This window comes from Stenotrophomonas sp. YJH_SMC_37 (genome assembly GCF_059370035.1).
In genome coordinates, this window is record NZ_JCAFTG010000005.1 from 171,017 (window position 1) to 228,409 (window position 57,393).

General features: G+C 66.9%; 48 protein-coding genes and 1 riboswitch (2 of these 49 only partly in view). Of the genes, 22 read left to right on the forward strand and 26 right to left on the reverse strand.

The genetic code is table 11. From position 1 onward, the window contains the following. On the forward strand, positions 1-197 hold the 3' end of the coding sequence (locus AC5P8J_RS09630) for a hypothetical protein (protein ID WP_021203626.1). The gene continues 598 nt to the left of window position 1, outside the view; 197 of the gene's 795 nt are visible here — the last part of the coding sequence; the start codon falls outside the window, past its left edge; its stop codon occupies positions 195-197. Between the two features lie 86 nt (positions 198-283). Then, complete coding sequence (locus AC5P8J_RS09635; protein WP_111098769.1) at positions 284-676, forward strand: DUF488 domain-containing protein; 393 nt, start codon at positions 284-286, stop codon at positions 674-676. 74 nt (positions 677-750) lie between these two features. Here AC5P8J_RS09635 and AC5P8J_RS09640 read toward each other — a convergent pair whose 3' ends face one another. Then, positions 751-1,254 carry a hypothetical protein gene (locus tag AC5P8J_RS09640; RefSeq protein ID WP_021203625.1) on the reverse strand — a complete coding sequence of 168 codons (504 nt, stop codon included), beginning with the start codon at positions 1,252-1,254 and terminating at the stop codon, positions 751-753. 360 nt (positions 1,255-1,614) lie between these two features. On the opposite strand from AC5P8J_RS09640, the gene AC5P8J_RS09645 reads away from it, so the two are divergent. Then, positions 1,615-3,642: a sodium-translocating pyrophosphatase gene (locus tag AC5P8J_RS09645; RefSeq protein WP_019662021.1), complete on the forward strand. Its 2,028-nt coding sequence runs from the start codon at positions 1,615-1,617 to the stop codon at positions 3,640-3,642. A 43-nt stretch (positions 3,643-3,685) separates the two neighbouring features. Here the strand turns inward: AC5P8J_RS09645 and AC5P8J_RS09650 are convergent, their stop codons facing one another. The 6 genes from AC5P8J_RS09650 to AC5P8J_RS09675 all read right to left on the reverse strand — a co-directional run bounded on the left by AC5P8J_RS09650 (position 3,686) and on the right by AC5P8J_RS09675 (position 7,061). After that, positions 3,686-3,991 carry a hypothetical protein gene (locus AC5P8J_RS09650; protein ID WP_031270312.1) on the reverse strand — a complete coding sequence of 102 codons (306 nt, stop codon included), beginning with the start codon at positions 3,989-3,991 and terminating at the stop codon, positions 3,686-3,688. 117 nt (positions 3,992-4,108) lie between these two features. Next, on the reverse strand, positions 4,109-4,828 hold the full coding sequence (locus tag AC5P8J_RS09655) for an energy transducer TonB (RefSeq protein ID WP_227854042.1): 720 nt from the start codon (positions 4,826-4,828) through the stop codon (positions 4,109-4,111). Continuing rightward, positions 4,825-5,250 carry a TonB system transport protein ExbD gene (exbD, locus tag AC5P8J_RS09660; protein ID WP_021203622.1) on the reverse strand — a complete coding sequence of 142 codons (426 nt, stop codon included), beginning with the start codon at positions 5,248-5,250 and terminating at the stop codon, positions 4,825-4,827. Before exbD ends, AC5P8J_RS09655 begins: the two co-directional genes overlap by 4 nt. A gap of 9 nt (positions 5,251-5,259) precedes the next feature. Next, a complete protein-coding gene (exbB, locus tag AC5P8J_RS09665; RefSeq protein WP_111098782.1) occupies positions 5,260-5,988 on the reverse strand; it encodes a tonB-system energizer ExbB in 729 nt (242 codons plus the stop codon). Continuing rightward, positions 5,975-6,442: a YbaN family protein gene (locus AC5P8J_RS09670; protein WP_021203620.1), complete on the reverse strand. Its 468-nt coding sequence runs from the start codon at positions 6,440-6,442 to the stop codon at positions 5,975-5,977. The genes exbB and AC5P8J_RS09670 overlap by 14 nt, the downstream gene beginning before the upstream one ends. 31 nt (positions 6,443-6,473) lie before the next feature. Continuing rightward, a complete protein-coding gene (locus AC5P8J_RS09675) occupies positions 6,474-7,061 on the reverse strand; it encodes a biliverdin-producing heme oxygenase (RefSeq protein ID WP_019662027.1) in 588 nt (195 codons plus the stop codon). 106 nt (positions 7,062-7,167) lie between these two features. Between AC5P8J_RS09675 and AC5P8J_RS09680 the strand changes: the two genes are divergently transcribed. Further along, on the forward strand, positions 7,168-7,425 hold the full coding sequence (locus tag AC5P8J_RS09680) for a DUF2789 domain-containing protein (RefSeq protein ID WP_006390068.1): 258 nt from the start codon (positions 7,168-7,170) through the stop codon (positions 7,423-7,425). Between the two features lie 108 nt (positions 7,426-7,533). Here AC5P8J_RS09680 and AC5P8J_RS09685 read toward each other — a convergent pair whose 3' ends face one another. The 4 genes from AC5P8J_RS09685 to AC5P8J_RS09700 form a co-directional block, all read right to left on the reverse strand. Then, positions 7,534-10,452, reverse strand: a complete 2,919-nt coding sequence (locus AC5P8J_RS09685; protein ID WP_494540075.1) for a TonB-dependent receptor — start codon at positions 10,450-10,452, stop codon at positions 7,534-7,536. A 290-nt stretch (positions 10,453-10,742) separates the two neighbouring features. Next, positions 10,743-11,678, reverse strand: a complete 936-nt coding sequence (locus AC5P8J_RS09690; RefSeq protein WP_227854044.1) for a FecR family protein — start codon at positions 11,676-11,678, stop codon at positions 10,743-10,745. A 104-nt stretch (positions 11,679-11,782) separates the two neighbouring features. Further along, positions 11,783-12,283: an RNA polymerase sigma factor gene (locus AC5P8J_RS09695; protein WP_019662030.1), complete on the reverse strand. Its 501-nt coding sequence runs from the start codon at positions 12,281-12,283 to the stop codon at positions 11,783-11,785. Between the two features lie 72 nt (positions 12,284-12,355). Next, a complete protein-coding gene (locus AC5P8J_RS09700; protein WP_031270307.1) occupies positions 12,356-12,829 on the reverse strand; it encodes a hypothetical protein in 474 nt (157 codons plus the stop codon). Positions 12,830-13,015: 186 nt separating this feature from the next. On the opposite strand from AC5P8J_RS09700, the gene ppa reads away from it, so the two are divergent. Both ppa and AC5P8J_RS09710 read left to right on the forward strand, forming a co-directional pair. Beyond that, positions 13,016-13,552, forward strand: coding sequence for an inorganic diphosphatase (gene ppa / locus AC5P8J_RS09705; protein ID WP_005410935.1), 537 nt, complete (start codon positions 13,016-13,018; stop codon positions 13,550-13,552). 151 nt (positions 13,553-13,703) lie between these two features. Then, positions 13,704-14,825 (forward strand): HDOD domain-containing protein, encoded by a 1,122-nt coding sequence (locus AC5P8J_RS09710; protein ID WP_111098777.1) that lies wholly within the window; start codon positions 13,704-13,706, stop codon positions 14,823-14,825. Positions 14,826-15,003: 178 nt separating this feature from the next. On the opposite strand, the gene AC5P8J_RS09715 is transcribed toward AC5P8J_RS09710, so the two are convergent. The 5 genes from AC5P8J_RS09715 to thiC all read right to left on the reverse strand — a co-directional run bounded on the left by AC5P8J_RS09715 (position 15,004) and on the right by thiC (position 24,126). Next, positions 15,004-17,868 carry a TonB-dependent receptor domain-containing protein gene (locus AC5P8J_RS09715; protein WP_171952672.1) on the reverse strand — a complete coding sequence of 955 codons (2,865 nt, stop codon included), beginning with the start codon at positions 17,866-17,868 and terminating at the stop codon, positions 15,004-15,006. Positions 17,869-17,917: 49 nt separating this feature from the next. Beyond that, on the reverse strand, positions 17,918-18,817 hold the full coding sequence (locus tag AC5P8J_RS09720; protein ID WP_019662034.1) for a helix-turn-helix transcriptional regulator: 900 nt from the start codon (positions 18,815-18,817) through the stop codon (positions 17,918-17,920). A 115-nt stretch (positions 18,818-18,932) separates the two neighbouring features. Beyond that, positions 18,933-21,257, reverse strand: a complete 2,325-nt coding sequence (locus AC5P8J_RS09725; RefSeq protein WP_227854045.1) for a winged helix-turn-helix domain-containing protein — start codon at positions 21,255-21,257, stop codon at positions 18,933-18,935. A gap of 259 nt (positions 21,258-21,516) precedes the next feature. Beyond that, complete coding sequence (locus AC5P8J_RS09730) at positions 21,517-22,188, reverse strand: ion channel (RefSeq protein WP_019662036.1); 672 nt, start codon at positions 22,186-22,188, stop codon at positions 21,517-21,519. A 93-nt stretch (positions 22,189-22,281) separates the two neighbouring features. Beyond that, positions 22,282-24,126 (reverse strand): phosphomethylpyrimidine synthase ThiC, encoded by a 1,845-nt coding sequence (gene thiC / locus AC5P8J_RS09735; protein ID WP_227854046.1) that lies wholly within the window; start codon positions 24,124-24,126, stop codon positions 22,282-22,284. An 82-nt stretch (positions 24,127-24,208) separates the two neighbouring features. Then, a riboswitch (TPP riboswitch) is annotated at positions 24,209-24,309 on the reverse strand. Between the two features lie 245 nt (positions 24,310-24,554). Here thiC and AC5P8J_RS09740 point away from each other — a divergent pair. Next, entirely contained in the window at positions 24,555-26,132 is a 1,578-nt protein-coding gene (locus AC5P8J_RS09740) for a BCCT family transporter (protein ID WP_021203612.1), read from the forward strand. A gap of 640 nt (positions 26,133-26,772) precedes the next feature. Here AC5P8J_RS09740 and ggt read toward each other — a convergent pair. Beyond that, the gene (ggt, locus tag AC5P8J_RS09745; RefSeq protein ID WP_227854047.1) at positions 26,773-28,488 is read right to left on the reverse strand and encodes a gamma-glutamyltransferase; all 1,716 of its coding nucleotides are present in this window, start codon (positions 28,486-28,488) and stop codon (positions 26,773-26,775) included. A 659-nt stretch (positions 28,489-29,147) separates the two neighbouring features. On the opposite strand from ggt, the gene ilvC reads away from it, so the two are divergent. The 9 genes from ilvC (at position 29,148) to leuB (ending at position 38,802) form a co-directional block, all read left to right on the forward strand. After that, positions 29,148-30,122 carry a ketol-acid reductoisomerase gene (gene ilvC / locus AC5P8J_RS09750; protein WP_134731353.1) on the forward strand — a complete coding sequence of 325 codons (975 nt, stop codon included), beginning with the start codon at positions 29,148-29,150 and terminating at the stop codon, positions 30,120-30,122. 39 nt (positions 30,123-30,161) lie between these two features. Then, complete coding sequence (ilvG, locus tag AC5P8J_RS09755) at positions 30,162-31,898, forward strand: acetolactate synthase 2 catalytic subunit (RefSeq protein WP_021202139.1); 1,737 nt, start codon at positions 30,162-30,164, stop codon at positions 31,896-31,898. Then, positions 31,882-32,133 (forward strand): ACT domain-containing protein, encoded by a 252-nt coding sequence (locus AC5P8J_RS09760; RefSeq protein WP_005410947.1) that lies wholly within the window; start codon positions 31,882-31,884, stop codon positions 32,131-32,133. The genes ilvG and AC5P8J_RS09760 overlap by 17 nt, the downstream gene beginning before the upstream one ends. 96 nt (positions 32,134-32,229) lie before the next feature. Then, positions 32,230-33,321, forward strand: a complete 1,092-nt coding sequence (locus AC5P8J_RS09765; protein ID WP_188250320.1) for a threonine dehydratase — start codon at positions 32,230-32,232, stop codon at positions 33,319-33,321. Then, positions 33,318-34,904 (forward strand): 2-isopropylmalate synthase, encoded by a 1,587-nt coding sequence (locus tag AC5P8J_RS09770; protein ID WP_021202141.1) that lies wholly within the window; start codon positions 33,318-33,320, stop codon positions 34,902-34,904. Before AC5P8J_RS09765 ends, AC5P8J_RS09770 begins: the two co-directional genes overlap by 4 nt. 10 nt (positions 34,905-34,914) lie before the next feature. Then, entirely contained in the window at positions 34,915-35,694 is a 780-nt protein-coding gene (locus tag AC5P8J_RS09775; protein ID WP_019662044.1) for a class I SAM-dependent methyltransferase, read from the forward strand. A 60-nt stretch (positions 35,695-35,754) separates the two neighbouring features. Next, the gene (leuC, locus tag AC5P8J_RS09780) at positions 35,755-37,173 is read left to right on the forward strand and encodes a 3-isopropylmalate dehydratase large subunit (protein ID WP_021202143.1); all 1,419 of its coding nucleotides are present in this window, start codon (positions 35,755-35,757) and stop codon (positions 37,171-37,173) included. After that, complete coding sequence (gene leuD / locus AC5P8J_RS09785) at positions 37,173-37,751, forward strand: 3-isopropylmalate dehydratase small subunit (RefSeq protein WP_021202144.1); 579 nt, start codon at positions 37,173-37,175, stop codon at positions 37,749-37,751. The genes leuC and leuD overlap by 1 nt, the downstream gene beginning before the upstream one ends. Continuing rightward, positions 37,741-38,802 (forward strand): 3-isopropylmalate dehydrogenase, encoded by a 1,062-nt coding sequence (leuB, locus tag AC5P8J_RS09790; RefSeq protein WP_021202145.1) that lies wholly within the window; start codon positions 37,741-37,743, stop codon positions 38,800-38,802. Before leuD ends, leuB begins: the two co-directional genes overlap by 11 nt. A 107-nt stretch (positions 38,803-38,909) precedes the next feature. Here the strand turns inward: leuB and AC5P8J_RS09795 are convergent, their stop codons facing one another. Further along, positions 38,910-39,683: an SDR family oxidoreductase gene (locus AC5P8J_RS09795; protein WP_019662047.1), complete on the reverse strand. Its 774-nt coding sequence runs from the start codon at positions 39,681-39,683 to the stop codon at positions 38,910-38,912. A 117-nt stretch (positions 39,684-39,800) separates the two neighbouring features. Here AC5P8J_RS09795 and AC5P8J_RS09800 point away from each other — a divergent pair, with 117 nt between their 5' ends. Next, positions 39,801-40,706, forward strand: coding sequence for a LysR family transcriptional regulator (locus tag AC5P8J_RS09800; RefSeq protein ID WP_021202147.1), 906 nt, complete (start codon positions 39,801-39,803; stop codon positions 40,704-40,706). A 278-nt stretch (positions 40,707-40,984) separates the two neighbouring features. On the opposite strand, the gene AC5P8J_RS09805 is transcribed toward AC5P8J_RS09800, so the two are convergent. Both AC5P8J_RS09805 and AC5P8J_RS09810 read right to left on the reverse strand, forming a co-directional pair. Continuing rightward, positions 40,985-44,146, reverse strand: coding sequence for an efflux RND transporter permease subunit (locus AC5P8J_RS09805; protein ID WP_111104247.1), 3,162 nt, complete (start codon positions 44,144-44,146; stop codon positions 40,985-40,987). 4 nt (positions 44,147-44,150) lie between these two features. Further along, positions 44,151-45,281, reverse strand: a complete 1,131-nt coding sequence (locus tag AC5P8J_RS09810; protein WP_021204344.1) for an efflux RND transporter periplasmic adaptor subunit — start codon at positions 45,279-45,281, stop codon at positions 44,151-44,153. Between the two features lie 117 nt (positions 45,282-45,398). Here AC5P8J_RS09810 and AC5P8J_RS09815 point away from each other — a divergent pair, with 117 nt between their 5' ends. From AC5P8J_RS09815 to AC5P8J_RS09825, 3 genes are all read left to right on the forward strand, one after another. Further along, complete coding sequence (locus AC5P8J_RS09815) at positions 45,399-46,097, forward strand: TetR/AcrR family transcriptional regulator (protein ID WP_478436033.1); 699 nt, start codon at positions 45,399-45,401, stop codon at positions 46,095-46,097. A 125-nt stretch (positions 46,098-46,222) separates the two neighbouring features. Then, positions 46,223-46,870, forward strand: a complete 648-nt coding sequence (locus AC5P8J_RS09820; RefSeq protein WP_019662052.1) for a protein-L-isoaspartate O-methyltransferase family protein — start codon at positions 46,223-46,225, stop codon at positions 46,868-46,870. Between the two features lie 16 nt (positions 46,871-46,886). After that, on the forward strand, positions 46,887-48,245 hold the full coding sequence (locus AC5P8J_RS09825; protein ID WP_005419128.1) for a TolC family outer membrane protein: 1,359 nt from the start codon (positions 46,887-46,889) through the stop codon (positions 48,243-48,245). Between the two features lie 66 nt (positions 48,246-48,311). On the opposite strand, the gene AC5P8J_RS09830 is transcribed toward AC5P8J_RS09825, so the two are convergent. Together AC5P8J_RS09830 and waaA are read right to left on the reverse strand one after the other, a co-directional pair. Next, complete coding sequence (locus AC5P8J_RS09830) at positions 48,312-49,538, reverse strand: APC family permease (RefSeq protein ID WP_021204345.1); 1,227 nt, start codon at positions 49,536-49,538, stop codon at positions 48,312-48,314. 225 nt (positions 49,539-49,763) lie between these two features. Further along, positions 49,764-51,062: a lipid IV(A) 3-deoxy-D-manno-octulosonic acid transferase gene (gene waaA / locus AC5P8J_RS09835; protein ID WP_058983546.1), complete on the reverse strand. Its 1,299-nt coding sequence runs from the start codon at positions 51,060-51,062 to the stop codon at positions 49,764-49,766. A 60-nt stretch (positions 51,063-51,122) separates the two neighbouring features. Between waaA and AC5P8J_RS09840 the strand changes: the two genes are divergently transcribed. Further along, complete coding sequence (locus tag AC5P8J_RS09840) at positions 51,123-52,040, forward strand: LpxL/LpxP family Kdo(2)-lipid IV(A) lauroyl/palmitoleoyl acyltransferase (protein ID WP_058983548.1); 918 nt, start codon at positions 51,123-51,125, stop codon at positions 52,038-52,040. A gap of 107 nt (positions 52,041-52,147) precedes the next feature. Here AC5P8J_RS09840 and AC5P8J_RS09845 read toward each other — a convergent pair whose 3' ends face one another. The 4 genes from AC5P8J_RS09845 to AC5P8J_RS09860 form a co-directional block, all read right to left on the reverse strand. Further along, positions 52,148-52,597: an REP-associated tyrosine transposase gene (locus AC5P8J_RS09845; protein WP_021204348.1), complete on the reverse strand. Its 450-nt coding sequence runs from the start codon at positions 52,595-52,597 to the stop codon at positions 52,148-52,150. A 137-nt stretch (positions 52,598-52,734) separates the two neighbouring features. After that, on the reverse strand, positions 52,735-54,066 hold the full coding sequence (locus AC5P8J_RS09850) for an O-antigen ligase family protein (RefSeq protein ID WP_021204349.1): 1,332 nt from the start codon (positions 54,064-54,066) through the stop codon (positions 52,735-52,737). Next, positions 54,047-55,162, reverse strand: a complete 1,116-nt coding sequence (locus tag AC5P8J_RS09855) for a glycosyltransferase (RefSeq protein WP_019662058.1) — start codon at positions 55,160-55,162, stop codon at positions 54,047-54,049. The genes AC5P8J_RS09850 and AC5P8J_RS09855 overlap by 20 nt, the downstream gene beginning before the upstream one ends. A gap of 15 nt (positions 55,163-55,177) precedes the next feature. Next, positions 55,178-55,375, reverse strand: a complete 198-nt coding sequence (locus AC5P8J_RS09860) for a zinc-finger domain-containing protein (protein WP_005410967.1) — start codon at positions 55,373-55,375, stop codon at positions 55,178-55,180. Between the two features lie 422 nt (positions 55,376-55,797). Here AC5P8J_RS09860 and AC5P8J_RS09865 point away from each other — a divergent pair, with 422 nt between their 5' ends. Next, positions 55,798-57,393, forward strand: partial view of a GH92 family glycosyl hydrolase gene (locus AC5P8J_RS09865; RefSeq protein ID WP_206621381.1) — the 5' end (the start) only. Its footprint extends 1,749 nt past the window's final position; only the first 1,596 of its 3,345 coding nucleotides appear in the window; it begins with the start codon at positions 55,798-55,800; the stop codon falls past the right edge of the window.

The window sequence follows — 57,393 nt, forward strand, 5'->3', positions numbered from 1 at the left end:
ACAACACCAGCTTCGACCTGCCCAGCGATGGCAGCATCGACTTTGAGCGCGTGGCCATTTCCTGCTCGTTCGCAGCCAACCAGGCCGCGTATGCGCTGGCCCTGCGCCCGCGCGAGAAAGTGACGCTGACCGGCGTGGTCGACAGCTATGACCAGGTGGGACGTGTGTTGTGGCTGAAGGACTGCCGCGGCAACTGATTGCTGCAGGCATTTTCCTTTCCACAGCGGTTCACGCCTGGCGCACGAGCATCGCAGGATGATGGACGCCCCGCCTGGAGATCATCATGGCCTTGCGTGTTGTTCGACTGGGAACGCCACGCCAACCCGGCGAGGGGCTGCGTATCGGTACCGTGCGGCGCCCGCCACGCGGCGTGCCGCGCAGCGAGTTCGCCCGGCAGGACTGGTACGACGTCTGGTTCCCGACCCTGTCACCCAGCGCGGCACTGGTGAAGCAGGCGCACGAGGCGAAAACGGCCGCCGACTGGAACGCGTTCTTCCGCCACTACAAGGCTGAGATGAAGTCCCCGGATGCGGCCCACGCGCTGGACCTGCTGGCTGCGATGTCGCAGCACAGCGACCTCAGCGTGGGGTGCTACTGCGAGGATGAGGCGCACTGCCACCGCAAGGCGCTTCGCGAGCTGCTGGTGGCGCGCGGGGCGACGCTGGCCGGAGAATGATGGCGCGCCGCAGTGGATCCACGCCATGCGTGGATGCGGCATCGGTGCCGACCAACGGTCGGCACCCACCTGTATCAGTTACAGGCCTTGCCTTCCATCTGCAGCTGCGCGGCAAACATCGTCACCTGCGGAATCTGGCCGGCAGCCGCCTGCTTCTTCGCCTCTTCCAGATAGATGCGCGACTGGCCCTGGCCGTCCAGCTCGACCTTGTTGCTCGACGGCAGGCGCCACACCCGCACCACTGCCTGTTGGGCCGGGCACGCCGCGCTCGGCACGCGGATCACATCGTTGAGTTTCCAGCCCTTGTCCGCACTTGGCTGCGCCTTGGTGTAATCGACGAAGCGCGCGCGTGGCTGGCACTGTTCGCTGGTACGCACGGCGGAGAAGCGGTAGGGCGCGGCGGCGTCGCCGGTGAACACACCTTCCAGCCGCGCGCAGGCCTCGGGGATCTGGCGCAATGTATGCACCGCACCCACCGCCTGGGGCACGCCCACGGCACGCTGCAGTTCCGGGGTTTCCGCGGCGAATGCCGGCACGGCAGGGACCAGGGCGGCAAGCATCAACAGGGACAGGCGCATGTGGGATCTCCTACGGGACTGTGCGCAGGCTTGCAGAGACTGGCTTAACGGGGCGCAAAGGCCTGATGGCTCTCGAATCGTGCCCATGGCCCGGCGGCAGGGCCCGCGCGCATGGCGATGCGTTCCGTCTTGAGGGCGCCCACAGGATCACGAGGTGCGGCTCGTAGAGGCCAGTCGAGCATGGCTCGACTCTACAAGTGGCGGCACGCATACTGCGGGCACCAGGGAATGCTGAACACCGCCATACGTCGGACGACCGCCAAGGTCGGTACGGGTTGGTTCCAGGCTGCAGCCCGTCGTCCCCCTCGTGGTGCCGTTCATCGCCACTGGATGCCTACATCCATTCTGCGGAGGGGTCTAATGCTGGAACGTCACGGGCTTTCATTGGCGCTGGGCTGCGCCATTCTCGCGATCCTGTTCGGAATCGTCTCGGCGCGCTGGATCCTGCGCCAACCCACCGGCAATGAGCGCATGGTCGCGATCGCCACCGCGATCCAGGAAGGTGCGCGTGCCTACCTCAACCGCCAGTACCTGACCATCGGCATCGCCGGCGTGGTGCTGTTCGTGCTGGTCGGGGTGTTCCTCAGCTGGTATACCGCGATTGGATTCGCGGTCGGCGCGGTGCTGTCCGGCGCCGCCGGCTACATCGGCATGAACGTGTCGGTGCGCGCCAACGTGCGCACCGCGGAGGCGGCGCGCCATGGCATCAGTGCGGCGATGGACGTCGCCTTCCGCGGCGGTGCGATCACCGGCATGCTGGTGGTCGGCCTGGGCCTGCTGGGTGTGGCCGGCTATTACGCACTGCTGCTGCGGATGGGCCTGCCGATGGAACAGGCGCTGCACGCGCTGGTCGGTCTGGCGTTCGGTTCGTCGCTGATCTCGATCTTCGCGCGTCTGGGCGGCGGCATCTTCACCAAGGGCGCCGACGTCGGCGCCGATCTGGTCGGCAAGGTGGAAGCCGGCATTCCCGAGGATGACCCGCGCAACCCGGCGGTGATCGCCGACAACGTCGGTGACAACGTCGGCGACTGCGCCGGCATGGCCGCCGACCTGTTCGAGACCTATGCGGTCACCGTCATCGCAACGATGCTGCTGGGCAGCCTGATGCTGGCCGAGGCGGGCGCCAATGCCGTGCTGTATCCGCTGGTGCTGGGCGGTGTGTCGATCATCGCCTCGATCATCGGTGCGCTGTTCGTCAAGGTGAAGCCTGGCGGCTCGATCATGGGCGCGCTGTACAAGGGCGTGATCGTCTCCGGCGTGCTGGCCGCGATCGCGTTCTACCCGATCACCACCGGGCTGATGAGTGACAACGTACATGGACCGATGCCACTGTACGGCTGCGCGTTGATCGGCCTGGTCCTGACCGGGCTGATCGTGTGGATCACCGAGTACTACACCGGCACCCAGTACAAGCCGGTGCAACACGTGGCGCAGGCCTCGACCACCGGGCACGGCACCAACATCATCGCCGGCCTCGGCATCTCGATGAAGTCCACTGCACTGCCGGTGGTGGCGGTGTGTGCTGCGATCTGGGGTGCGTTCGCGCTGGGTGGCCTGTATGGCATCGCCATCGCCGCCACCGCGATGCTGTCGATGGCTGGCATGATCGTCGCGCTCGATGCCTACGGACCGATCACCGACAACGCCGGCGGCATCGCCGAAATGGCCGAGCTGCCCTCGGAGATCCGCGACATCACCGATCCACTGGATGCGGTGGGCAATACCACCAAGGCAGTGACCAAGGGCTATGCGATCGGCTCGGCTGCACTGGCCGCACTGGTGCTGTTCGCCGACTACACCCACAACCTGCAGGCCGCCAACCCCGGCCAGGAATTCCGCTTCGACCTCAGCGACCACACGGTGATCATCGGCCTGCTGATCGGGGGCCTGATTCCCTACCTGTTCGGTGCGATGGCGATGGAAGCGGTCGGCCGCGCGGCGGGGGCAGTGGTGGAAGAGGTGCGGCGCCAGTTCCGCGAGATCCCCGGCATCATGCAGGGCACCGGCAAGCCGCAGTACGACAAGGCGGTGGACATGCTGACCCGCTCGGCGATCCGCGAAATGATCGTGCCCTCGCTGCTGCCGGTGGTGGTGCCGGTGGTGGTCGGCCTGCTGCTGGGGCCGCGCGCACTCGGCGGTCTACTCATCGGCACGATCGTAACCGGCCTGTTCGTGGCCATTTCAATGACCACCGGCGGCGGCGCCTGGGACAACGCCAAGAAGTACATCGAGGATGGCCACTTCGGCGGCAAGGGCAGCGAAGCGCACAAGGCTGCGGTGACCGGCGATACCGTCGGTGACCCGTACAAGGACACCGCTGGCCCGGCGATCAATCCGCTGATCAAGATCATCAACATCGTGGCGCTGCTGCTGGTGCCTCTGTTGTAGATCCACGCCATGCATGAACCCGTAGCGTCGAGCAGGCTCGACGCTACGGCCGCGACCGCCTCATCCATCGGATGACAAGCAGCACCACGACGATCATCCAGCAGGCATAGATCGGCCGGTCCCAGCCATCGAAGAGGCTGAGCGGGCTGCCGATGAAAGCGAGCGAAGCCAGCCACGCACACAGTGCGCCGGGCAGCCACGCGCCACGCCAGATGCAGAAGGCGGCGAACACCAGCAAGGGCCAGGCGAAGATGATCGCCGGCGTGAACGGTGCCAGCGAAAGCACGGCCACGCATGCAGCCAGCAACACGCTGCACCAGGCCAGCACCCGTAACGTCCGTGTCGTCATGCCAACCTCCGCGCGTCCATTGACGGTCGTGCGCGAGCATAACGCCTGCGCGCTGCCTTGAATTCCGGCTCGGGTCAGAGCCCTGTCCTGCGGAAAGGGATCCGACCCCGATGGCGGTCAGCGCCCGCGCAGGAAGAATGACACCGGCACCATCACCTGCACCGGGCCGCCAGGCACCTCGGCCGGCGGCGCGGGGACCGGGCTGGCCCGCTGCACGGTGTCCAGCGTCTCCTGGTCGAGCAACGCGAAGCCGCTGCTGCGGCCCAGCACCACCGCCGAAACCACACCGTCGCGGGCCACGGCAAAGCGCACGTAGACCACGCCCTGCTGGCGCAGCCGCTCGGCCTGGCGTGGATAGCGCCGGTGCTTCTGCAGGTGCGCGAGCAGGCGTCCTTCCCAGGTCGCCTCGGCGCGACTGCGCTCGCCGGCGGTGGTCTGCGGTGCGGTGTAGCGTGCGGCCACATCGGCTGCCACCTGCGGCGGTGCGCTGGTCTGCGCGACATTGGTCTCGGCGGTTTCCGGCGCGGGCGTCGGCTCCGGCGTACGCAGCGGTGGCAAATCACCCTGCGGCTGCATCGGCGCCTTCGGTTGCTCACGCAGCACCGGCTTCGGCGCCTGCCGCTGCTGTTGCTGCTGCAGGGGGCCCGTCGCCACTTCACGCGGGGGCACGGATGGCGCCCGCGCCATCGGCGCCAGCTCCAGCATCAACGCCGCGGGCGACGCTACCGCAGCCACCACCGGTGAACGCATCGCCCGCCAGCAGGCCACGCCGATCAGCAGCGCGTGCACCAGCAGCACGATTGCCAGGCTGGTCGCCCAGCGCCGCAGTCCACTCATCGCGCACCCTGCTCAACACCGACCAGCGCCACCTTCAGGTAGCCGGCCGCACGCAGCGCATCCAGCGTGGCCATGAGTTCGCCGTAGGGCACGCGGGTATCGGCACGCAGGAAGATGCGCTGCGCGGTGTCGCCGTGGGTGGCCGCCTGCAATGCAGCGGCCAGCCCGTCACGCGCCACCGCCTGCTCGCCCACGCGCAGCGACAGATCGGCCTGCACGGTCACATACACCGGCGCCTGTTCGGGCGGCGTGGCACTGGCGCTGCTGGCCGGCAGCTGCACTGGCACTGATACGGTGGCCAGCGGTGCGGCTACCATGAAGATGATCAGCAGCACCAGCATTACGTCGATGAAGGGCGTGACGTTGATCTCGTGTGCTTCTTCCGGTGCGTCGTCGCGGTCGGACCCGGTCCTGATCGCCATCGTCGCGCCTCAGTGCACCGCGCGCAGCGGTGCCGCTGCGGCACGCGGCACGGCACGATCAAGATCGCGCGAAACCAGCTGCTGCACGGCCGCCGACAGATCGCCGAGCAGGCCCCGCAGGCCGGCCAACACGCGGCTGAAATGGTTGTAGACCAGTACCGCGGGAATCGCCGCGACCAGGCCGAGTGCGGTCGCCAGCAAGGCCTCGGCGATGCCGGGCGCAACCACCGCCAGGTGGGTGGTGTTGCTGTGTGCGATGCCGATGAAACTGTTCATGATGCCCCACACCGTGCCGAACAGGCCGACGAAGGGCGCCACCGCGCCGATGCTGGCGAGCACACCGATGCCGCGCCGCTGCACGCGCGCGGTCTCCAGTTCGATGCGGTCCAGGCGCGAGGCGATGCGTTCCTTGATGCCGTCGCGACTATCCAGATCCTGCGACAGGCGCAGTTCGGTGCGGGCGGCGTCCAGCATGGCGAGTGCGGTGCCCTGCTGCAGACTTGCCTCTCCGCTCTGCGGCGGCAGCTGTGCGGACTGCAGCAACAGCGCGCGCGCCGCGCGCAGCTGCCGGGCCTGGCGGGTCAGCTCCCAGCCCTTGGCCAACAGCACGGTCCAGGTGGACAGCGACGCCAGTGCCAGCGCGATCATCACGGCCTTCACCACCACGTCGGCGGCCAGGTACATGCCCCACGGGGTCAATGCGGGGGCGGCCACGGGGGCCAGGTCAGCAGGCAGCATCATCTCGGCTTCCATCAGCATCAGGGGTCGCTGCGCGACTACGGGCCGCGCGCGGATCATTGGCGTCGTCCACTTCCACGACCGGATGGGGCTCCAGCCGGGGGGCCGGTCGGCTCAGCACGTAGCCGGCGCTGACCGCGAAGAACAGGCCCACGCCCAACAGCAGGCGCCAGGACGGATGCGCGCCCCAGCAGAACAGGGCAAAGCCCAGCGCCATGCCGGCACTGGCAAACGCCTTGCCCTTGCGCGATACCGCGCCCTGCTCGCGCCACAACCGCAGCGACGGGCCGTAGCGCGGATGCGCCAACAGGCGCTGCTCGAACTTCGGCGAGCTGCGCGCGAAGCAGCCCACGGCCAGGATCAGGAAGATGGTGGTCGGCATCACCGGCAGCAACGCGCCGATCACCCCGAGCCCGACCATCAGCCAGCCCAGCGCGAACCAGAGCCAGCGCATCAGCGCTGCACCTGTGGGCGCGCGCCGCGCATCAGGCGAATTCCACTTCGACGTGGCCGTGCACGCTGCGGAACGCGGCGTCGGCGGCATCGATCACCTGCTGCTCCTGCTCGACACTCAGCGGTACCGCGTCCAGCGCAGCGGTGAACTCACGCCAGTGGCGCGCCGCGCCATCCGGATGCGCGGCCAGGTGGCGGGCGCCAAAATCACGGTCCAGGCCGAGCCTGGCGGCCATCTTGTACAGAATGGTGCCGCCCAGGTTGGAGCCTTCAGCCACGTACAGCCACCCCAACGCGGCGGGCAGTTCCAGATCGGACGGCAACGCCGCGATATCAGCCCCCGGCAGGGTCTGCTCCAGGTCCTGCAGGTCGCGCGCGACCTGGGTCAGGCGGCGGCGCTCGCCCAGGTCCGGCAGCAGTGCGTCCAGCGCAGGGTTGGCATACAGCGCATCGATGCTGCGGTGGAAGCGATACTGCACGCGCAGGAAACGGGCGAAATTGCTGCGGTCGGCGAAGATGTCGCCGGCCATGATGCGCTTGTCCAGGGCACCGTGGCTGTCGCGGGTGGCGGCCTTGAGCCGCAGGCTGCGGCTTTCTTCAGGGGCGATGTGTGCGTTCATGGGGGATGCCAAGGGGGTCGTCCTGCTGTAGACGTTTGCCACGGGGCTTTCCCCAAGGCTATGTGCGCCGATAATGGCGCATCCCTTCTTACCGCAGGAACCGACGATGATCACCACCGAACCGCGCATGACCAACCTGTTCCTGCAGCTGGGCCTGGACGCCAGCGCCGAGGGCATCGCCCGCTTCATCCGCGAGCACCAGCTGGCCACCGATGTGGAAGTGGTCGAGGCGCCGTACTGGAACGATGCGCAGCGCCAGTTCCTGTCCGAGTCGCTGCAGGCCGATGCGGCATGGACCACCGTGGTGGACGAGCTGAACGAGTCGCTGCACGAAGATGCGGTGAAGGCCGCGACCGGGCTGTAAGTAGACGCCGGGCGCGGCGGGGCGCTGGCGATTGCACGGCGGAAGCGGTGCGGACCAAGGTCCGCACCCACCGAGGGCGGTCCGACCCCACCGCTCATACGCTGGCGATCAGTACTTCCAGGTCAGCGCCAGCCGCGCAGTGCGGCCCGGGGCCGGCATCACGCCCAACGCCAGCGGATCCAGGTAGTAGCGGTCGGTCAGGTTGTCCACGCCGGCGTCGACCGACAGCTGGTCGTTGAAGCTCCAGCTGGCGAACAGGTCCACCAGCGTGGTTGGCCGGTACAGCTGCTGGATCGCCGACAGCCCTACGTTCCAGTCCTTGTCCAGCTTGCTGATCGGGCCGGCGTTGTGGACCACGCGGGTGCCGAAGGTCAGGCGCTCCTCGAACAGGCGCGAGCCCAGGGTCAGGTTGACCATGTAGCGCGGCGGGTTCTGGGTATTGGTGTACGAGCCCTCGAAGCCGCCGTCCACGCAGTCGGGCGTGTTGGCCAGCTCGCCGTTCCTGCGTTGCGCCCCGTAGGCACGGCGCTCGGCGGCGATGTCCGGCGCGCAGGTCTTGGCCTTGAAGTAGTAGTGCGCGGACAGATCGGCAAATACCTTGCCGCTGTCATAGCTGGACTGGAACTCCATGCCCGAGACCTTGAACTGGTCGACGTTTCGGATCAGGCCCGCCGACAGCGTGCGGTAGTCACGGGTGATCAGGTCGTCGATGCGGGTATCGAAGTACGCCAGCTTCAGCGCCAGGCGGTCGCCGGCGGCGAACAGGTCGTAGCGGAGGGTGCTGGCGCCGATTTCCCAGCTGCGCGCGCGCTCCGGCTTCAACTCGCCCACTGGCTTGGCGGCGGTGAACAGGCCCAGCGTGGTCTCGAACAGGCTCGGCAGCTTGGTGCCCTCGGCGTACTTCACGTAGACCAGGGTGTCTTCGCTGAAGCGGTAGGCCACGCTGGCAGTCGGCGAGAACGCGGTGTCGCGACGGCGGATCGGCTGCGACCACGTCCAGCTGACCGGCACTTCCAGGTCCTGCGGCTTGCCGGCGTCGTAGAAGTTCCAGCCACCGATGTCGCCCACCGTGCCCTTCTTGTACGGTGAGGCCAGCAGCGATTCCTGGGTGAAGTTGCCGTTGGCGTCCGGGTACCAGTTCAGCAGCGCGATGCGCTTGGCCCGCCACGACGGCAGCGCCGGGTTGCCATTGAGCAGTTCGGTGTAGCGGTACTGGCCCTGCACCTCATAGGCGTCGGGCGTGGCCAGGCGGTTGCGGTCATGCACATCCACCCGGTTCCAGCGTCCGCCGGCCAGCAGTTCCCAATGCTCATCGGGCTGCCACTTCAGCGAGGCCACGGCACTGTATTCCTTGCGCTCGGCGTTGCGCAGGAAGCGGTTGTTGACCAGGTCATCGTGCATGACCGGGCCCGAGCTGCCCGGTGCGATGTCTTCGTCACTGTAGGACAGGCCGTAGTCGAGGGTGAACGCACCGGCGCGGGTATCGAACATCGAGGTGTTGCTGGCATCCAGTCCGAAGCGCTTCTGCCGCAGCGGATTGCGGTAGGCATCCTTGTAGCCGGGGTCGCCGCTGAAGCTGGGCGCGTCGTACCACTCGGTGCGGCGATCGAAGTACCAGGGGGTGATGCCGGTCAGGCTGTTGTACATCACGCTGTCGGTATCGGTGTATGTGGCGTTGACACGCAGGTCGACCAGATCGCTGTCCGGATTGAAGCGGTAGCGCAGGGTGTAGCTGTCCATGTCGACATGGCCCGGGTCCCACTGCGGAATGCGATCGCGGTCGACGCGGATGATCTGCGACGCCATGATCTCGCCGGCGGTGCCTTCGTAGCGGCGGTAGCCCGCTTCCAGCGTCTGCGCATCGTCGATGCGCCAGGTGCCCTTGAGCAGCGCCGACTTCGAGCGCGCCGAGGTATTGAAGACCTCGGTACGCGGCGGGTTCAGCGGCGCCAGCGTGCGCCGGGTCTGCGGGAAGTCGTCGTAACCGTGCTTGCCGGAGAAATAGTTGCCGTTGTCGCGGTAAGCATGGGCGGCGACCAGATCGAAGCGGTCCCAGTGACCGGCTGCGGCCACGTTGAAGAACTGGCTGCCGGTGGCGCTGCGGTCGGAACGCGGCGCGGCACTGTAGGACGGCAGGTCGTTGGCGCTGGCGTTGGCCAGGCCGCCACGCACGCGTACGCCGAAGTCGCGCCCCTCGCGCAGCACGTCATCGATCTTCAGCGTCTCCATCTCGACCACGCCGCCGATGCCACCGGAGGCGTTGGCCTGCAGGCTCGGGCCCTTGGTGATGGTCAGGCTGGAAATCAGGTCCGGGTCGAGATAGGTGCGCTGTGACTGGCCGGCATAGCCACGGTAGGTGTCCATGCTGGACTGGCCTCCGTCGATGATCACCGGCACGCGGCCCTGGCCCTGGATACCACGGATGTTGACGTCGAACCCATTGCCCACGCGCGGGTCACCGGCGGTGACACCGGCCACGCCCTTGACGATGTCGCCGTTGGAAGTGCCGCGGAAACGTTCCAGCTGCGTGCGGCTGAGCGTGGTGGTGGAGCCCACACTGCGATAGCTGTCGAGCAGGCGCGCCTCGTCGCTGGTCGCGCCACTGTCGACGCGGTCGCCGGCCACGCTGAGCGTGTCGGTGACGATCACACCGCTGTCGGCCTGCACCGGCGTCGCCGCTTCCAGAGTGACTGCATCTGCGCTGACGCGGCGCACCGCCAGGCCACTGCCCTGCAACAGCTGCTGCAGCGCCTCGTTGGCCGGCAGGCTGCCATTGACCGCACGCGAGGTTACGCCCTGGGCCAGGGTGGCCGGATACACGACCTGCACGCCGGACTGGCGCATATAGCTGCGCAGCGCTTCATCCAGCGGCTGCGCTGGAATGTCGAAGCGCTGCACGGCAGCGTGGTTGCCGGTGGCGCCCTGTGCCAGCACGGACGGTGCGGCGCTGGCCAGGCCGGCGGCCAGCAGGGCGATGCACAGGCGGGACGGGCGCATCGCGCGGCCCGGGCGGTGGGAGTCGAACATGGGGGAACCTGTCAGGTAATCGGTGCCGCAGGCGCGGCGTCATCCGCAACACAGGCGGACACGGCGACGTACGTGGCGGCGGCGGGTACGTTCGCGGAGTAAGACGGATGAAAGCGTGGCAACCCCAAGGGGATTTGCAGTCGAAGCAGGTGCCGACGGTTGCGCGGCAGGTTGCAGTGGTGGGTGCCGACGGTTGCGCGGCAGGTTGCAGTGGTGGGTGCCGACGGTTGCGTGGCTGGTTGTAGTGGTGGGTGCCGACCGTTGGTCGGCACCGGGGCAATGGCGTGGATCTACCGATGGACGATGGCGACGCCGAGCGGCAGCCGGGTCACCTGCAATCCAGCCGTCGCGGCCAGCGCATCCAGCGCCTGTTCCGGGCGGTCGATGCGCAACGCCGCGCTTACCGCCGGCAGCTGCGATAGATCGCCGCGCACGAAGGTCGGGCCGGCGCGATAACGCCCCACCCATTGCACGGCGTCGGCGACGCTGGCCTGCTCCAGCAGCAGCTCGCCCTGCCGCCACGCGCCGACGCTGTCGGCAGCCACATCCCGCAGGCGCGTCACGCCGCTGTGCTCGCCATAGACCGCACGCTGGCCCATCTGCAGATAAGTCCAGCCACCGTCGGCCGGGCTGGCCACGCGCACCCTGCCCTGCCCGACCTGGGTTTCAACCTGGTCATCGCCGCGCGCGACGGTGAACGCGGTCGAGATGTCCTCGATCACGCCGTTGCCCGCACGCACGCTGAAACGTCGCTGCGCATCCGGGCTGACCTCGAACCAGGCACGCCCACGCAGCAGCTCGATCTCGCGTGCATGTGCGTTGAAGCGCACGGCAATCGCACTGTCCGCATCCAGCACTGCGCGGCTGCCATCGGGCAATTGCACGTTCTGCACGACATGCGTGCTGCGATGGTCGGCCTGCAGCCGCAACCAGGCCTCCGGCCATGCCACCAGCATCGCCAGCGCGGCTGCAGCGGCCATTGCCCAGCGCATTCGATGCGGCCGCGGGCGTTCGGCGGGCCGGACCTGCGGGCGTGGCCCGACACTGCGCCACAGCGCGCGCTCGTGTTCGAAGGCGCGTCGGTGCCCCGGTTGTGCCAGCCAGCGCTCGAACTCGTGCATGCGCCCTTCGCCGATGTCACCCGAGGCCAGCCACGCGATCCAGCCCCGGGCCTGTTCGGCCAGGGCATCGTCATTGGCGGCGGGCAGCGTGTTCGGCGGGCTCATCGGCTGGCGGACAGGCGCATTCAAGCGCAGGCGGAGGAACTAGACCGCATCCACGGTCCAGTGATCAAGACGTTCCAGCGAGGGCCAGCCCCAAGCCGGGGCGATCATCGGCCGCTGCGTGCCCACGCCAGCCGCTGCAGGGCGGTGCGCACATGGTTCTCGACGGTCGTCACCGACACCCCGAGACGGCGGGCGATCCCGGCCTGGGTCAGGCCCTGCAGGCGGTTGAGCCGGAAGATGGTGCGGGTCGGCTCCGGCAGGTGCCCCGCCGCATCGAGCACCCGCTGCAGCTCGTCCTGTGCCATGGCCTGTTCCTCGGTCGAGATGACCTCGTCCGGCCCCCACAGGTAGTGGTCGGCCAGCAGGCGGTTGCGCCGGGTCGATTCGCGGCCGTGGTCGGTGGCCAGGTTGGCGGCCAGCCGGTACAGATAGGCCCGCGGGTTGTCGATGGCCTGGCTGTCGTCGACCCCACGGGCCTTGAACCACACCGCCTGGATCACATCCTCGGCGCCATTGTCGCCGCCAAGGATGCGCTGCACCCGACGCAGCAGTGCCGGCCGCTCACGGATCAGCAGTTCGGTAAGGGAGGCGGCATTGGAGGACATGCGCGGAACCGGGACGACAGACGGAAGGCGCCGCGCATGCTACTCCGTTAATGAGAATCAGTCACGTTCGCATCAGTGGATGCAGCCGGTCAGCCCGTCATAGACGCTCTCCGACGTGCCGGGCAACGGATCATGCAGCGGATTACGGGCCGCCAGCGCCGCATGGAAGTCCTCAACCGGGGTGCCAGGCACCAGCGGCAGCCGGCATAGCCAGGTCGGTTGCCGGGCCACGATCGCACCGTCGTTCCGCGACACGGCCAGGTCACTGGCGGCAAATGCCCACAGGCACTCATGCACCGTGCCGCGCACCGCGTCCACCGAACAGCGCAGGCGCAGCGCCCGGATGTCGCTGTACTCACCCTCGCAGAAGGTGTCGCCGCAGATCGCGTCGAACCCGTGCTGCAGACGCCCTTCCAGGGCAAAGAAGCGGTCCCAGTCGGCTTCCTGGTGCGGGTAGTCGATCAGGTCCACGTAGGGAAAAGCGTGGGCGGCGGGCGCGATCAGCAGCGCGCAGAACAGGCCGAGTGACAAGGCGGATGGTTTCATGCGGGAACTCCTCGGGTAGGTACATCCAGCCTGCGCGCCCACGCCACCCGGACCCATCGGTCAACCCCGGCCCGCCGGGTCGGCGCCTTCCTCGCCCTGCCGTCAGCCCCCCTCCCCCTGCACAGCGCCCGGCAAAGGCATAAAATGGGGGGCTATCCGTCTATATCCCCCACCTGGAGCACGACCATGGGTCTGGAACTCGTCTCGCCCGGCAAGAACCCGCCGGAAGAAATCAACGTCATCATCGAGATCCCGAAGGACTCGGAGCCGGTGAAGTACGAAGTGGACAAGGAAACCGGCGCGATCTTCGTCGACCGCATCCTGTCCACCCCGATGCGCTACCCCTGCAACTACGGCTACGTGCCGAGCACCCTGTGCGGCGACGGCGATCCGGCCGACGTGCTGGTGGTGCTGCCGCTGCCGCTGGTGCCGGGTTCGGTCGTGCGCTGCCGTCCGGTTGGCGTGCTGAAGATGAGCGATGAGGCGGGCAGCGACGAGAAGATCCTGGCCGTGCCGGTGTCGAAGATCTTCAGTGGCTACGCCCACGTGGAAGACATCGCCCAGGTGTCCAGCCACTGGCTGGAGCGCATCGGCCACTTCTTCGAGCACTACAAGGACCTGGAGAAGGGCAAGTGGGTCAAGCTGGACGGTTGGGGCGGCGCCGCTGAGGCCAAGCAGATCCTGATCGAGGCGCACCAGCGCCATCTGGACAGCAAGGCCTGAGCCTGAACCGGATCGCTCCGGCATGCCCTGCCGGAGCGATGCGGGTCACGTTTCATGACGACGGCACATCACTCTTGCCGCCGTATTAGGTAAATTGCGTCACTTCACACGTCGTCGACATCCATCGTCGAGACAGCCAGGGGAATGTGTCGTGCGTATTCTGCTTGTTGGGGATGCAGCCAGCCTGCCGGCCGAGCTGACCGAATTCATTGCCGATCTTGGGGAAGACTGGCAGCCGCTGACCGCCACCGATGGCCAGTCCGCAATGACCGCGGTGGCCACGCAGGGCGTGGATGCAGTGATCGTCTGCCCGCAGCTGCCGGATCTCAATGCCACCACGCTGCTGGGCCAGATCCGGACCTTGCGCCCGGAAACCATCCGCATTGCGCTGGTGGACGCCCAGCACGGCAACCGGCCGCCGCCGGCACGCCTGATCGGCGTGGCCCACCGCTTCCTGCCGTTGCCGCTGGCACCGGAAGTGTTGCTGGAAGCGCTGACCAGCCTGGAAGAGCTGCGTGAAGTGCTGGACAGCCCGCGCCTGCGCGACGCCATCGGCCGTATCGAGAAGCTGCCCTCGCCGCCGCACCTGTACCTGAGCCTGACCCAGGCACTGGAACATGACGACGACGCCGACAGCGCCGACGTCGCCAAGCTGGTGGCCGCTGATCCGGCAATCGCGGCCAAGGTGCTGCAGCTGTCGAACTCGGCGTTCTTCAGCCAGGGCCGCACCATCGCCGACCTGCGCACCGCCGTGACCCGCCTCGGCCTGTCGACGCTTCGCGATCTGGTACTGGCCAGCGAGGTGTTCTCGGCACCGACACTGTCCACGGCCGAGCGCAATTCACTGCAGCAGCGCGCCCTGCTTGCCTCGCGCCTGGCCGCACGCCTGCTGCCCGAATCCAGTGCCGAGCTGGGCGCAACCGCGGCACTGCTGGCCGACATCGGCCTGCTGCTGCCCGGCGTGCGCAACGAGCGCAGCGAACCATCGCTGACCGGTGACACCCGCCCGGGCCACGCCGAAGCCGGTGCCTATCTGCTCGGCCTGTGGGGCCTGCCGATGCCGATCATCGAAGCGGTCGCGTTCCATCTGCAGCCGCAGCGTGCCAATACACGCAGCTTCTGGGTGACCGGCGCAGTGCACGTGGCACTGGCACTGGTCAATGGTGATCCGGTGGACGAGGACTACCTGCAGCGCGCAGGTGTTCTCAACAGGCTGCCGCAGTGGCGGGAGCATGCCAACAGCCTGATGGGACTGGTACCCAGCGAGGCTTGAGGCACCGCCCAGGGCGAGTTCGCAGGGAATGAAAGGCAGGCCGGGTGGCCTGCCTTTTCCGTTGTGCCTGAAGAACCATCCACGCATGGCGTGGATCTCCTCAGTCGGTGCAGCGCACAAACAAGAAGGGCGGACCTTGCGGCCCGCCCTCCTCTTTCTGCTGTGACGCTTCGATGGATCAGAAGCGCTGGGTGTACTTCATGTAGTAGAAACGACCGATGTCGAAGCCACCGTAGTACGAGAAGCTCGAGTTCGGCTGGCTGTACATGACCGGGCCCTCGTGGTTGAACACGTTGTTGGCACCTGCCGAGATGGTGGCGTTCCAGGGAGTGTTGTAACGCACCTGCAGGTCGTGGAAGGTGTTCGAACCGGTGTTGCGGACCGGAATGGCCAGGGTGTAGGCCGAGGAGAAGTCCGGGTTGTTACACTCGGCGCCACCGGTGCGGTCGTAGGAACACTCTTCCTTCAGCCCTGAGTAGTAGCGCATGCCCCAGTTGACACCGAAGTTGCCCAGGCTCCAATCGATGTTCAGGTTCGAACGCACGCGGAAGTTGCCACCCCAGTCGCCAGTGCCCCAGCCGGTGTGCTGCTCGACGGCAGTCTGCTCTTCGTTGTCGCGCTTGTACTCCAAGTAATCGACGTAGGTGGTCTTCCAGTCGATGATGATGTTGCCGAAGGAGAACTCCGGCAGGCGGTACTTGATGCCCAGATCGTAACCAGCGGTTTCCTGGTAACCACCGTTGATCAGCGTGCGGGTGACGTCGGTCACCTGGGAGCCATTCTCCGGATCGCGGGTGACACGATCACACGCGTTGGCGTTGCCCAGAATGTAGCACTGGTTGAGGATCGAGGTAACCGACTCGGCCGCGATCACGTTGTCGATGCGGATCTTCCACCAGTCCAGGCTGATGTCCAGGCCCTGTACGAAGTTCGGGCTGTACACCAGGCCGACGGTCCAGGTCTTGGAGGTTTCCGGCAGCAGTTCGGCATTGGAGCCGGACAGGTAGGCGTAGTTGGACTGAGACCCCGGGCCAGTGGCATCGATACCGCCGGATGCTTCCTGGCGGAAGTTGGCCGGGACGGCACCGGCGCAGCGCGCGGCAACCTGCGGGTTACGTACCGCGGCACCGAACAGGGTGTCGCATGGATCGGTGTATTTGTCGAAGGTCTGCGAGGTGCCGCCGTACAGGTCAGCCACCGTCGGCGCACGGAAGCCCGTGGCGTAGGTACCGCGCACCAGCAGGTCATCGATCGGCTTCCACTTCAGGCCGAACTTGCTGTTGAAGGTGTTGCCGAAGGTGTTGTAATCCGAATAACGGCCGGCCATGTCGACCGACAGTTCCTTGGCGAACGGCAGGTCGGCCAGGATCGGCACGTTCAGCTCGAGGAAGAACTCGTTGAGCTTGTAGCCACCGGCGGTGGACGCACCGGCCAGGTCGGTGCTCAGGCCCGACTGCAGCAGCGCATCCGGGTTGTATTCGGCCTGCTCTTCGCGGTGCTCGTAGCCTGCTGCAAACGACAGGTCACCGGCCGGCAGGGTGAACAGCGCGCCGGACAGGTTGGCGCTGTAGACCTTGGAGGTGGTCAGCGACGTGTCGTGAGTCGGCAGGAAGAGATACTTCTGCAGATCCGGGTTGGACAGCGAACCAGCGCCGTCGATGCCATAACCAAGCAGCGGGTTCCACGGGGTGCAACCGGCGATGACCGCACCCGGGGCACCACAGTAAGCAACGCCGTTCTCGACGAACGACGGGCCGACGGCATTCTTCACGTTCGGGATGAACAGGTTGCCGGTGCCGGTCTTGGTGCCCTTGTTACGGTTGTAGACGTAACCGACATCCCAGTCGAAGTACTTATCGCCGAACTCGAACGAGCCTTCCAGGCCGGCCGAGAAGCGGAAGGTATTCAGCTCGGACTTGGTCTGGCGCGGCATTTCCCAGGTGCGACGCATGAAGTCGACATCCTGGTCCAGCGGGTTGAACGCACTGTCCTTGGACAGCTTGGTGCCATACGCGCTGGAGCGGTACGGGTAACCGGCGATCTGCTGCAGCGCCTCGCGTTCTGTATACAGAACGTTGGCGGTACCGCGGATGTTGTCGGTGAAATCGTACTGGCCGTTGGCGAACACAGAGCGACGCTTGATCCCGGTCGACAGATACATCTGCTGCGTCGGGTTGGACAGGTCGGCGTTGGTCAGCTCATGGTAGTTGGCAAAATCGGTCGGATCGGCGCCAGGGTTCACGACGTAGTTCTTGCCGCCGTTGACCAGTACGCCCTTCTCGGTGATCGCCGACCAGCCGTTGGCGTCATCTTCGGTCGGGAACGGATGACGTGGGCCGTTGGCATAGGCGCTGAAGCGGCGGTCCTTGGCCAGCACCGGCTTCTCGTCGCTGTACTCGGCACCCAAAGTCAACGAGCCACGGTCGTTGGTCATGCCGTAGACGAAGTTGTAGGTTTCCTTGTCACCGTCGCCCTGGCCGTACTGGCCGCGGTAGACGCTGGCTTCCAGGCCATCGAAGTTCTTGCGGGTGATGATGTTGACCACGCCGGCAATGGCATCGGAGCCGTAGATGGCCGATGCGCCGTCGGTCAGCACTTCCACGCGCTCGACGATCGAGGTCGGGATCGAGGCCAGATCGGTGTAACCGCCGGAGCTGACGCCCATGCGCTTGCCGTCCAGCAGTACCAGGGTGCGCTGCGGGCCGAGGTTGCGCAGGTCAACGTACTGGCCGCCGACTTCTTCGCCCGAGCTCAGGGCATCGGCGCGGCTGATCGCCGGCGAGCCGGTTGCCGACAGGTTCTGCACGATGTCGGCAACGCTGGTGAAGCCCTGCTTTTCAATGTCGGCGCGCTGCAGCGCGATGACCGGCTGCGCGGTTTCCATGCTCGCCTGGCGGATGCGCGAACCGGTGACCGAAATGCGGTCCAGGTCGGTCGTGCCGCCGGCAGCTGCGTCCTGCGCCGAAGCGAAAGACGGTGCCAAGGCAAGCGCAATGCCGGCCGGCAACAAGCCGAGCCGCACTGCAGGAATACGAACGTTCATCAATCTCTCCAAGGTACGTGTTAGTAGCGTGTTAAAACGCCCCAGCACGTTACGATTGCGTTGCGACGCTGCATTTGCGCGACCCAACCGGAGAGTTTGCAGAATGTGGCGGCAGCAGCCCGCCGTTCTCACGGAAGCGCGAAGCCGACTGCCCGTAACGGGCGCGGAAGGCCCTGGCGAAGCTGCAGCAGTTGTCGAAACCGCTGGCGGCAGCAACTTCGCCCACCATCATGTCGGTATCGCGCAACAGATCGGCCGCCCGTTCCAGGCGCAACCGTGCCGAAAGCGACTGCGGACTTTCCTCGTAGAGGCTCTGGAAGGTCTTGGAGAGATACCAGCTGGAGAAGTTGGTCAGTTCAGCCAGTTCACCGATGCGCACCACGCGGTGGCTGTTGCCTTCCAGGTACAGGCGGGCGCGCTGCATGCGGCCAAACACCTGGCGCTTGCGGCTGCGCGAGCGACCCGGGCAACGCTGCACGTTGTCGGCCAGCCCGCGCTGCAGGCCCGCCAGATGCAGCAGCAGCGGGCGCAATGCCTCCGCCGGCTGGCCACTGGCCAGCGCGTCGCGCCACAGGCGCAGCGCAACACGTGCATCGCCGCGGTTCATGCGACCACGCCCGGCATACAGGCCACAGTCGGCCATCTCGGCCAGCACGCGCAGCGCTTCGACGGTAAGGTTCAGGCCCAGGCACAAACCGTTGCGACCGGCCTGCACCAGCGGCCGCGATTCCTTCTCGAAGGCGATCCACTCGCCCTGGCGCAAACGGAAGCGTCCTTCCTTGGCTTCCACCCAGGAACTGCCGCGCACCTGCATCCACACAGTGAAGCTGCTGCCTGCGGTCTGCAGACTGCCCAGCCGGGCAACGCCCAGGCAGGTCGGCGCGACGTCGTCCAGGGCCTTGTCGAGGGAGATGGTTTGGCCGCGATCGGCCAGCGAGAGTTGACGCATGGGGGCACCACGGATTTGCCTAGTACAGGCCTCCGTTTTGCCCAATCTGGTGGGACCTCGTCAGGAAAGACTGCCGAGATCGCCACGAATTCGTGGCGAGAACCACACGAAAAAATTACGAAGAGAAATTCTTCTTCAAAATCAACATTCTGGAGAAGGCAGGGAACAGCGCCGGGGCTTGCTCGGGCAGCCGCATGATGCCGATGTCAGCGCCGTCACTGACCGCCAGCGCCACGTAGAGATCGCGCCCGTTGGCGCTGGCACTGAGTCCATTGCCCGCGCTGAGCCGCTGCGGATCAAGGCAGCGTTCCGGCACTTCGGTACCGGCCTGGATCAGGACCAGGGTCGTGCCGCACTGCGTGGACGTGCCGAGGTAACCGATGCCACCGTTCCCCACGACGGTCCAGGTGCGATAGCGCCACCGACTCGGCAGGTCTTCAGTGATCTGCTGCACACTGGCCGGTGACAGTGCCGGATCGACCGACCACAGCCCACCAGCGGCGAGGCGCGTGAACAGCACCCGTCCGCTGGCGCGATCAAAACGTGCCTGCGACACCCCATCAATGCTGGCCAGCCGGCGCCAGGGGTGAGAGCTGCGGTCGAACAGGCTCAAGCGCGTGCGCTGGTCGGCATCCCGCTCCACCACCAGCAGCTGGTCATCGCCGGCCCCGTAAAGCGCCTGCAGCGGTTGTTCGGCCGGCACCGGCAGTGGCTGCAGCCGCTCATCACGCGGCGAGATTTCGTAGACCACGGTACGTCCATGGTCATCGCGGCCAACCACCAGCAGGTGCCGGCTGTCGGCGGCCCAGTCCGGTGCCTGCCGGGCCTCCGGCCGCAGGCCTTCGATCAGCCGCAGCGAGTCCGGCCGCTGCATGTCAGCCCACCACAAGGCGAAACTGCCGGAGCGATCGGAGGTGAAGGCCAGCTGGCGGCCATCGGGCGCGGCCATCGGCTGACCATCACGGCCACTGGACGCGAACAGTCGTTCCGCACGTCCTCCCTCGATCGGAACCTTGAACACGCCGAACTGCGCCCGCCGGTGGACAAACGCCAGCACGTTGCCATGCCGGGATACCGCAGGCCACTGCGCATCATCCAGGCCAGCGTCGCGCAGCGTGCGGCGCTCGACGTCGAGGTAGTACAGGCGAACTTCACTGTCCACGCGACGGCCGAACACGATGGTGCGCCCATCCCCCAGCCAGGCCCAGCCTCGCTGCTCGGCCGCTTCATTGGTCAGCTGCTCGGGGGTACCGCCGCCGGCGGGCATCCGCCACAGATCACCCATCTGCGGATTGCGCACGAACACCAGCCACTTACCGTCTGGCGAGTAGCGCGGCGCATAGTCGAAATCATCGGCATCGACGCGGTAATCCAGCTCACGCCATTGGCCACTGGCCAGATCCAGCACGCGGATGCCGCGATGCGCATAGCGTCCGACCATGCTGCCAAACACCAGCCCCCGGCCATCCGGGGTCCAGTCAAAACTGAGCAGCTCGGTGCCGTCGCAGCGGGTTGCCTGGCGCACGGCACCACCTGTGGCACTGGCGATCAGCACCTGGCAGCCGCCTCCGGCGCTGAATCGTGCAAACGCGATCTCGCGCCCATCCGGCGACCAGCTCGGGAAACGGTCGTTGGCACCGGCCGGAGGCGTCAGCAACTGGCGCGCGGGCGCATTGCCCGAGGTCTGCACCTTGATCGCACCGCCGTCCCCCCCGTCGTCGTTGGCCCCTTCGTAGGCCACCTGGGAACCGTCGGGCGAAAGTGTTGGATACGTCTCAAAACCACTGGTCGCGGTGATCAGCCGGTAAGGCCGCTGCGGGCTGCCGATCACGCGAACGCCGTTCTCCACGGCCGCATCAACCGGTGAACTGGCTTCCGGCGGCTGCCGCAACAGCAGCATCGTCAGCACGATCACCGTGCCAAGCATCAATATGCCGATTGCCAACAGTACCTGGCGCCGGACCCGTCGCCACGCCCGGCGAAGCCCCGGCACCGGCACCGTACCGACCGCGGCCCTGCCACCGGCGTCCGCGGGCGGCAACGGAAGATCGGCCAGCTCGCCGCTGTCCACGGCAGCCTCAGGCGCCTCCAGCACCTGCACCGGCACCAGCAGCCGATAACCGCTCTTGGCGATGGTCTCGATATAGGTCTGGCCGTTGTCGTCGTCGTTGGCGAATGCCTTGCGCAGCTGCGTGACGGCCTGGGTCAGCACGTCATTGGTGGGCAGCGTGTCGGGCCACACTTCGGCAAACAGCTCCTCGCGGGTGACCACGCGGCCGGGCTGCCGCAGCAGAACGCGCAGCACACCCAGCGCTTTCGGCGTCAGCCGGCGCGGACGACGCGCACCTTCAACTTCGACCTCTCGCGAGGACAAAGTGACGACGCATTCGCCAACCTGGATACGGTCAGCCTCGGGCGGCTGGATTTCGCTGCTGTTCATTTTCCGGGATACAGTAGGGACGGGCCTGGGCAGGTTTCACCAGCAATACCGCCCCCAACCGGGGACAACAAAAAGCCAGATTCCGCACACAGCATCGGCGCATACCGCAAAAACAATGAAGCGGGCGAATACTAGCCTATGCGGGTTACCTCGCCTATCGCGTGGTCGACATCCAGGCTCTCTCTCGCCGACGCATTCACATAATTTGCTGCACCATTCGCGCCCTGCGGGGCGCGAAATTTTTATCTGGCGTTCATTTTCACACGCGCCGCAGCATGGTCAATCCGACCAGTCGCGAAACCACCAAAGCCACGTACATCACGCCTGAAAACTGCTCCAGCATGACCAGGGCACGCGCCTGCGGATGCAGGGGTACTACGTCGCTCAAGCCAACACCCGAGAGCAAACTGAAGCTCAGATAAAGCAGTTCCATCCAGGTGCGCTGTGCACCGCCGCCGGAGCCCTGGAAACTGCCCGGATACCATTGTTGGCACACGGCAAAAGCAAATGCGAAGGCCCAGGCCAGCAGCGTGAATGTGGCGCCTGCGGCGAACAGTTCATCGCGGGTGACTTTATGGTCCTGGAGCATGTAGGCAATGAGCGCACCGGCCGTATAGAAGTACAGCAGGCTCTCCAGCAGTTGCGCGGTGGTCAGCAGCGCAGTGCGGTCCAGCAGTGCACCGGCCAGCGAGAACACCACCGAGGGAATGGCCAGCAGCAGTGCCAGCCAGGTGCCCAGCGGGCTGCGTTGCACCACCCACAATGCCAGGCCCAGCACCGCCATGCCGAACATGCCCAGCGCCGCGCGGCCCGCAGCGGTGTCATCCAGCGCGGGGTACAGCAGCACCGCGATCAGCTGGGCGCCCAACAGCCAGGCCGAAGGATGACGGCGGGCAATGGCCAGCCAACGGGTGGTGATGGCAACAGGCATGGCGTCCTTTCCCCAGGAAGATGGGCGGAGGATAGCCAGGAGCGGCGTGATGAGCGGTAGTGCCGGCCGCTGGCCGGCACCCCCGCTTCCGCATCACCCCTGGCGGTAGACCTCGGCACCGGCCGCGCGGAACTCCGCCGACTTCTCCTTCATGCCGGCTTCGGCGTAGTCACGCACATCCTGGGTGATCTTCATCGAACAGAAGTGCGGGCCGCACATCGAGCAGAAGTGGGCCAGCTTGTGCGCATCCTTCGGCAGCGTCTCGTCATGGAACTCCTTGGCCTTCTCCGGATCCAGGCCGAGGTGGAACTGGTCTTCCCAGCGGAACTCGAAACGCGCCTTGCTCAGCGCGTTGTCGCGCACCTGCGCGCCCGGATGCCCCTTGGCCAGGTCGGCTGCGTGCGCGGCAATGCGATAGGCCATGATGCCGTCGCGCACATCCTGGCGGTTGGGCAGGCCAAGGTGCTCCTTCGGCGTCACGTAGCAGAGCATCGCCGTGCCGAACCAGCCGATCATCGCCGCACCGATCGCGCTGGTGATGTGGTCGTAGCCCGGCGCGATGTCGGTGGTCAGCGGGCCCAGCGTATAGAACGGCGCCTCGCCGCACTCGCGCAGCTGCTTGTCCATGTTCTCCTTGATCAGCTGCATCGGCACATGGCCGGGGCCTTCGATCATGGTCTGCACATCATGCTTCCAGGCGATCTTCGTCAGCTCACCCAGCGTTTCCAGCTCACCGAACTGCGCGGCGTCGTTGGCATCGGCGATGCAGCCCGGGCGCAGGCCGTCACCCAGCGAGAAGGTCACGTCATAGGCCTTCATGATCTCGCAGATGTCTTCGAAATGCGTGTAGAGGAAATTCTCCTTGTGGTGCGCCAGGCACCACTTGGCCATGATCGAGCCACCACGGCTGACAATGCCGGTCACGCGCTTGGCGGTGAGTGGCACGTAGCGCAGCAGCACGCCAGCGTGGATGGTGAAGTAGTCCACGCCCTGCTCGGCCTGCTCGATCAGCGTGTCGCGGAAGATCTCCCAGGTAAGCGCCTCGGCACGGCCGTCAACCTTCTCCAGCGCCTGGTAGATCGGCACGGTACCGATCGCCACCGGCGAATTGCGGATGATCCACTCGCGGGTTTCGTGGATGTGCTTGCCGGTGGACAGGTCCATCACCGTGTCACCGCCCCAGCGGATCGCCCACACCAGCTTTTCCACTTCCTCGGCAATGCCGGAGGACACGGCACTGTTGCCGATGTTGGCGTTGATCTTGGTCAGGAAGTTGCGGCCGATGATCATCGGCTCGCTTTCCGGATGGTTGATGTTGTTGGGCAGCACCGCGCGGCCGCGTGCGATCTCGTCGCGCACGAATTCGGGTGTGATCACCTTCTGGATTGAAGCACCGAACGACTCGCCCGGGTGCTGCTGCAGCAGGCCGGCATCGCGGATCGCTTCCAGCCGCTGGTTCTCGCGGATGGCGACGAATTCCATTTCCGGCGTGATGATGCCGCGGCGCGCGTAGTGCATCTGGGTGACATTCGCGCCTGCACGTGCACGGCGCGGCAGGCTGCGCGCAGGGAAACGCACGGCGTCGAGTTTCGGATCAAGCTCGCGGTCGCGGCCGAACGACGAACTCAGGCCGTCGAGCTGTTCGGTATCGCCGCGCTCCTCCACCCAGCTGCGGCGCAGTTCCGGCAAACCGGCCGACAGATCGATGCGCACCTCCGGATCGGTGTACGGACCGGACGTGTCGTAGACCGTGACCGGCGCATTCTCTTCGCCGCCGAACAGGGTCGGCGTGCGGGTCAGCGCGATCTCGCGCATCGGCACCAGCAGATCCGGGCGCGAGCCGGCCACGTGTATCTTGCGCGATCCGGGAATGGGCCGGGTCACGGATTCGGAGAGTTGCTGGGCCTGTTGCTGCAGGGCGGAGAGCTGTGCGTTCATCGGGCATCGTCCAGGAAGGTCAGGGACGAAGCGGCGGCGCACTGCGACCCCGCGCGGACGGTCCTTGGGCGGAGTCCGGGCACGGCTGCATTGCAAAGCTTCCCTACGCCGGTATGAGCCGGATCAGGTTCCAAGGGACTGTCTCAACCGTGGCCACATGGCCCGGTACCCCCGCTTCTTGGTGTGCATTAGAGCATAGAACGTGCTGCGGCCCATGGCTGTTCCATCCACGCACGGCGTGGATCCGCTGTTTCTGTATTAACAGAACCGTGACATCGCATTCAGTAACGTGCACGCGCATCCTGCCGCTGCGGCCGGTGTTTCCTCGCCGCCTTCGCGGCCCCTGCCCGGTCTGTGCTGCATGTCGCCGGCCCCTCGCAGCAAGCTCTGCTCGCTCCCCTCAATCCCTTGATCGGAGAAGCCCCTTCATGGTGTTTCGCGTTTCCATTGCACTGGTTCTGCTGCTGGTGCTGCTCGCCGGTGTTGCACCCGGTCCCTTCAATACCGTGGTGCAGAGCATCCTCGGCGAACTCATCCGCGGCATCGGCTGGCTCTACCTGCTGGTCGTGTTCCTGGCCCTGGTATTCCTGATGTACCTGGCCTTCGGCCGCTTCGGCAACCTGCGCATCGGCGGAGAGGACGCCGAACCGGAGTTCTCGCGGGCCAGCTGGATGTCGATGCTGTTCGCTGCCGGCATGGGCATCGGCCTGGTGTTCTGGGGCGCCGCCGAGCCCATTTCGCATTTCAGCAAACCACCGGAAGGGCTTGCTCCGCAGAGCCTGGATGCGGCACGCGCCTCGATGCGCTATGCATTCTTCCACTGGGGCCTGCACCCGTGGGCCATCTACGCGCTGATCGGGCTGGCAATGGCCTGGTTCCAGTTCAACCGCAACGGCCGTGGCCTGGTCAGCGACATGCTGCAGCCGATCATCGGCCGCCACCATCGCGGCTGGATCGGTCGGGTGGTCAACATCGCTGCAGTGGTCGCCACCGCGATCGGTGTCGCGACGACGCTGGGCTTCGGCACCATCCAGATCGCCGCCGGCATCGAGCGCGTGTTCGGCGTGCAGGCTACCGTCCCAGTGCAGATGACCATCATTGCCGTCGCCTTCGTGCTGTATATGGCGTCCACCGCCAGTGGCGTGGAGCGGGGTGTGAAGTGGCTGTCCAATTTCAACCTGGCGTTGGCTGCCCTGCTGGCAGCCATCCTGCTGGTGCTGGGGCCGACCGGCTTCATCTTCGATACGTTCACCACCACGCTGGGCTCCTACCTCAACCAGCTGGTGACGATGAGCCTGCGCATGTCACCGTTCTCCGGCAGCACCTGGGTGGCGGACTGGACAATCTTCTACTGGGCCTGGTGGATCTCGTGGGCACCGTTCGTGGGCTCGTTCATCGCACGCATCTCGCGCGGCCGCAGCGTGCGCGAATTCGTGATCGGTGTAGTGCTCGCGCCGACGCTGCTGGGCTTCTTCTGGTTCGCGGTGTTCGGCGGCACCGCGCTGTGGGCGCAGATCTTCGGCCATGCCGACCTGGTGCAGGCGCTGGGCAATGGCTACGAGACGGTGCTGTTCACGCTGTTCGACAGCATGCCGCTGCCGCTGCTGCTGTCGTGCATCGCACTGGTACTGCTGATGATCTTCTTTGTAACCTCGGCCGACTCGGCGGTACTGGTTCTGGCCAGCATGTCCACTGACGAAGCAGGCGATCCTCCGTTGAAGCGCAAGCTGGCCTGGGGCATCGCCGTGGCGTTGATCGCAGCGGCGTTGCTGCTGGCCGGTGGCCTGGATGCACTGCAGGGCATGATCACGATTGCGGCGTTGCCATTCGCGCTGCTGATGGTGCTGGTGATGGTGTCGCTGTACCGCGTGCTCGACCAGGAGTACACGCGTGAGCGGCGGCAGGCGCAGCGCCAGCGGCACATGATCGATGCGTGGATCGCACGCGAGATGGCGGCGCAGGAGGAAACCCAGGCGGAGGCAGCGCGCGCGCACGATCAGGATTGAGGGGGTTTTGCAGCCTGCGGCTGCACCGCTTTTTTCAAGCAACGGCAACAACAACTTCAAAAGCGGCTCTGGATTTCTGCTGGTTTGGCGGGGAGGGGGCCGATGGCGAGACACGCCGCAAGTACGTCCCTGTAGGCTCGGCCACGGCATCCATGCCGTGGACGGTCCCGCCATCGGCCCCCTCCCCGCCTCCGGCAATTTCCCGGTGACGGCAGTAGATCCACGCCATGCGTGGATCAGGTGTATCGGAAAACAAGAAGGGGTCGGATCCGTTTTCCTTCGGAAAACGGGTCCGACCCCAACCCACAGCGCGCGGCTGTTGCTGTTGCTGTTGCCTTTGCTCTTGATCTTCTTCTTTCTCTTCCTGCGGTGGCGGCCGCAGGAAACTGTCCGTGGCCGGGCGGGTGGGTTGGCTGGGGGCGTGAGCCGCATGGGCCCGAGGCATGCCTCGGGCGGGTTGGGCCGGATGCCCAACCCCGGTCTTGCCGTGTGCGCAGGACAGTGCACACGAGCAAGCGGCGACCGAGCTTACATGGACGTACTTGCAGCGGCCCCCAGACAATCCACCCGCCCGGCCAAACCAAGCATCACTGAAACCCTCACCACCGCAGAGGGGGCTCAGCCCGGTGGCCGGAAAACCTCAATACCCCGCCGCCTGCCCATCCTTGCGGCTCTCCGAAGCACCGTAGTAAACCCCGGTCTCGGGATCACGCATGATCGCTTGGTACCCGCCATACGGGCCATCGGCGAACACGATGCGATGCCCCTTGCGCATCAGCGCGCGCACCGTCTCGTACGGGAAGCCGGTTTCCAGATTCACTTCACCACCGTCGGTCATCGCCGTGGCCTGACCCGTCGGTTCAGTCGAGCCTTCGTGCTGGATGCGCGGCGCATCACCGGCTTCCTGCAGGTTCATGCCGAAGTCCACCAGGTTCATCACGATCTGCGCGTGGCCCTGCGGCTGCATCGCGCCGCCCATCACGCCGAAGCTGGCATACGGCTTGCCGCCCTTGGTGATGAACGCCGGAATGATGGTCTGGAAGGGGCGCTTGCCCGGCGCGTAGCCGTTGGGATGGTTCTCCTGCAGCACGAACATCTCGCCACGATCCTGCAGGATGAAGCCCAGCCCCGGCGGCGCCATGCCGCTGCCCATGCCGCGGTAGTTGGACTGGATCAGCGAGACCATCATGCCGTCGGCGTCGGCCACGGTCATGTAGATCGTGTCGCCCTCCTCCAGCTGCTTCGGCGTGCCCGGCTGCACTTCCTTCAACGCCTTGTCCATCGAGATCAGCGCGCGGCGCTGCGCGGCGTACTCCTTGGAGATCAGCTTCTGCACCGGCGCCGGCTGGAATGCCATGTCGGCGTAGAAGCGTGCACGGTCGGCGAAGGCCAGCTTCTTCGCTTCGACGAACAGGTGCACGTGCTCGGGTGAGCCGAACGGGATCTTCGAGAAATCGTAGCCTTCCAGCACGTTGAGGATCTGAAGCGCGGCAATGCCCTGGCTGTTGGGTGGCAGCTCCCAGACGTCGTAGCCACGGTAGTTGCTGCTGACCGGCTCGACCCATTCACCGTGGTGCTCGGCCATGTCCTGATAGCTCAGGTAGCCACCGTTGGCCTTGAAATAGTCGCCGATGGTGCGGGCGATGTCACCCTTGTAGAAGGCGTCGCGTCCGCCATCGGCGATCTTCTGCAGCGTGCTGGCCAGATTCGGGTTCTTCCACATCTCGCCCTTGCGCGGGGCGTGGCCGTTGATCGTGAACTGCTCCTTGAAGCCCGGGTACTGCGACAGCTTGGGTACCGAGCGGTCCCAGTAGTAGGCGATCACTTCGGCCACCGGGTGGCCCTCGCGGGCGTAGCGGATGGCCGGCGCCAGGTTGTCGGCCATTGGCTTGCGGCCGAAGCGTTCGTGCAGCGCGAACCAACCATCGACCGCGCCGGGCACCGACACCGGCAGCGGGCCGGTGGCCGGAATGTCCTTCAGGCCACGGCGCTGGAACTCGGCCAGGGTGAGCGATTTCGGCGAGCGCCCCGAGCCGTTGTAGCCATAGAGCTTCTGCGTCTTCGGGTCCCAGACGATGGCGAACAGGTCGCCGCCGATGCCGTTGCCGGTGGGCTCCATCAGGCCCAGCGCTGCGTTGGCCGCGATGGCGGCATCCACCGCCGAGCCACCGCCCTTCATCACGTCCAGCGCGATCTGGGTGGCCAGCGGCTGCGAGGTGGCGGCCATCGCATGGGGGGCGATCACCTCCGAACGGGAGGCGAAGGTGTGGCCGGTAATGCGGTCGGCGGCAAAGGACAGCGCGGGCACGGCAGCCAGCACGGCGGCGAGCAGGGAACGGGCAAGGCGTCGGGACACGGTCGAGTTCCGATGGACGGGTGGTTCCCCGATCTTCGCCGCTGCGGCCTTCACGCGGTATCGGACAGACGTCATGGACGTTGATCCTGGGGTGGAAGAATTCAACGGATTCCGCGCAAAAACCACCCAGAAAGGAGTGAATTCGGGTTCACCGAAACACTTTCAGCAGCAACCATCCTTGTGCCGCAAGCGATTGCGCTGGATTCACTGGAAACCGATAAAAAAACCGTCGCGAGGGTTGACACCGCCAAAACGGCTGTGTTTCTCTCGATCACATGTTGCATCACAACACGCCCCTGCGAACCCACATTGAAGCCGCCGACACCGGCGCCGCCTCGCTGCGTTCGATTCTTGTGCTCGTACTTATTACCCAGCCACCAGGTGCGGGACGAGCCAGCGTGTAAGCAACAAACACACCGGAACTCATCAAAACCCGCACCCGCCCCGGTGCGGGTTTTTTCATTTCAGGACCTGGTTTCAGACGCAACCACCATGACCAACGCTCAGTGCAAAGCCCGGCCCCAGACCACCACCACGCCTCGTGGTGGCTGTGCCTGTGCGATGCGCAGCGCCTCCTCCATCGCTTTTCCCTGACCGGCCGGTACGTCACCTCGACGACCGGCCGTTCTTTTTTCTTCCCACCGCAAGGAACCTCCCCCATGAGCACCAACGACCTGCCCCAGACCAAGATCGCCGTCATCGGCTACGGCAGCCAGGGCCGCGCCCACGCACTGAACCTGCGCGAATCCGGCTTCGACGTGGTGGTAGGCCTGCGTCCGGGCGGCCCGACCGAGGTGAAGGCGCAGGCCGATGGCTTCGCCGTCAAGGCGCCTGCCGATGCAGTGAAGGACGCCGACCTGGTCGCCGTGCTGACCCCGGACATGGTGCAGAAGAAGCTGTACGACGACGTGCTGGCACCGAACATGAAGCAGGGTGCGGTGCTGTTGTTCGCGCACGGCCTGAACGTTCATTTCGACATGATCAAGCCGCGCGAGGACCTGGACGTGGTGCTGGTCGCGCCCAAGGGCCCTGGTGCGCTGGTCCGCCGCGAGTATGAAATCGGCCGCGGCGTGCCGTGCATCTGGGCGGTTTACCAGGACAAGAGCGGCAAGGCGGCTGAGTACGCCCTGGCCTATGCAGCCGGCCTCGGCGGCGCCCGCGCCAACCTGATCCAGACCACCTTCAAGGAAGAGACCGAAACTGATCTGTTCGGCGAGCAGGCGGTGCTGTGCGGTGGCGCTTCGGCGCTGGTGCAGGCGGGCTTCGAGACCCTGGTGGAAGCGGGTTACCAGCCGGAAATCGCCTATTACGAAGTGCTGCACGAACTGAAGCTGATCGTGGACCTGTTCTACGAAGGTGGCATCTCGCGCATGCTGGAGTTCATCTCCGAGACCGCGCAGTACGGCGACTACGTCAGCGGCCCGCGTGTGATCGATGCCGGCACCAAGGAACGCATGAAGGAAGTACTGAAGGACATCCAGGACGGCACCTTCACCAAGAACTGGGTGGCCGAGTACGAAGCGGGCCTGCCGAACTACAACAGGTTCAAGCAGGCCGACCTGGAGCACCCGATCGAGAAGGTGGGCAAGGAACTGCGCGCCAAGATGGTCTGGTTGCAAGGACAGGCCGCGTAAACGCGCGGCCCTCCCCCACCCGCTTTGCAAGGTTCCCCCATGAACTCTTCGACACATCGCAGCGCGCCGCCCAACGGCGCGCGCTGGCTGACCCAGGCGCTGGAGGCCGAAGGCGTCGGCACGCTGTTCGGCTATCCAGGTGGCACCATCATGCCGTTCTACGACGCGCTGGTGGATTCGTCGCTGAAGCACATCCTGGTACGCCATGAGCAGGGCGCGGCGCTGGCCGCCAACGGCTTCGCCCGCGCCAGCAACCAGGTCGGCGTCTGCGTGGCCACATCCGGCCCGGGCGCCTCGAACCTGGTCACCGGCATTGCCGATGCGATGCTCGATTCGGTACCGATGGTCTGCATCACCGGCCAGGTCGGCACGCCGCTGCTGGGCACCGACGCCTTCCAGGAACTGGATGTGTTCGGCCTGACGATGCCGATCGTCAAGCACAGCTGGCTGGTGCGCAGCGTCGATGACCTGCCGCGCGTGGTGGCCGATGCGTTCCGCATTGCCCGTGAGGGTCGCCCCGGCCCGGTGCTGATCGACCTGCCCAAGGATGTGCAGTTGGCCGATGCCAGCCATCTGCCGGCGCATGTGCCCAGCAGCGTCGAACCGCCGCCGGCGCCGGCCGAGGCCGCCATCGCCGAGGCCATCGCCGCGCTGGCCGCAGCCGAGAAGCCGGTGGTCTACGCCGGTGGCGGCATCGCGCTGGGCGATGCCGTGCAGGACCTGCGCGACTTCGTCGAGGCCAGTGCCATCCCCACCGTGATGACCCTGCGCGGCCTGGGTGCCCTGCCGGCCAGCCATCCGCAGTCGCTGGGCATGCTGGGCATGCACGGCACTCGCGCGGCCAACATGGCGGTGCAGGAAAGCGACCTGCTGCTGGTGCTGGGGGCGCGTTTCGACGACCGTGCCACCGGCAAGCTGGCCGAGTTCGCCCCGTTCGCCCGTGTGGTCCACATCGATGCGGACGCCTACGAGATCTCCAAGCTGCGCAGCGCCGATGTCGCCGTGCCTGGCAACGTCGGTCACGCCATCCGCGCCCTGCGTGCGGCCTTCCCCTCCCCCAAGGCCCACCAGGAGGCGTGGCGCAAGCGCTGTGCGCAGCATCGCGATCGCTTCGCCGCACGCTACGACGCACCGGGCCAGCACATCTACGCACCGGCGTTGCTGAAGCGCCTGAGCGAGCTGGCCCCGGCCGATGCGGTGATCGCCTGCGATGTCGGCCAGCACCAGATGTGGGTGGCCCAGCACTGCCGCTTCAACCACCCGCGCAACCACCTGACCAGCGGCGCGCTGGGCACCATGGGCTTCGGCCTGCCGGCGGCGATGGGTGCGCAGTTTGCCTGCCCCGACCGCACCGTGGTGCTGGTGTCCGGCGATGGCAGCTTCATGATGAACGTGCAGGAGCTGGCGACCATCGCCCGCTGCCGCCTGCCGGTGAAGATCGTGCTGCTGGACAACAGTTCGCTGGGCATGGTGCGGCAGTGGCAGGAACTGTTTTTCGCCGAGCGTTACAGCGAGATCGATCTGTCCGACAACCCGGACTTCGTGGCATTGGCGCAGGTGTTCGGCATCGCCGCCACCCGCATCGACAACCGCGACGACGTGGAAGGCGGCCTGGCCGCGCTGCTGGCCGAGCCGGGCCCGGCCCTGCTGCATGTGGCCATCGATGCACGCGCCAACGTGTGGCCGCTGGTGCCGCCGAACACCGCCAACAGCACGATGCTGGAAAGCAATCCCGCCCATGCCCGCCAGGAGACCCCCAATGCAATACCGGCTTGACCTGGTGCTGCACCCGGCCGAAGGCGCGCTGCTGCGCGTGATCGGCATGGCCGAACGTCGCGGCTTCGCGCCGCGTGCGATCAGCGGCGCGCCGGTAGCTGCCGACGATGGCCGCTGGCACCTGCAGCTGGTCGTGGATGGCCAGCGCCCGGCGGAAACGCTGTGCCGGCAGATCGAGAAGATCTACGACTGCGTGTCCGTACAGGTCACCGCCGTGGAAGGAGTATCGCCATGAACACCCGTACCGTAGCGACCACGGTGCCGGTACGGAGGCGTCTTCTTCGCCGCCCGTGCCCGCATGCGGCGGTCGCCCGCACCGCGCTGGTGGCCCATGCCGGCCGCTGACACCAGCCAGGAAAGCGATGCCGGCGACGTAAGCGTTGCCGACGTACTGGCGGCGCAGGCCCGACTGCGCCGCTTCCTGCCGCCCACTCCGCTGCACCATGCCGAGCGCTTCGGTACCTGGCTGAAGCTGGAGAACCTGCAGCGCACCGGTTCCTACAAGGTGCGCGGCGCGTTGAACGCGCTGCTGGCCGGCCGCGAGCGCGGCGATACCCGGCCGGTGATCTGCGCCTCGGCCGGCAACCACGCCCAGGGCGTTGCGTGGGCGGCCTATCGCCTGGATGTGCCGGCCATCACTGTGATGCCCCATGGTGCACCCGCCACCAAGATTGCCGGCGTCGCCCACTGGGGCGCCACCGTGCGCCAGCACGGCAACAGCTACGACGAGGCCTACGCCTTCGCGGTCGAACTGGCGCGGCGCCACGGCTACCGCTTCCTGTCCGCGTTCGATGATGCCGACGTGATCGCCGGCCAGGGCACGGTCGGCATCGAACTGGCCGCGCATGCCCCTGACGTGGTGATCGTGCCGATCGGCGGCGGTGGACTGGCCTCCGGCGTAGCCCTGGCGCTGAAATCACAGGGCGTGCGCGTGGTTGGTGCACAGGTAGAAGGCGTTGATTCGATGGCGCGCGCGATCCGTGGCGATGCCCGCGAGATCGCCCCCGTCGCCTCGCTGGCCGATGGCGTGCGAGTGAAGATCCCCGGCTTCCTGACCCGCCGCCTGTGCACCTCGCTGCTGGACGACGTGGTGATCGTGCGCGAAGCCGAGCTGCGCGAAACCCTGGTGCGGCTGGCGCTGGAAGAACACATCATCGCCGAGGGCGCCGGCGCGCTGGCGCTGGCTGCCGGCCGCCGCGTCGCGGGCCGCCGCAAGTGCGCAGTGGTCTCCGGCGGCAACATCGATGCCGGCGTGCTGGCCGGCCTGCTTACCGACATCCGGCCGCGCCCGCCGCGCAAACCGCGGCGACGGCGCAGCGAAACACCCCGCTCGCCCGCCAGGGCCAGCGCGCCGTCCTCCCCCACCTCTTCCCCTTCCCACCTGCAAGCCGCAACGCCCGCTGTCGAGGAGATTTCCCTGTGACCACCATCGAACGAATTACCACCCCGCGCATCCGCATCTTCGACACCACCCTGCGTGACGGCGAGCAGTCCCCCGGCTGCAGCATGAGCCCGCCGCAGAAGCTGGTGATGGCGCGTGCGCTGGACGAACTGGGTGTGGACATCATCGAAACCGGCTTCCCGGCCAGCTCGCAGTCCGACCGCGAGGCGATGGCACTGATCGGCCGCGAACTGCGCCGACCGAGCCTGAGCCTGGCGGTGCTGTCGCGCTGCCTGCAGGCCGATATCGAGACCTCGGCGCGTGCACTGGAAGCCGCGGCCAACCCGCGCCTGCACGTGTTCCTGTCGACCAGCCCGCTGCACCGCGAGCACAAGCTGCGGATGACCCGCGAGCAGGTGCTGGAATCGGTACGCAAGCATGTATCGCTGGCACGCTCGTACATCGACGATGTCGAATTCTCGGCCGAGGATGCCACCCGCACCGAGCTGGACTACCTGATCGAAGTCTCGCGCGTGGCCATTGCCGCCGGCGCCACCACCATCAACCTGCCCGACACCGTCGGCTTCACCACGCCGGAAGAAATCCGCGCGATGTTCCAGCAGGTCATCGCCGGCGTCGCCGACGTTCCGAACGCCGCCAATGTGATCTTCAGCGCGCACTGCCACAACGACCTGGGCCTGGCCGTGGCCAACTCGCTGGCCGCCATCGAAGGTGGCGCGCGCCAGGTCGAGTGCACCATCAACGGCATCGGCGAGCGCGCCGGCAACTGCTCGCTGGAAGAGATCGCGATGGTGCTGAAGGTGCGCCAGGCCTTCTACGAGCAGGACAGTTCGATCAACACCCCGCGCATCGTCGGCACCTCGCAGCTGCTGCAGCGCCTGGTCGGCATGCCGGTACAGCGCAACAAGGCCATCGTCGGTGCCAATGCCTTTGCCCACGAATCGGGCATCCACCAGCACGGCATGCTGCGCCATCGCGGCACCTACGAAATCATGCGTCCGGAAGACGTGGGCTGGGAGGATTCGCAGATGGTGCTGGGCCGCCACAGCGGTCGCGCCGCCGTCGAAGCGCGCCTGCGCGCGCTGGGTTTCTGGCTGGACGAAGACGAACTGAAGCTGGTATTCGAGCAGTTCAAGGGCCTGTGCGAGCAGCAGCGCGTGGTCACCGATGCCGACCTGCAGACGCTGATGCAGGGCGGCTCCAATGCACAGGGCTACCGCTTGGCCTCGATGACCATCAGCGATGTGGGCAGCCGCGCCAACGCGCTGGTCGAACTGTCCGACCCGGACGGCAACCGCGTGGCCGAAACCGCACAGGGCGACGGCCCGGTCGATGCGCTGTTCGGCGCGCTGTCGGCCGCCACCGGCGTGCAGCTGATGCTGGACAGCTACCACGTGCACAGCGTCGGCATCGGCGCGGATGCGCGTGGCGAAGCCAACCTGAGCGTGCGCCACGAGGGCGTGGAGTACGACGGCACCGGCACCAGCAAGGACATCATCGAAGCCTCCGCGCTGGCCTGGCTGGATGTTGCCAATCGTCTGCTGCGCCAGCGCCAGGCCGCCGCCCACAGCAGCACCGACGTTCCCACCCCCGCCACCGCCTGAGGAACCCGCCATGAGCGCCTTCGACACCCCCACCCCGGCCAGCGCCGCTGGCCAGCAGTGGAATGCCCAGGACTATGCGATCGATGCCGGCTTCGTGCCTCTGCTCGGCGGCGCGGTCTCGCGCCTGCTCGACCCGCGCGCGGGTGAACGCATCCTCGACCTGGGCTGTGGCGATGGTGTGCTCAGCACCGAACTGGCGCTGAGCGGTGCGCGCATCCACGGCGTGGATGCCTCGCCGGAACTGGTGATCGCCGCCCGCGCGCGCGGTGTCGATGCCCAGGTGATGGACGGCCACGCACTGTCGTTCGACAGCGAGTTCGATGCAGTGTTCAGCAACGCGGCACTGCATTGGATGGGCACTCCCGACCGCGTGCTGGAAGGCGTGCGCCGCGCCCTGCGCCCCGGCGGCCGCTTTGTCGCCGAATTCGGTGGCCATGGCAACGTGGCCACGATCATCGCGGCGGTACAGGCCGCGCGCGTGGCCCACGGCCATGGCGCCAGCACCTTCCAGTGGTATTTCCCGACGGCCGATACCTACGCCGACCGCCTGCGCCAGCATGGCTTCCAGGTGCAACTGATCGAGTGCACGCCGCGCCCAACGGCATTGCCGACCGGCGTGGCCGGCTGGCTGCGCGTGTTCGCCGCGCCGCTGCTGGACGACCTGCCAGCCGAGGCACGCGCTACGGTGCGCGAGGCCGCGAGCGCGCTGCTGGCCGAGCTGCCGCGCAACGCCGCCGGCCAGCCGCTGGCGGACTATGTGCGGCTGCGCGTGCTCGCCCGCCGTCGCTGACTTGACCGTTCCGCCTTCTTTACTGATGTTCGCTATTTCGTACTTCTGCCAGGCATACGCATGACTTCCGCTCCCCGCACCCTGTACGACAAACTGTGGGACGCCCACGTGGTGGTTCCCGAATCCGACAGCGCGCCCGCCGTGCTGTACATCGACCTGCACCTGATCCACGAGGTGACCTCGCCGCAGGCGTTCACCGAGCTGCGCGAGCGCGGCCTGTCGCCGCGCCGCCCGGACCGCACCAAGGCGACGATGGACCACTCCACGCCGACCCTGCCGGCCGCCGCGGACGGCACGCTACCCTATGCCAGCGCCGCCTCCGAGGCACAGGTCGCCACGCTGGCACGCAACTGCGCCGAGCACGGCATCGAGCTGTTCGACATGGCCTCGGACAATCGCGGCATCGTCCACGTGATCGCGCCGGAACAGGGCTTCACCCAGCCGGGCATGACCATCGTCTGCGGCGACAGCCACACATCCACCCACGGGGCCTTCGGTTCGCTGGCGTTCGGCATCGGCACCAGCGAAGTCGGCCATGTGCTGGCCACGCAGTGCCTGCTTCAGCGCAAGGCGAAGACCTTTGCGATCACCGTCGATGGCCCGCTGGCGCCCGGCGTCGGCGCCAAGGACGTGGTGCTGCACATCATCGGCGTGATCGGCGTCAACGGCGGCACCGGCCACGTCATCGAGTTCCGTGGCAGCACCATCGAAGCGATGGACATGGAACAGCGCATGACCCTGTGCAACATGTCGATCGAGGCCGGTGCACGCGCCGGCATGGTCGCGCCCGACCAGGTCACCTTCGACTTCGTCGCCAACACCCCGCGCGGCCCAAAGGGCGCCGATTTCGAGGCTGCGGTGGCGCGCTGGCAGCAGCTGCGCAGTGATGACGGCGCGCGCTTCGACAGCGAAGTACGCATCGACGCCACCGACATCCGCCCGACCCTGACCTGGGGCACGCATCCGGGCACCGCCATCGCGGTGGATGCGCCGATTCCCGCCGCCAACGATGCCGCCGCACAGAAAGGCCTGGACTACATGCACTTCCAGGCCGGCAAGGCACTGGCCGGCACGCCGGTGGACGTGGTGTTCGTCGGTTCGTGCACCAACGGCCGCCTGAGTGACATGCGCGAGGTCGCGCAGGTGCTGCGCGGCCGCCGTGTCGCTGAGCGGGTGCGCATGCTGGTGGTGCCAGGTTCGGAGATCGTCAAGCGCGAGGCCGAGGCCGAGGGCATCCACGAGATCGTGCGCGCTGCCGGGGCCGAGTGGCGCGAGCCGGGCTGTTCGATGTGCATCGCCATGAACGGCGATCTGGTCGCGCCCGGCCAGCTGGCCGTGAGCACCAGCAACCGCAATTTCGAGGGCCGCCAAGGCCCCGGTTCGCGCACCCTGCTGGCTTCGCCGATGAGCGCGGCGTGGGCCGCGGTCAACGGGCACGTGGCCGATACCCGCGAACTGTTCGCACAGGAGGTGGCGTGATGGCCGGTTTCCGTACCCTGACCTCGGCCAGCGTGGTGCTGCGCCAGACCAACATCGACACCGACCAGATCATCCCGGCACGGTTCCTGTCCACCACCGAGCGTGCCGGCCTGGGCCGCAACGCGTTCAATGACTGGCGCTGGCAGGCTGATGGTTCGCCGGTGGCCGACTTCGCCTTCAACCAGCCGCACAACGCCGGCCGCAGCATCCTGCTGGCGGGCCGCAACTTCGGCTGCGGTTCTTCGCGCGAACATGCGCCGTGGGCGCTGACCGACCTGGGCCTGCGTGCCATCGTCAGCAGCGAGATCGCCGATATCTTCCGCGGCAACGCGCTGAAGAACGGCCTGCTGCCGATCGTGCTGGACGAGGCCGACGTGCAGGCGCTGATGCAGCGCCCGGACGATGCGCTGACCATCGACGTGGCTGCGCGCGAACTGCGCACGCCCGATGGCCGCGTCTATTCCTTCCCGCTGGATGGCTTCTCGCAGACCTGCCTGCTGGAAGGCGTCGACCAGTTGGGGTATCTGTTGGGCCGTGTCCCTGAAATCGAACGTTACGAGAGTGAGCATGCACGCTGAAATTGTTGTCCTGCCCGGTGATGGCATCGGCCCGGAAGTGGCCGCCGCGGCAGTGGCCGTCCTGAAGGCCGTCGCCGAGCGCTTCAACCACACCTTCACCTTCAGCGAGCACGACATCGGTGGCGTTGCCATCGACCGCCACGGTGAACCGCTGCCGGCGTCGACCCTGGAAGCCTGCCAGGCCGCCAACGCGGTGCTGCTGGGCGCGGTCGGCGGCCCGAAGTGGTCCGACCCGAACGCCAAGGTGCGTCCGGAACAGGGCCTGCTGGCAATCCGCAAGGCACTGGGCCTGTATGCCAACCTGCGCCCGGTGCGTACCCATGAAGCCGCGCTGCACGCCTCGCCGATCAAGGCCGAGCTGCTGCAGGGTGTGGACTTCGTGGTGGTACGCGAACTGACCGGTGGCATCTACTTCGGCGACAAGACCCGCGACGCCGACAGCGCCAGCGACCTGTGCCGCTACACGGTGGCCGAGATCGAACGCGTGCTGCGCAGTGCCTTCCGCCTGGCCCAGCAGCGGCGTGGCAAGGTCACCTCGGTGGACAAGGCCAACGTGCTGGAGACCTCGCGCCTGTGGCGTGACGTGGCCGCTCGCATCGGCCGCGAGGAGTTCCCGGAGGTGGCGCTGGAGCACCAGCTGGTCGATTCGATGGCCATGCACCTGCTGGCCAAGCCGCGCGAGTACGACGTGATCGTCACCGAGAACATGTTCGGCGACATCCTCACCGACGAAGCCTCGATGCTGGCCGGCTCGCTCGGCCTACTGCCGTCGGCCTCGCTGGGTGAGCCGGGTGCGGTCGGCATCTACGAACCGATCCACGGTTCGGCCCCGGACATCGCCGGCAAGGGCATCGCCAATCCGTACGCGACGATCTTCAGCGCCGCGATGCTGCTGCGCCATTCGCTGGGGCTGGAAGCCGAGGCTGCGGCGGTGGAAGCTGCAGTGCACGCCGTGCTGGACGATGGCGTGTTCACCGCCGATCTGGCCGCCAAGGGCCAGGCGGTGAGTACCGCCGCTGCCACCGACGCCGTGCTCGCCAAGCTGCGCTGACCCATCGGGCAACACCTGTAGAGCCGAGCCATGCTCGGCTCATGCAACAGCAGTCGAGCATGGCTCGACTCTACAGGTAGCAGGCAGACACGCCAGGCGTGGCTGCATTATTTGGTGGTGTACCCACCATTGACCAGGATGGTCTGCCCCGTCATCCACCAGCCATCGGTTACCAGGAAGCGGATCCACGGCACGATATCGGCGATGTCGGTCAGCCCGGTGCGGGTGAACGCCGAGAGCGCGGCCGCGGTCTTGTGGTACGCCTGCGCATCGGCACTCTCGGCCGGGTAGAAGAACGGCGTGTCCATCGGGCCGGGCCCGATCGCAGTCACCGAGATGCCGCGCTCACCGAACTCCTTCGACGCCGCGCGGGTGAAGTGCTCGACTGGCGCCTTGGTACCGGCATAGCTGGAATAGAACGGCGTGTAGGCACCCAGCAATGAGGTGACCAGGGTGCAGATGCGACCACCGTCGTTGACGTGGCGGCCGGCTTCCTTGAGGAAGAAGAACGCCGCCTTGGCGTTGACCGCGCTCATCTCGTCGTACTCCGCTTCGCTGATGTCCAGCAGCGGTTTCTTCAATACCTTGCCGACCGTATTGATGGCGATGTCGGGACGGCCGACTGCGGCCACGGCATCGGCGAACAAGCGCTCCATCGCTGCCGCCGAGGTCAGGTCGCCCTGCAGGGCCACCGCCTTGCTGCCGGCGGCCTGCACTGCGGCTACAGTCGCTTCTGCATCGGCCTGGGTAGCGGCACTGTTGTAGTGGATGACGATGGCTTTGGCGCCCTGTGCGGCGAAGTCGCGGGCGATCAGGCCGCCCAGGTTCTTGGCGCCACCGGCGATCAGCACGGTCTTGCCCTTGAGGGAATGCTCGGTCATGGCTTCGGTCTCGGGAGGGGGCTACCCGGGGTGGCAACCCTGCCCTGACGACGATATCGTGCAGAAAAAGCGGATAAAGCCCGCCACATTGACTTAACTTTCCAGAGCCAGCGAACAATGGACCGGATCGATCGCTTCCGCATCTTCACCCGGGTCGTGGAGTGCGCCAGCTTCACCCGCGCCGCCGACCAGCTCGGCCTGCCCCGCTCGACCGTTTCGGCGGCGGTGGCCGAGCTCGAACAGAGGCTTGGCACCCGCCTGCTGCAGCGCTCGACCCGCCGGGTGTCCACCACCCATGATGGCGACGTGTTCCATGCCCGCTGCCTGCGCCTGATCGCCGAGGTCGAGGACGCCGAATCGCTGTTCCGTCAAGACGATGCGCAACCGGTCGGTCTGCTGAAGATCGACGTGCCCAGCCGCATCGGCCGCCGCATCATCGCACCGGCGCTGCCCGAATTCTTCGCGCAGTATCCGCAGGTGGAAGTGGACCTGGGCATGACCGACCGCGCGGTAAACCTGATCGAGGACGGTTGCGATGCGGTGCTGCGGGTCGGTCAACTGGGCGATTCCAGCCTGGTGGCGCGCACGCTGGGCCAGCTCGACTTCGTCAACGTCGCCGCGCCCGCTTACCTGCGCGAACACGGCATGCCGCAGCATCCTGCCGACCTGCCGCAGCACCGCGCGGTGAACTACGCGTCGCCGACCACGGCACGGGTGGAACCGTGGGAGTGGCAGGACGGCGGCCAACTGCGCACGCTGCCGATGCCCGGCTGGGTGCGGGTGAACAGCGCCGAGGCATCGATTGCGTGCTGTGTGGCGGGGTTGGGGTTGCTGCAGATTCCGCGCTACGACGTGCAGGCCGAACTGCAATCCGGCGCGTTGGTGGAGGTGATGCCACAGCACGTGGCGCAGCCCTTGCCGGTGACGCTGTTGCAACCGCATCGGCAACACCGCGCGCAGCGTGTTCAGGTGTTCATCGAATGGCTGCTGCCGGTCTTGAGGGCCGGCCTGCAGCTGCAGTAGCTCCACGCCATGCGTGGATGCATGCATCCGTGCCAACCAAGGTTGGCACCTACCGAGCGATGGCAAATCGCGGTAGATCCACGCCATGCGTGGATGCTTCTGTAGCGTCGAGCCATGCTCGACTCATCCCGTCATCGCGCGAAGAGCAGCCGAGCATGGCTCGGCTCTACAGAAAGCAGATCCCGCGAGCAGATCAATCCGGGCCATGCGTGGATGCAAGCCGCAGTGCCAACCAAGGTTGGCACCTACCAGAGGCGGTGGCCGTGGAACCCGGGGCGTTACGCCCCGGATTCATCGGGCTTCACCCGGAACCACGCCGCATACAGCGCCGGCAGGAACACCAGCGTCAGCACCGTACCGACGATCAGGCCGCCCATGATCGAGATCGCCATCGAGCCGTAGAACGCGCTGCGCGACAGCGGAATCATCGCCAGCACCGCCGCCAGCGCGGTCAGCACGATCGGGCGGAAACGGCGCACCGTGGCATCGATGATCGAATGCCAGCGGTCATGCCCGGCATCGATGTCCTGCTGGATCTGGTCGATCAGGATCACCGAGTTGCGCATGATCATGCCGGCCAGTGCGATCGTGCCCAGCAGCGCGACGAAGCCGAACGGCGCCCGGAACAGCAGCAGGAACAGGGTCGCGCCGATGATGCCCAGCGGCGCGGTCACCAGCACCATCGCTGCACGCGAGAAGCTGCGCAGCTGCAGCATCAGCAGCGTGGCCACCACCACCAGGAACAGCGGCATGCCGGCCTTGATCGAGTTCTGGCCACGTGCCGAATCCTCCACGGTACCGCCGGTTTCCAGCAGGTAACCACTGGGCAGCTCGGCACGGATGCCATCCAGTGTGGGCAGGATCTGATGCACCACGTCCAGCGCCTGCATGCCATCACTGATGTCGGCGCGCACGGTCACCGTCGGCAACCGGTTGCGGTGCCAGATGATGCCGTCCTCGAAGCCGTACTCCATCGTCGCCACCTGCGACAGCGTGATGCTGCCACCGTTGGCGGTGGGCATCGACAGGCTGGACAGCAGCTCCAGCTGGTTGCGCTCATCGGCCGGCCCGCGCAGCAGCATCTCGATCTGGCGATTGCCTTCGCGATACACGCTCACCGACTGCCCGGCCAACGAACTGGACAGGAACTGGCTGACCTGGGCGCTGCTAACGCCCAGCGCACGGGCGCGCTCCTGGTCGACCACCAGGCGCACCACCTTGCTCGGCTCACTCCAGTCCAGGTTGACGTTCATCACGTGCGGGTTCTCCCGCACCTTGGCCTCGACCTGGCGCGCGATCGCCTGCACCTTCTCGATGTGCTCGCCGGAGATGCGCATCTGCACCGGATAGCCGACCGGCGGTCCGTTCTCCAGGCGGGTCACGCGCATCTGCACGTCCGGGAACTTCGGGATCACCTCGTGCAGCAGCCAGTCGCGGGTGCTCTCGCGCGCCTTGATGTCCTTGGCCAACACCACGAACTGGGCGAAGTTGGTCGCCGGCAGCTGCTGGTCCAGCGGCAGATAGAAGCGCGGCGAACCGGTGCCCACATAGGACACGTAGTTGGCAATGCCCTCGCGGCGGGACAGCAGCTTTTCCAGCTTCTCGGCCTGGGCCTGGGTCGAGCGCAGCGAGGCGCCCTCGGCCAGCTCGATGTCCACCATCAGCTCCGGCCGGGTCGAGTCCGGGAAGAACTGCTGGGGCACGAAGCGGAACATCATCAGCGAGAACACGAACAGGGCGATGGTCGCGGCGATCACCCACCAGCGATGGCGCAGGCAGGTATCGAGGAAGCGGCGGAAGCTGCGATAGAACGGGCGCTGGTACGGATCATGGTCGTGCCCGTGCTGCGGCGGCGCAATCAGGTTGGCCAGCGCCGGGTAGCGGTCGGCCCACTGCTGGCGCTTGGCGTGCCAGCGCGCGGACAGGCTGCCCGGCTTGGGCGGCTGCGGATTGAACAGGTCCGGCAGCATCTTGTCACCCAGGTAGGGAATGAACAGTACGGCCGCGATCCACGACACCACCAGCGCGATGGTCACCACCTGGAACAGCGAACGCGTATATTCACCGGTGCTCGATGCCGCCGTGGCGATCGGCAGGAAGCCGGCTGCGGTGATCAACGTACCGGTCAGCATCGGGAACGCAGTCGATTCCCAAGCGAAACTGGCCGCGCGCAGGCGGTCGTAGCCCTGCTCCATCTTGGTGGCCATCATCTCCACCGCGATGATCGCATCGTCCACCAGCAGGCCCAGCGCCAGCACCAGCGCGCCCAGCGAGATCTTGTGCAGGCCGATGTCGAAGTAGTGCATGACGAAGAAGGTCATCGCCAGCACCAGCGGAATGGTGACGCCCACCACCAGGCCGGTGCGCAGGCCCAGCGAGAAGAAGCTGACCAGCAGCACGATCACCACCGCCTCGGTCAGCACCTGCACGAACTCGCCGACCGACTCTTCCACCGATTGCGGCTGGTCGGACACCTTGCGCAGCTGCATGCCGGCCGGCAGGGTCTTCTGCAGCCGTTGGAACTCGGCATCAAGGTTGGCACCGAGCTTGAGGATGTCACCGCCATCCTTCATCGCCACCGCCAGGCCGATCGCCTCTTCGCCCATGAAGCGCATCTTCGGCGACGCCGGATCGGCGAAGCCGCGCTTGACCTCGGCGATGTCACCCAGGTGCACGGTGCGGTCGCCAGCACGGATCGGGAACTGGCGGATTGCTTCGATGTCGTTGAACTGGCCGGTCACGCGCAGCTGCACGCGATCGGTGGCGGTCTCGAAGAAGCTGGTGCCGGTGACCGCATTCTGGTCGGCAAGCGCCTGCTGTACCTGCTGCATCGACACACCCAGCGTGGCCAGGCGGGTGTTGGACAGCTCGATCCAGACCTTCTCGTCCTGCAGGCCGACCAGGTCGATCTTGCCGACATCGGGCACGCGCTGCAGTTCCAGCTGGATGCGGTCGGCGTAGTCGCGCATCACCGCGTAGTCGAAGCCCTTGCCGGTCAACGCATAGATGTTGCCGTAGGTGTCGCCGAACTCATCGTTGAAGAACGGGCCGACGATCTCGCGCGGCAGCGTCGCACGGATGTCGCCCACGCGCTTGCGCACCTGGTACCACAGGTCCGGGATCTGCCTGGAACGCAGGCTGTCGCGGGCCATGAAGATGACCTGCGATTCGCCGGGGCGCGAATAGGAGCGGATGAACTCGTACTCGCCGGTGTTCATCAGCGCCTTCTCGATCGGCTCGGTCACCTGGCGCGAGACCTGCTCGGCGGTGGCGCCCGGCCACAGCGTGCGCACCACCATCGCCTTGAAGGTGAATGGTGGATCCTCGGACTGGCCCAGGTGCTTGTACGACCACGCGCCGATCAGCGCGAAGGCCAGCATCGCGAACAGCACCAGCGGGCGATTGGCCAGCGCCCACTCGGAAAGATTGAAGCGGCGCACCGGCTTACTCCCTGGCCTTGGCGGCAGCGGCCGGCGCGGCCGGCTTCAGCACCGGGCGGTTCTGCCGGTCCACGGCGATCACCGGCTGGCCCGCTCGCAGCAGGTGGCCACCGGCGGCAACCACCCAGTCACCCGCGTTCACGCCGGACAGCACCGGCACGGTCTCGCTGCCAAACGCACCGGTGGTGACCGAGGCGGCCTTCAGCGTGCTGTTGGCCGGATCGACCACCCACACGCTGGCGGCACCGTTGACACCGCGCTGCAGCGCGCCCAGCGGCAGCTGCAGGGTACCGTGGCGACCGGCGCTGCTGTAGACGCGCGCGCTCTGGCCCAGTTCGACATCGGCCAGCGCATCGGCGGCCAGGCTGACGCGGGTGGCATAGGTGCGTGCCTGCGGATCGGCGGCGGCGGCAATCTCGCGGATCGTGCCCGGCAGGCGCTGCCCCGGGCGGTTCCACAGTTCCACCTCGACCGGCTGGCCGACCGCGTAGTCGCGGATGGTGGCTTCGGGCAGGTCGATCAGCACTTCGCGGCCACCGTCGGCGGCCAGGTTGAAGATGGTCTGTCCGGCGGACACCACCTGCCCAGCCTCGGCCTCGCGGCTGGCGATCACGCCGTCAGCCGGTGCGCGCAGCTGCGCGTAGTCGGCCTGGTTGCGCAGCACATCGAGGTTGGCGCGGGCGGCGTTGGCCTGACCCTGCGCCGCTTTGAAGGCGGCGGACTGCTGGTCCAGCTGCGAACGGCTGACCAGCTGCTGGTCGGCCAGCACCTGGTAGCGCTTGAGGTCGTCGCGGGCACGCACCAGGTCGGCCTCGGCCGCAGCCAGCTGCGCCTGCGAAGCGCGGGCCTGCAATGCGAAGTCGGCTGCATCCAGCTCGGCCAGCACGTCGCCCTTCTTTACCCGCTGCCCGGCATCGACATGGCGCTTGACCAGGTTGCCGCCGACGCGGAACGACAGCGGGCTTTCCTGGCGGGCACGCACCGTGCCCGGGAACGCCGCCGGCGCCTGTCCGGCCTGTTCGCCGGGGTGAACCACCAGTACCGGCACGGCCGCCTGCGGCGCCTGTTCCTGCCCCGAACAGGCTGCCAGCGCAGCCACCCACACCATACCGCCCATCCAGCGCACGATCTTCATCGGTCAACGTCCTGAAAACGCAGGGTTGCAACAAGGGGGAGCCGCGACTGCCGGCCCAATTTAATAAACCGGCCGGTATAGTATAAATATCGAACCGCTTGGTCTAGTATTGTCGCGATGAGTTCTTCCACTTCCCGCAAGCCGTCGGCCAAGCCTGCTGCCAAGGCCGCCGGACCCGGGCGCCCCAAGGATCTGGGCAAGCGCGCGGCGATCCTTGAAGCAGCCAAGGTACTGTTCATCGAACAGGGGTATACCGGCGTGAGCATGGACACCATCGCCGCCCAGGCCGGCGTCTCGAAGCTGACCGTGTACAGCCACTTCGGCGACAAGGAGACCCTGTTCTCCGAGGCCGTGCAGTCAAAGTGCATTGAAATGCTGCCCGATGCCCTGTTCGTGGCCGACACGGACGGCCCGCTGCGCGACCAGCTGATCGGCATCGGTCTGGCCTTCTTCGAACTGATCACCTCCGACGCGGCGATCTCGATCCAGCGCATGATGATGGCGCCGGAGACCGACGAACGCCTGCGCGAGCTGTTCTGGAAGGCAGGACCGGAACGTACCTGCGAGGCCCTGGCTGACTTCCTGCGGGCACGCGCCGAGCGCGGCGAGCTGGAAATCACCGACTATTCGCTGGCTGGCGAGCAGTTCCTGACCCTGGTCAAGGGCGAAGTGCACATGCATATGATGTGCGGCATGCCACTGTCACCGGTGGAATGCGACCCTCTTGCCCACGTGACCGCCAGCATCGACTTCTTCCTGCGCGCCTACGCGCCTACGCGCCGCGAGGGGCCGGAACAGCTGAATAACCAAAACTGAACGAACCGGAGGTCGCGATGACTTCCGGCACTGCGACCCCGGCCCCCGGCAGCTGATGCTCTGGGCGCGCCGCCGGCCTCCGGCACCGGTAAAATGGCCGGCCCACTGCGCTGGATTTGAACCTCATGACGATTGATTACGCCCACGCCCGCGAACTGATGGTGGAACAGCAGATCCGTCCCTGGGACGTGCTGGACATCAAGGTGCTCGACGTCCTGGCCCGCCTGCCGCGCGAGGCTTTTGTCGCCGATGCACACCGGGCACTGGCCTACGCCGATGTCGAACTGCCGATCGGCCACGGCCAGAAGATGATGAAGCCGGTCATCGAGGGCCGTACCCTGCAGGCGCTGGACCTGCAGCCGGGTGACGAAGTGCTGGAAATCGGCACCGGCAGCGGCTTCCTGGCCGCCTGCATCGGCGCGCTGGCGCGCGATGTGCTGAGCCTGGAAATCGACCCGGAGCTGGCCGCCGCCGCGCGTGCCCGCCTGGACGCTTCCGGCCTGGGCAGCAACGTCCGCGTGGAAGTGGCCGATGCCCTGTCCTGGCAGACCGAACGCCGCTTTGACGTGATCTGTGTCACTGGTGCGGTCGACGTGGTGCCGTCACAGTTCGCCTCGTGGCTGCGTCCGGGTGGCCGCCTGTTCGTGATCCACGGCCGCTCGCCGGCGATGGAGGCCCTGCTGGTCAAGGCCGACGGCAGCTCCGAGTCCCTGTTCGAGACCGATATCGATTACCTGCGTGGTGCCGCCCCGGCCCCCCAGTTCCACCTCTGAGTCCAAGGAAGCCGCAATGATCCGCCGATCCCTCGCTGTTGCGCTGGCCACTGCCCTGCTGCCGTTGTCCGCCCATGCCGCCGACCTGCTGCAGGTCTACGAAATGGCCCGCAACGGCGATCCGCAGCTGTCGGCCGCCGAATCGACCCGGCTGTACGACAAGGAAGGCGCCGTGCAGGCGCGTGCCGCCCTGCTGCCGCAGATCAACGGCCAGGCCGCGCTGAACCGCACGCGCAGCGAGCCGAACGCCGACGCCAACTCCGGCTCGTTCACCAACAAGCGCCGCACCTACACGATCGACGGCAGCCAGACGCTGTTCAACTGGACCCAGATCAACAACCTGCGCTCGCAGCGTGAGCTGAGCAAGGCGGCGGACTTCACCCTCGAATCGGCCAACGACAACCTGATCGTGCGCACCTCGGCGGCCTACTTCAACGTGCTGGTGGCGATCGAATCGCTGAACGCCGCGCAGACCAACGAAGCGGCCGCGAAGAAGCAGTTCGACTTCGCCGACAAGCGCCTGGAAGTGGGCCTGGCGCCGATCACCGACGTGCACGAAGCACGCGCCCAGTACGACCAGGCGCGTGCCAACACCATCATTGCGCAGAACACCCTGGCCGATAACTACCAGGCCCTGACCGAACTGACCGGCCAGCCGGTGACCAACCTGCGTGGCCTGCCGGCGGACTTCCGCCCGGAAGTGCCGGCCAACCGCGGCAACATCGATGAGCTGGTGCAGCAGGCCACCACCCAGAATCCGGCGCTGAAGGCGCAGGAGCTGAAGGTCAGTGCGGCCGAAGCTGGCGTGCAGGCTGCCCGCGGCGGCCATTACCCGACCCTGTCGCTGGGCGGCAGCTGGGGCAAGAGCGCGACCTGGGGCGACAGCACCGGCGCCGGCTCGTTGTCGCCGGACGCACGCACCAACAGCATCGGCCTGACCCTGAGCGTGCCGATCTTCTCCGGTGGTGCCACCCAGTCGGGCGTGCGCCAGGCGCTGGCCCAGCGTGACATCGCCCAGGACGGCTACGAGCAGCAGAAGCGTGCCCTGGACCGCAATACCCGCAATGCCTACCAGACCCTGGTGCAGGGCATCAGCGAAGTGGAAGCCCGCCGCTTGGCGGTGGTCTCGGCGCAGAGCGCGTACGACGCTTCGCAGGTCGGCCTGGAGGTCGGCACCCGTACCGTGCTGGATGTGATCCAGAACCAGCGCATCCTGTTCTCGGCGCAGCTGGACTACGCCCAGGCCCGTTACACCTTCCTGCAGAACCGCCTGCTGCTGAGCCAGTCGCTGGGTGCACTGGACGTGGCCGAGCTGCAGGACGTGAACCGCCTGCTGACCCAGGACGCGGGCAATCCGGCAACGACGACGCACTGAGCCGTCGCCAGCCGGCAACGAAAAGCCACCCGCGAGGGTGGCTTTTTTGTGCGCGATGCACGGCCATCAGCCGGGCCAGGCCCGCAGCCACCCGATGGCGGCCAGCATGCACAGTCCGGCGGCCACAGGCGCCAGCAGCGCAAGGCCACGTGCCAACGGTGACTGCCCGCGCAGTACGGCCAGGCACAGGGCGGCCATCACCACCAGCACGACCGGGCCGGGCAGCACCGGCAGGATGCCCGCGGGCACGCCGAAAGCCAGCACCGCCGCTGACAGAATCAACGCGACCGGCACCGCCTGCACATGCATGCCGATTGCTTCGTCATGCCGTGCCGGCCACAGCTGCATCGCCAAGCACAGGCCCACCCGCAGCAGCACCAGCAGCAGCGCGGCCAATCCGGCCGCGCCGGCCAGCGGCAGCAACGGCATCAGCCACTGCAACTGCGGGTGCGGTTGCAGGGCTACCGCCAGCGGTCGCGTGCTGTCCAATGCAGGGAACTCGACCAGCCCGGCCTGCAATGCAGCGACCACGATCAGCAACAGCATGGCCAGCAGCAGCATGCCCGCCAGCAGCCGCGACTGGCGCGCCTTCACCTGCCCGCCCAAGCCGGGAAATCCAACCGCCAGGCCCACGCTGGCGAACGCACCCAGCAGCGGCACGCTCGCCGCCAATACACCACCAAGCCCAAAGCGATAGGGAGCCGTCGCCTCCGGCAGCCAGGGAATCCAGTGCGCGTAGTGCATGTAACGGGCTGCCAGTGCCACCAGCAGCAGGCCGGTCCCGATCTTCATCGTCAACAGCGCACACGCCACCAGAACCATTCGTCGCCACGGCAGCAACCCGACCACACCAATCAGAAGCACCGCCAGGCTGGCCATCAGCGGACCCGGCACCGCGTAGTCGGCCTCGACGCCACAATAGGCCAGCAGTGCAAGCAGATGACGGGCCAGCGATTGCGCCACGCCACCCATGGTCGCCACCAGTTCCAACAACAGCGCGCCGCCGAGCACACCGGCGGATGCCCGGCCCCAGCACGCACGCAACACTCCCTGCAGGCCATCGACAGCCGGCAGCTGCTGGTTGAGGGCGTGCAGGCAATACAGCAGTGGCATCGTACCCAGTGCGGCCAGCAACAGGCTCAGCACGATGGCCGGCCCAGCCTCGGCCGCCGTGTGCTGGCCGATCAGCGCGACCACATTGCCCCCCAGCAGCAGCGTCAGCGCCACCACTGCAAGATGCTCCATGCCGGGCCGGGCATCACCGATGCCCTCCGGCCTGCTGCCCCCATCCATCGCAAGCTCCCTTGATATCCGTCCAAGCGCGGTCGACAGCAGGCTGGCAGCCTGCGCCGAAGGGCGATATCAGAATCCTTGCCGTGCACGCCGCGATGTGACCGCAGACACGCCCAGCGACGCGCACCCGGTTCTGTCGCGACAGAACTCCGCCCGCTAAGCAGAATTGATGCAGTCGATCACGTCAGTCGACGGACTGGGCGCAGGCCTGTGCGGGCGGTGGACTCAGCCGCGCGGCGGCGGCAGATGTGGCGCGACCAGGGCCAGCGTGCGCTGCAAAGCGCCACGGCCATTGCTGATCAACGTGCAGCCTGCCCGCGCCATGTCCTCGCGCGCCTGCGGGTCCTGGAGCAGGTGCTGCAGCAGGTCACCCACCGCTTGCACGTCATCGCCGATCAGCAAGGCACCGGCCTCACGCATGCGGCGGGAGATCTCGGCGAAGTTGTGCAGGTGGGGGCCGGTCACAGCCGCAGTACCCATTGCCGCCGGTTCCAGCAGGTTGTGGCCACCGATCGGCTGCAGGCTGCCGCCGACGAAGGCAACCTGCGCGCAGGCATAGAACGGCATCAGCTCGCCCAGGGTGTCGATGACGAATACATCCGTGCCGGCCTCGGGCCATTGCTTCGCACGACGGGTCGCCACGCTCCACCCCTGCTCGCGCGCCAGCGCCTCCACCTTCGGGAAGCGCTCGGGGTGCCGCGGCGCCCACAGCAACAACAGGTCGGGGTGCTGCTGGCGCAGGCGCCGATGCAGGTCGATCACCGCCTGCTCCTCGCCATCATGGGTACTGGCCGCGATCCACACCGGGCGCCCGGCGGGCACGCAGGCGTGGAACTGCTCGACGAAGCCCTGCACATCCGGCGTGGCGATATCGAACTTGAGGTTGCCCAGGGCCTGCACCTGTTCCCGCGCCGCCCCCAGCTGCACGAAGCGCGCGGCGTCGTCCTGCGACTGCGCGGCCACGCAGGTGACCGTGCGCAGCGCACGGCGGATCAGCGCCGCCAGCACCCGGTAACCGCGCAGCGAACGCGCAGACAGGCGGGCGTTGAGGATATAGACCGGAATATGGCGGTCGCGGCAGCCGAACAGCATGTTCGGCCACAGCTCGGTTTCCAGGATCAGCGCCAGGCTGGGCTGGAAGTGGCCGAGGAAGCGGTTGACGCTGCCCGGCACGTCGTACGGCAGATAGACGTGGTCCAGCGCGTCCCCCCACAGCGCACGCACGCGCTCCGAACCGGTCGGCGTGATGGTGGTGATGACCCAGCGGATGTCCGGACGCTGTTGGCGCAGGGCATTCACCAGCGGCGCGGCGGCATTGACTTCGCCCACCGAGACCGCATGCAGCCAGACCCGCGGCTGGCCGGTCGGCTGCGGATACGAGGCATAGCGCTCGTCCCAGCGCCGGAAGTATTCACGGACCCGGAAACCGCGCCAGACCAGGTGGTACACGGTGATCGGCAGCAGGATGTAGAGCACGGCCGAGTACAGGCCGCGCAGGATCCATTCGGCAGGGTCTTTGCGCATGCGGCAAGGATACGGGAGCCCCCCGGGAAAGACACGCTGCCGGGTTGGTAGAATGGCGCCATGTCCGATGCCACCACCGCCGTCCGTCCGTCGCTGCGCGATCCCCGCAACTGGCCGATGTTCGCCGCCATGCTCGGCGCCTTCGCCATCGCCCGCCTGCCGTGGATGCTGCAGCGTGCGCTCGGTCGTGGCGTGGGCTGGATCAGCTGGCGCCTGCTCGGCAGCCGCCGTCGCGCCGCCGAAGTCAACCTGCGGCTGTGTTTCCCGGAAAAGGACGAAGCGTGGCGCCAGCGCCTGGTGCGCGACAGCTTCGACGCACTGGGTGTGGGCGTGTTCGAGTGCATCCGCGCGTGGTGGGGCAGCATCGACCGCATCCGCCCACAGGTGCAGATCGAAGGCCTGGAACATCTGCGGCGGATGCAGGCCGAAGGCCGCGGCGTACTGCTGGTGTCCGGCCATTTCATGACCCTGGAGATGTGCGGCCGCCTGCTGTGCGACTACGTCGATCTTTCAGGCATGTACCGCAAGCACAAGAACCCGGTGTACGAGTGGGCGGTGAAGTTCGGCCGCCTGCGCTATGCCAAGGCGATGTTCGCCAACGAGGACATCCGCGCGACCGTGCGCCACCTGAAGAAGGGCGGCTTCCTCTGGTACGCGCCGGACCAGGACATGCGCGGCAAGGACACCGTGTTCGTGCCCTTCTTCGGCCATACCGCATCCACCATTACCGCCACCCACCAGCTGGCGCGGATGACCGGTTGTGCGGTGATTCCTTACTTCCACCGCCGCGAGGGCGGGAAGTACTTCCTGAAGATCGGCGCGCCGCTGGAGAACTTTCCCAGCGAGGATGTGGAAGCCGATACCACGCGGGTCAACCAGGCCATCGAAGCGATGGTGCGCGAGGCTCCCGACCAGTACCTGTGGATCCACCGCCGCTTCAAGCGCCAGCCCGGCGGCCGGAGTGATTTCTACAAATAACGGTGGGGCGGGAGGGTTTCGTCCACGCATGGCGTGAATTTGATGACGCGGAGCATTCTGAAGTAGATCCACGCCATGCGTGGATGCTCTAATCCGGGTGCCGGCACCTACAACGGCCAACGGCACCATGCGTGCGGGTACTCACCCAACGTGCCGGCCAGGCCCGCACGGACCGGATTGGCCAGGATGTACATCGCCTTCTCATGAAGGGATTCATCGCTGCGTACGGCATGATCGTGGTAACCGTGCTGCCACAGCGCCCCTCGTCGCTCCAATCGCCGGTTCAGCAGTCGGCTGCTGCGTGATTTGAGCAGGGCCATGCACTCGGCCAGGGTTCCACTGCGCAGTTCCATCAACCAGTGCAGATGGTCAGGCATCACCACCCAGGCGAGACTGTGGCTGAAGCCCCTACGCTCGACGAAGCGCAGGGTGTCGATTAGGATCGCCATGTTCGCCGCATCGGCGAATAACGGTTCACGGCCAAGGGTTGCCGTGGTCAATGAGTACACGTTGCCGGTTCGGGAATACCGACCGTAGCGGAGTCTGGGGCTGGCCATGCCTCCAGCGTGCGCGAACTGCCGGGGCACCGATAGTGGAGATGTCACCGTGTTCAGGTCGGGAAAGCCTCATCCACGCATGGCGTGGATCTACTGATCGACTCCATGGTTGATCCCTACCATGCGCGGATGCGCGGTCACTTCACCGGCGGGGAATCATCTGCGTCGCGGGCCAGCAGGCTGCCGGCGAACAGGGCTGCCAGCAGCACGGTCAGGCCGCCCCAGAACGCGGAATAGAACGCCAGATGCGTGTTGAGCGGGAACACGGTGACCGCCAGCGCCAGCATCGCAGGGCGGGCCCGGTCACGCGCGGCCGTCGGTGCATAGCGCCAGGCCCGCCAGGCCTGGGCCACGGCTGCCAGCCACAGCAGCAGGCCGATCACCCCGGTTTCTGCCAGGATTTCCAGCACGATCTGATGCGCGTGCAGGGCGGGAGCATCCCCCCATACCGCCAGCCCCTCTTCGGCCACGCAGGCGGGATAGGCATCGCGGAAACCGCGTGCGCCGACGCCGTTGAACGGGTGTTCTTCGATCATGCAGACGGCGGCTTCCCAGATACGCGCGCGCCCCGACAGTGCCTCGTCGACACCGCGTTCGCTTCCATCCCACGCCATCGCGGTACGCGCAAGGCGTTCGCGCAGCTGCGGCACGCCTGCGGTGAGCACGCCGGCGCCCAGCACGCCGAGCAGCGCCAGCAGCAGCATCCGCTTCACACCGAACTGGCGCACGCCGCTGTAGGCCAGCACCAGCGCGAAGGTGATCCACGACGCGCGCGAGCCGGCCAGCAGCAGCACGCAGCCCAGCGCCGCCGCGGCCAGTACCCAACCCGGATTGCCAAAGCGACGCGCCAGCGGCAACAACAGGAACGGTGAGAGACTGGCCAGGACCTGGCCGAACTTCAGGTTGCACGGCCCGAGTGCCCCACTGAGGCGATCGACCACGGCTGCCTCAGTGGCCGGGCACAACGCGTGACCACTCACCGCAAGCTTCAGCTGCTCAAGCGACCAGAACCACGGGCTGGTTCCGGCCAGCGCCTGCACCAGCGCATCCAGCGTCCATGCGCCGGTGATCAGCGCCAGGCCACCGAAGGTCAGCCGCCTGCGTTCCGGCGTGGCCACCGCGATCGCCACCAGCCACATGAAGGGCAGGTAGCGCAGGCCGGCAGCCGCCTTCGTCCACGACGCTGCCGGATCGATTGCATCAAACGCCGAGAACGCCTGCGGCAGCCAATAGCCGAGGAACAGGATGGAGGTCAGCGCCCACGCTGCCGTGCTCAACAGATGCGGGCGGCGCTGCAGGCGGCGCATGACCATGCGCGCGGCGGCGTAGACCGCGCCAAGGCCCAGCACGGTCTCCGCGATGCCCGGCAATGGCCACAGTGCTACGTACGTCAGCACCCACCACGGCGCCCAGCGCCCGGCGCGGTCGTCGCGCACGGTGACGGCGGAGTCAGCCAGCGAGGTCGGCATAGAGGCGGAGGGTATCGCGCTGCATGGCCTGCAGCGTAAACGGGATGCGGGTCGGCAGGAACGGCGGCTGCGCCAGCAGGGCCAGCGCACGTTCACCCAACGCGCGTGCATCGCCCAGCGGCACCGCGCCAGCGGGCTGCAGCTGCCGAAGCAGTTCGCCGACGCCACCATGATCCCAGCCCAGCACCGGACGGCCGACCGACAGCGCCTCGACCACGGTGCGGCCAAACGCTTCCGGTTTGTCCGACAGCTGCAGCACCAGATCGCTGGCTGCATAGGCCTGGGCGATGCGCGCGGTCGGCGTGCTGATCTGCACGGCGTCGGTCACGCCCAAGGCAGTGGCCTGCCGGCGCAGGTCGGCCACGTAGGCTTCGCGGCCCGGTTCATCGGTGCCCAGCATCCACAGCTGTGCCGGCACACCAGCTGCACGTACATCGGCGAGCAATTGCAGCGCATGGGCATGTCCCTTCAGCCGGGTGCCCCGCCCCGGCAGCAGCAGCAGCGGGCCCCCAACCTGCGCCAGCCACGGGTAGTCGGCTGCCAGCGCCAGTCGTGGCCGGCGGTCGGCGCGGGCCACGCGCGGAAACTGTGTGACATCGACGCCGCGCGGAATCACCTGCAGCTTCGCTTCGGGTACCGTCGGATAGTGCCGCTGCACGTAGTCGCGCACGGTGTTGGACACGCAGATCACGCGTTCACCGCTGGTCATCACCGCGCTGTAGCGACTGGGCGAATTCAACCCGTGCACGGTGGTTACCCAGTGCGGGCGCTGGGCGGCGGGCATGGCACGGATCGCGTACAGGCCCAGCCATGCCGGCAGCCGCGAACGGGCGTGCACGATGTCCGCGCCGACTTCAGCGAACAGGCGGCGCAGGGTCGGCAGGTGGCGCAGCGTCAGCAGCGATTTGCGGCCGATGTCGAGGGTGAGGTGCTCGGCACCGCTATCGAGCAGGGGCTGCACCAGGCGGCCACCGGCGGAGACCACCAGCGCACGATGGCCGGCAGCGACCAGGGCCGCAGCGATTTCCAGGGTCGAGCGCTCGACACCGCCGGAGTGCAGCGCCGGCAGCAACTGCACCACGGTCAATCGGCGCATCGAAGGGGCCGCCGTTTAGTCGGCCAGCACGAACACGGAACCGCAGTACGGGCACTGCGCTTCGCCATTGGGCTCGTCCTCGATCGGCAGGTATACGCGCGGATGCGAGTTCCACAGCGCCATTTCCGGGGTCGGGCAGCTCAGCGGCAGATCGCTGCGGTGCACGGTGTAGCGCTTCTCGGCGTTGGCGGGCGCAGTGGCGGTATGGCTCATGGCGGATGTCGATGAACGGGTTGCGAGGCCTGTGATTCTAGCATCCGGGCCGCCCCGACATTGCGCAACAACAGGTCTTTGCCCGCCGCAGGGCGTCTCCTTGCGCGGTTGCGCGGCAGATCCAAGGCCTCGCACTGGCGGAAATCCTTCAATCGATCCAGCGGGTTCACGCTGGAAACCCGCCGACTGCGAAATTTGCCGCATTTGGATCGAACTAAATGGCACTTGTCAGGCTGCTGCCGCTGTTGCAGGATCGGGCCAGGCCGTGAATCGGCCCACCCCAATCCGACCCGATCGCATGGCCCGCCCCCACCGGACCGGCATCGCCTCTTCCACTGCCCTCCCGGCGGGCGGAGCGATGCTGTCCGTGGTGTCCGCCGATGCGGGTTCTGCCTGCCGCCTGCCTCTCGGGAGACCCTTGCATGACCCTGTCTGATCCACGCCGCGCCCTGCTTCCGCTCGCTCTGGCCCTGGCCTGCGTGACCACTGCGATGCCGGCGCTGGCGCAGGGGCTGCACACCTCGTTCGAACCGGGCGAGCCTGTCCCGGCGCAGGCCACCAGTGCGCTTCAGGTCACGATCGGCAATGGACCGGCCGCGCCCTACGCCGCCAAGCGCAACGCCGGCTACAGCGGCCTGCATGCGCTGCGCTACAGCAGCCAAGGCGGCAGCGCGCGGCGCGAACTGTTCAAGGCCGACCTGCCCATCGAGGCCGATACCACGCTGTCGTGGCTGGTGCTGCCGGAAATCGTCGGCAAGGACACCGTCGCCTCGACCTATGTATCGCTGGACCTGCTGCTGGACGATGGCAGCCGCGTTTCGGCTGGCACGGCACGCGACCAGCATGGCGTGGCCCTTGGCGCCCATGCGCAGGGCGAGTCGAAGACGCTGTACCCACAGCAGTGGGCGCGCAAGGCGGTGCGGCTGGGCGACGTGCCCGCGCTGAAAGGCCGCCGCGTGGTGGCGATCGAGCTGGAGGTGGCCAGTGCCGAAGGTGCGCCGGTCTCCGGCTGGATCGACGACGTATGCCTGGATGCGCAGCCGCGCCAGCAGCCGCAGCGCGTCTCGGACTGGGTGCTGACCACACGCGGCACCCAGGCCAACGGAACGTTCTCGCGCGGCAACAACCTCCCGGCCACGGCGGTGCCGCACGGGTTCAACTTCTGGACCCCGGTGACCGATGCCGGCGCACTGAACTGGCTGTACCGCTGGAACGAACAGAACGATGCGCAGAACCGCCCGCAGCTGCAGGCGCTGGCACTGAGCCACCAGCCCAGCCCGTGGATGGGCGACCGCCAGACCTTCCAGGTGATGCCTTCGGCCAGCCGTGGCGCGCCGGACGCCGACCGCCGCAAACGCGCGCTGTCGTTCGACCGCCGCCACGAAAGCGCCCGCCCGTACCGTTACGACGTGCGCTTTGACAATGGCATCGCTGCCGCCATCGCGCCGACCGATCATGCCGCACTGTTCCGATTCGACTTCCCCGAGGGCGGCGACGCCAACCTGCTGTTCGACAATGTCGATGCGCGCGGTGGCCTGACCCTGGACGCCGCCACGCAGACGCTGTCCGGCTACACCGATACGCGCAGCGGCCTGTCCAACGGAGCCAGCCGCATGTACGTGGTGGCCAGCTTCGACAAGCCGTGGCGCAGCAGCGGCCGCCTCGACACCGGCCGCCCGACCGGCTACATCAAGTTCGACGCCGGCAGCGACCGGCGGGTGACGATGCGCATCGCCACCTCGCTGATCTCGGTCGAGCAGGCGCGGCACAATCTGGCACTGGAAATCAGCGCTGCCGATACGCTGGAGAGCGTGGCCAGCCGTGCGCAGGATGCATGGGACGCGCGCCTGGCCCGTTTCGACATCGGCAACGCCAGCGACGACCAGAAGACCACGCTGTACTCCAGCCTGTACCGGCTGTACCTGTACCCCAACTCCGGCCATGAAAACGTGGGCAGCGCGGCCCTACCCGACTGGCGCTACGCCAACCAGGCCAGCGCCAGCGATGACAACACCGAT

Coding starts and splice junctions, on each gene's coding strand:
- AC5P8J_RS09635 (WP_111098769.1), top strand. CDS start 284: ATGGCCTTGCGTGTTGTTCGACTGGGAACGCCACGCCAACCCGGCGAG.
- AC5P8J_RS09640 (WP_021203625.1), bottom strand. CDS start 1,254: ATGCGCCTGTCCCTGTTGATGCTTGCCGCCCTGGTCCCTGCCGTGCCG.
- AC5P8J_RS09645 (WP_019662021.1), top strand. CDS start 1,615: ATGCTGGAACGTCACGGGCTTTCATTGGCGCTGGGCTGCGCCATTCTC.
- AC5P8J_RS09650 (WP_031270312.1), bottom strand. CDS start 3,991: ATGACGACACGGACGTTACGGGTGCTGGCCTGGTGCAGCGTGTTGCTG.
- AC5P8J_RS09655 (WP_227854042.1), bottom strand. CDS start 4,828: ATGAGTGGACTGCGGCGCTGGGCGACCAGCCTGGCAATCGTGCTGCTG.
- exbD (WP_021203622.1), bottom strand. CDS start 5,250: ATGGCGATCAGGACCGGGTCCGACCGCGACGACGCACCGGAAGAAGCA.
- exbB (WP_111098782.1), bottom strand. CDS start 5,988: ATGCTGCCTGCTGACCTGGCCCCCGTGGCCGCCCCCGCATTGACCCCG.
- AC5P8J_RS09670 (WP_021203620.1), bottom strand. CDS start 6,442: ATGCGCTGGCTCTGGTTCGCGCTGGGCTGGCTGATGGTCGGGCTCGGG.
- AC5P8J_RS09675 (WP_019662027.1), bottom strand. CDS start 7,061: ATGAACGCACACATCGCCCCTGAAGAAAGCCGCAGCCTGCGGCTCAAG.
- AC5P8J_RS09680 (WP_006390068.1), top strand. CDS start 7,168: ATGATCACCACCGAACCGCGCATGACCAACCTGTTCCTGCAGCTGGGC.
- AC5P8J_RS09685 (WP_494540075.1), bottom strand. CDS start 10,452: ATGTTCGACTCCCACCGCCCGGGCCGCGCGATGCGCCCGTCCCGCCTG.
- AC5P8J_RS09690 (WP_227854044.1), bottom strand. CDS start 11,678: ATGAGCCCGCCGAACACGCTGCCCGCCGCCAATGACGATGCCCTGGCC.
- AC5P8J_RS09695 (WP_019662030.1), bottom strand. CDS start 12,283: ATGTCCTCCAATGCCGCCTCCCTTACCGAACTGCTGATCCGTGAGCGG.
- AC5P8J_RS09700 (WP_031270307.1), bottom strand. CDS start 12,829: ATGAAACCATCCGCCTTGTCACTCGGCCTGTTCTGCGCGCTGCTGATC.
- ppa (WP_005410935.1), top strand. CDS start 13,016: ATGGGTCTGGAACTCGTCTCGCCCGGCAAGAACCCGCCGGAAGAAATC.
- AC5P8J_RS09715 (WP_171952672.1), bottom strand. CDS start 17,868: ATGAACGTTCGTATTCCTGCAGTGCGGCTCGGCTTGTTGCCGGCCGGC.
- AC5P8J_RS09720 (WP_019662034.1), bottom strand. CDS start 18,817: ATGCGTCAACTCTCGCTGGCCGATCGCGGCCAAACCATCTCCCTCGAC.
- AC5P8J_RS09725 (WP_227854045.1), bottom strand. CDS start 21,257: ATGAACAGCAGCGAAATCCAGCCGCCCGAGGCTGACCGTATCCAGGTT.
- AC5P8J_RS09730 (WP_019662036.1), bottom strand. CDS start 22,188: ATGCCTGTTGCCATCACCACCCGTTGGCTGGCCATTGCCCGCCGTCAT.
- thiC (WP_227854046.1), bottom strand. CDS start 24,126: ATGAACGCACAGCTCTCCGCCCTGCAGCAACAGGCCCAGCAACTCTCC.
- AC5P8J_RS09740 (WP_021203612.1), top strand. CDS start 24,555: ATGGTGTTTCGCGTTTCCATTGCACTGGTTCTGCTGCTGGTGCTGCTC.
- ilvC (WP_134731353.1), top strand. CDS start 29,148: ATGAGCACCAACGACCTGCCCCAGACCAAGATCGCCGTCATCGGCTAC.
- ilvG (WP_021202139.1), top strand. CDS start 30,162: ATGAACTCTTCGACACATCGCAGCGCGCCGCCCAACGGCGCGCGCTGG.
- AC5P8J_RS09760 (WP_005410947.1), top strand. CDS start 31,882: ATGCAATACCGGCTTGACCTGGTGCTGCACCCGGCCGAAGGCGCGCTG.
- AC5P8J_RS09765 (WP_188250320.1), top strand. CDS start 32,230: ATGCCGGCCGCTGACACCAGCCAGGAAAGCGATGCCGGCGACGTAAGC.
- AC5P8J_RS09775 (WP_019662044.1), top strand. CDS start 34,915: ATGAGCGCCTTCGACACCCCCACCCCGGCCAGCGCCGCTGGCCAGCAG.
- leuC (WP_021202143.1), top strand. CDS start 35,755: ATGACTTCCGCTCCCCGCACCCTGTACGACAAACTGTGGGACGCCCAC.
- leuD (WP_021202144.1), top strand. CDS start 37,173: ATGGCCGGTTTCCGTACCCTGACCTCGGCCAGCGTGGTGCTGCGCCAG.
- leuB (WP_021202145.1), top strand. CDS start 37,741: ATGCACGCTGAAATTGTTGTCCTGCCCGGTGATGGCATCGGCCCGGAA.
- AC5P8J_RS09795 (WP_019662047.1), bottom strand. CDS start 39,683: ATGACCGAGCATTCCCTCAAGGGCAAGACCGTGCTGATCGCCGGTGGC.
- AC5P8J_RS09800 (WP_021202147.1), top strand. CDS start 39,801: ATGGACCGGATCGATCGCTTCCGCATCTTCACCCGGGTCGTGGAGTGC.
- AC5P8J_RS09810 (WP_021204344.1), bottom strand. CDS start 45,281: ATGAAGATCGTGCGCTGGATGGGCGGTATGGTGTGGGTGGCTGCGCTG.
- AC5P8J_RS09815 (WP_478436033.1), top strand. CDS start 45,399: ATGAGTTCTTCCACTTCCCGCAAGCCGTCGGCCAAGCCTGCTGCCAAG.
- AC5P8J_RS09820 (WP_019662052.1), top strand. CDS start 46,223: ATGACGATTGATTACGCCCACGCCCGCGAACTGATGGTGGAACAGCAG.
- AC5P8J_RS09825 (WP_005419128.1), top strand. CDS start 46,887: ATGATCCGCCGATCCCTCGCTGTTGCGCTGGCCACTGCCCTGCTGCCG.
- AC5P8J_RS09830 (WP_021204345.1), bottom strand. CDS start 49,538: ATGGATGGGGGCAGCAGGCCGGAGGGCATCGGTGATGCCCGGCCCGGC.
- waaA (WP_058983546.1), bottom strand. CDS start 51,062: ATGCGCAAAGACCCTGCCGAATGGATCCTGCGCGGCCTGTACTCGGCC.
- AC5P8J_RS09840 (WP_058983548.1), top strand. CDS start 51,123: ATGTCCGATGCCACCACCGCCGTCCGTCCGTCGCTGCGCGATCCCCGC.
- AC5P8J_RS09845 (WP_021204348.1), bottom strand. CDS start 52,597: ATGGCCAGCCCCAGACTCCGCTACGGTCGGTATTCCCGAACCGGCAAC.
- AC5P8J_RS09850 (WP_021204349.1), bottom strand. CDS start 54,066: ATGCCGACCTCGCTGGCTGACTCCGCCGTCACCGTGCGCGACGACCGC.
- AC5P8J_RS09855 (WP_019662058.1), bottom strand. CDS start 55,162: ATGCGCCGATTGACCGTGGTGCAGTTGCTGCCGGCGCTGCACTCCGGC.
- AC5P8J_RS09860 (WP_005410967.1), bottom strand. CDS start 55,375: ATGAGCCATACCGCCACTGCGCCCGCCAACGCCGAGAAGCGCTACACC.